This is a genomic window from Panacibacter ginsenosidivorans (genome assembly GCF_007971225.1).
GTDB lineage: Bacteria > Bacteroidota > Bacteroidia > Chitinophagales > Chitinophagaceae > Panacibacter > Panacibacter ginsenosidivorans.
Genome location: NZ_CP042435.1, coordinates 749729 through 807399, shown reverse-complemented (window position 1 = coordinate 807399; position 57671 = coordinate 749729). Strand labels below are relative to the sequence as shown.

50 protein-coding genes (2 of these 50 running past the window's edge) are annotated in these 57671 nt (G+C 37.6%); 19 read left to right on the top strand and 31 right to left on the bottom strand.

Annotated elements, in window-relative coordinates; translation table 11 throughout:
- A protein-coding gene (locus tag FRZ67_RS03315; protein ID WP_225975495.1) for an AGE family epimerase/isomerase crosses the window boundary here: on the top strand, nt 1-438 show its end. Its footprint begins 891 nt before the window's first position; only the last 438 of its 1329 coding nucleotides appear in the window; its start codon lies off the left edge, out of view; the stop codon is at nt 436-438.
- A gap of 87 nt (nt 439-525) precedes the next feature.
- On the opposite strand, the gene FRZ67_RS03310 is transcribed toward FRZ67_RS03315, so the two are convergent.
- Entirely contained in the window at nt 526-1233 is a 708-nt protein-coding gene (locus FRZ67_RS03310; RefSeq protein ID WP_147188176.1) for a LytR/AlgR family response regulator transcription factor, read from the bottom strand.
- Nucleotides 1230-2252 (bottom strand): sensor histidine kinase, encoded by a 1023-nt coding sequence (locus FRZ67_RS03305; RefSeq protein ID WP_147188175.1) that lies wholly within the window; start codon nt 2250-2252, stop codon nt 1230-1232. The genes FRZ67_RS03310 and FRZ67_RS03305 overlap by 4 nt, the downstream gene beginning before the upstream one ends.
- Nucleotides 2253-2452: 200 nt before the next feature.
- On the opposite strand from FRZ67_RS03305, the gene FRZ67_RS03300 reads away from it, so the two are divergent.
- Nucleotides 2453-3382: an ABC transporter ATP-binding protein gene (locus FRZ67_RS03300; protein ID WP_147188174.1), complete on the top strand. Its 930-nt coding sequence runs from the start codon at nt 2453-2455 to the stop codon at nt 3380-3382.
- A gap of 45 nt (nt 3383-3427) precedes the next feature.
- The gene (locus FRZ67_RS03295; protein WP_147188173.1) at nt 3428-4219 is read left to right on the top strand and encodes an ABC transporter permease; all 792 of its coding nucleotides are present in this window, start codon (nt 3428-3430) and stop codon (nt 4217-4219) included.
- 205 nt (nt 4220-4424) lie between these two features.
- Here FRZ67_RS03295 and FRZ67_RS03290 read toward each other — a convergent pair whose 3' ends face one another.
- Complete coding sequence (locus FRZ67_RS03290) at nt 4425-5291, bottom strand: Nif3-like dinuclear metal center hexameric protein (RefSeq protein WP_147188172.1); 867 nt, start codon at nt 5289-5291, stop codon at nt 4425-4427.
- A gap of 368 nt (nt 5292-5659) precedes the next feature.
- Here FRZ67_RS03290 and FRZ67_RS03285 point away from each other — a divergent pair, with 368 nt between their 5' ends.
- Nucleotides 5660-6856 (top strand): tetratricopeptide repeat protein, encoded by a 1197-nt coding sequence (locus tag FRZ67_RS03285; protein WP_147188171.1) that lies wholly within the window; start codon nt 5660-5662, stop codon nt 6854-6856.
- Between the two features lie 150 nt (nt 6857-7006).
- The gene (locus FRZ67_RS03280; RefSeq protein ID WP_147188170.1) at nt 7007-9229 is read left to right on the top strand and encodes a transferrin receptor-like dimerization domain-containing protein; all 2223 of its coding nucleotides are present in this window, start codon (nt 7007-7009) and stop codon (nt 9227-9229) included.
- Between the two features lie 73 nt (nt 9230-9302).
- On the opposite strand, the gene FRZ67_RS03275 is transcribed toward FRZ67_RS03280, so the two are convergent.
- From FRZ67_RS03275 to FRZ67_RS03260, 4 genes are all read right to left on the bottom strand, one after another.
- On the bottom strand, nt 9303-9710 hold the full coding sequence (locus FRZ67_RS03275; protein WP_147188169.1) for a VOC family protein: 408 nt from the start codon (nt 9708-9710) through the stop codon (nt 9303-9305).
- 25 nt (nt 9711-9735) lie between these two features.
- The gene (locus tag FRZ67_RS03270; RefSeq protein ID WP_147188168.1) at nt 9736-11028 is read right to left on the bottom strand and encodes a radical SAM family protein; all 1293 of its coding nucleotides are present in this window, start codon (nt 11026-11028) and stop codon (nt 9736-9738) included.
- 181 nt (nt 11029-11209) lie between these two features.
- Entirely contained in the window at nt 11210-11770 is a 561-nt protein-coding gene (locus tag FRZ67_RS03265; protein WP_147188167.1) for a hypothetical protein, read from the bottom strand.
- Complete coding sequence (locus FRZ67_RS03260; RefSeq protein WP_147188166.1) at nt 11770-12813, bottom strand: agmatinase family protein; 1044 nt, start codon at nt 12811-12813, stop codon at nt 11770-11772. Before FRZ67_RS03260 ends, FRZ67_RS03265 begins: the two co-directional genes overlap by 1 nt.
- Nucleotides 12814-13068: 255 nt before the next feature.
- Here FRZ67_RS03260 and FRZ67_RS03255 point away from each other — a divergent pair, with 255 nt between their 5' ends.
- On the top strand, nt 13069-14175 hold the full coding sequence (locus FRZ67_RS03255) for a pyridoxal phosphate-dependent aminotransferase (protein WP_147188165.1): 1107 nt from the start codon (nt 13069-13071) through the stop codon (nt 14173-14175).
- 148 nt (nt 14176-14323) lie between these two features.
- Here the strand turns inward: FRZ67_RS03255 and FRZ67_RS03250 are convergent, their stop codons facing one another.
- From FRZ67_RS03250 to FRZ67_RS03240, 3 genes are all read right to left on the bottom strand, one after another.
- Nucleotides 14324-17518 carry a glycoside hydrolase family 2 TIM barrel-domain containing protein gene (locus FRZ67_RS03250; protein WP_225975494.1) on the bottom strand — a complete coding sequence of 1065 codons (3195 nt, stop codon included), beginning with the start codon at nt 17516-17518 and terminating at the stop codon, nt 14324-14326.
- 264 nt (nt 17519-17782) lie between these two features.
- Nucleotides 17783-18208, bottom strand: coding sequence for a hypothetical protein (locus tag FRZ67_RS03245; protein WP_147188164.1), 426 nt, complete (start codon nt 18206-18208; stop codon nt 17783-17785).
- Between the two features lie 23 nt (nt 18209-18231).
- Complete coding sequence (locus FRZ67_RS03240) at nt 18232-20139, bottom strand: chloride channel protein (RefSeq protein ID WP_147188163.1); 1908 nt, start codon at nt 20137-20139, stop codon at nt 18232-18234.
- A 136-nt stretch (nt 20140-20275) separates the two neighbouring features.
- On the opposite strand from FRZ67_RS03240, the gene FRZ67_RS03235 reads away from it, so the two are divergent.
- The 4 genes from FRZ67_RS03235 (at nt 20276) to FRZ67_RS03225 (ending at nt 22532) form a co-directional block, all read left to right on the top strand.
- A complete protein-coding gene (locus FRZ67_RS03235; protein ID WP_147188162.1) occupies nt 20276-20968 on the top strand; it encodes a Crp/Fnr family transcriptional regulator in 693 nt (230 codons plus the stop codon).
- Nucleotides 20969-21093: 125 nt separating this feature from the next.
- Nucleotides 21094-21630, top strand: coding sequence for a hypothetical protein (locus tag FRZ67_RS03230; protein WP_147188161.1), 537 nt, complete (start codon nt 21094-21096; stop codon nt 21628-21630).
- Between the two features lie 168 nt (nt 21631-21798).
- Complete coding sequence (locus FRZ67_RS23330) at nt 21799-21936, top strand: hypothetical protein (protein ID WP_158638291.1); 138 nt, start codon at nt 21799-21801, stop codon at nt 21934-21936.
- Between the two features lie 59 nt (nt 21937-21995).
- Entirely contained in the window at nt 21996-22532 is a 537-nt protein-coding gene (locus FRZ67_RS03225; protein ID WP_147188160.1) for a PCC domain-containing protein, read from the top strand.
- A gap of 155 nt (nt 22533-22687) precedes the next feature.
- Here the strand turns inward: FRZ67_RS03225 and FRZ67_RS03220 are convergent, their stop codons facing one another.
- The 7 genes from FRZ67_RS03220 to FRZ67_RS03190 all read right to left on the bottom strand — a co-directional run bounded on the left by FRZ67_RS03220 (nt 22688) and on the right by FRZ67_RS03190 (nt 28982).
- Nucleotides 22688-23095: a (R)-mandelonitrile lyase gene (locus FRZ67_RS03220; RefSeq protein WP_147188159.1), complete on the bottom strand. Its 408-nt coding sequence runs from the start codon at nt 23093-23095 to the stop codon at nt 22688-22690.
- Between the two features lie 5 nt (nt 23096-23100).
- Nucleotides 23101-23679 (bottom strand): NAD(P)H-binding protein, encoded by a 579-nt coding sequence (locus FRZ67_RS03215; RefSeq protein ID WP_147188158.1) that lies wholly within the window; start codon nt 23677-23679, stop codon nt 23101-23103.
- Between the two features lie 24 nt (nt 23680-23703).
- Nucleotides 23704-24690, bottom strand: a complete 987-nt coding sequence (locus tag FRZ67_RS03210) for an aldo/keto reductase (RefSeq protein WP_147188157.1) — start codon at nt 24688-24690, stop codon at nt 23704-23706.
- Nucleotides 24691-24827: 137 nt separating this feature from the next.
- Nucleotides 24828-25226, bottom strand: a complete 399-nt coding sequence (locus FRZ67_RS03205; RefSeq protein ID WP_192903898.1) for a putative quinol monooxygenase — start codon at nt 25224-25226, stop codon at nt 24828-24830.
- A 667-nt stretch (nt 25227-25893) separates the two neighbouring features.
- Nucleotides 25894-27549, bottom strand: a complete 1656-nt coding sequence (locus tag FRZ67_RS03200) for a serine hydrolase domain-containing protein (protein ID WP_147188156.1) — start codon at nt 27547-27549, stop codon at nt 25894-25896.
- A 79-nt stretch (nt 27550-27628) separates the two neighbouring features.
- Entirely contained in the window at nt 27629-28438 is an 810-nt protein-coding gene (locus tag FRZ67_RS03195) for an AraC family transcriptional regulator (RefSeq protein ID WP_147188155.1), read from the bottom strand.
- Nucleotides 28439-28709: 271 nt separating this feature from the next.
- Nucleotides 28710-28982, bottom strand: coding sequence for an integrase core domain-containing protein (locus FRZ67_RS03190; RefSeq protein WP_158638290.1), 273 nt, complete (start codon nt 28980-28982; stop codon nt 28710-28712).
- On the opposite strand from FRZ67_RS03190, the gene FRZ67_RS03185 reads away from it, so the two are divergent.
- Nucleotides 28922-29434, top strand: coding sequence for a transposase (locus FRZ67_RS03185; RefSeq protein WP_147188153.1), 513 nt, complete (start codon nt 28922-28924; stop codon nt 29432-29434). The genes FRZ67_RS03190 and FRZ67_RS03185 overlap by 61 nt on opposite strands.
- 123 nt (nt 29435-29557) lie before the next feature.
- On the opposite strand, the gene FRZ67_RS23480 is transcribed toward FRZ67_RS03185, so the two are convergent.
- Together FRZ67_RS23480 and FRZ67_RS03175 are read right to left on the bottom strand one after the other, a co-directional pair.
- Nucleotides 29558-30298 carry a hypothetical protein gene (locus FRZ67_RS23480; protein ID WP_192903897.1) on the bottom strand — a complete coding sequence of 247 codons (741 nt, stop codon included), beginning with the start codon at nt 30296-30298 and terminating at the stop codon, nt 29558-29560.
- Nucleotides 30279-30779, bottom strand: coding sequence for a hypothetical protein (locus FRZ67_RS03175; protein ID WP_147188152.1), 501 nt, complete (start codon nt 30777-30779; stop codon nt 30279-30281). Before FRZ67_RS03175 ends, FRZ67_RS23480 begins: the two co-directional genes overlap by 20 nt.
- A 787-nt stretch (nt 30780-31566) precedes the next feature.
- On the opposite strand from FRZ67_RS03175, the gene FRZ67_RS03170 reads away from it, so the two are divergent.
- Both FRZ67_RS03170 and FRZ67_RS03165 read left to right on the top strand, forming a co-directional pair.
- Nucleotides 31567-32325 carry an acyl-CoA desaturase gene (locus tag FRZ67_RS03170; RefSeq protein ID WP_147188151.1) on the top strand — a complete coding sequence of 253 codons (759 nt, stop codon included), beginning with the start codon at nt 31567-31569 and terminating at the stop codon, nt 32323-32325.
- A gap of 388 nt (nt 32326-32713) precedes the next feature.
- The gene (locus tag FRZ67_RS03165) at nt 32714-34417 is read left to right on the top strand and encodes a PAS domain S-box protein (RefSeq protein WP_147188150.1); all 1704 of its coding nucleotides are present in this window, start codon (nt 32714-32716) and stop codon (nt 34415-34417) included.
- Nucleotides 34418-34720: 303 nt separating this feature from the next.
- On the opposite strand, the gene FRZ67_RS03155 is transcribed toward FRZ67_RS03165, so the two are convergent.
- The 7 genes from FRZ67_RS03155 to FRZ67_RS03125 form a co-directional block, all read right to left on the bottom strand.
- Nucleotides 34721-34927 (bottom strand): hypothetical protein, encoded by a 207-nt coding sequence (locus FRZ67_RS03155; protein ID WP_147188149.1) that lies wholly within the window; start codon nt 34925-34927, stop codon nt 34721-34723.
- Between the two features lie 676 nt (nt 34928-35603).
- Entirely contained in the window at nt 35604-37718 is a 2115-nt protein-coding gene (locus FRZ67_RS03150; protein WP_225975493.1) for an alpha-L-fucosidase, read from the bottom strand.
- A 334-nt stretch (nt 37719-38052) separates the two neighbouring features.
- Nucleotides 38053-40173 (bottom strand): alpha-L-arabinofuranosidase family protein, encoded by a 2121-nt coding sequence (locus FRZ67_RS03145; protein ID WP_147188148.1) that lies wholly within the window; start codon nt 40171-40173, stop codon nt 38053-38055.
- 190 nt (nt 40174-40363) lie between these two features.
- Nucleotides 40364-41470 carry an alpha/beta hydrolase-fold protein gene (locus FRZ67_RS03140; RefSeq protein ID WP_147188147.1) on the bottom strand — a complete coding sequence of 369 codons (1107 nt, stop codon included), beginning with the start codon at nt 41468-41470 and terminating at the stop codon, nt 40364-40366.
- A gap of 80 nt (nt 41471-41550) precedes the next feature.
- Complete coding sequence (locus tag FRZ67_RS03135; RefSeq protein ID WP_147188146.1) at nt 41551-43479, bottom strand: alpha/beta hydrolase-fold protein; 1929 nt, start codon at nt 43477-43479, stop codon at nt 41551-41553.
- Between the two features lie 185 nt (nt 43480-43664).
- A complete protein-coding gene (locus FRZ67_RS03130; protein WP_147188145.1) occupies nt 43665-46127 on the bottom strand; it encodes a glycoside hydrolase family 95 protein in 2463 nt (820 codons plus the stop codon).
- A gap of 283 nt (nt 46128-46410) precedes the next feature.
- On the bottom strand, nt 46411-47508 hold the full coding sequence (locus FRZ67_RS03125; protein ID WP_225975492.1) for a helix-turn-helix domain-containing protein: 1098 nt from the start codon (nt 47506-47508) through the stop codon (nt 46411-46413).
- Nucleotides 47509-47739: 231 nt separating this feature from the next.
- Between FRZ67_RS03125 and FRZ67_RS03120 the strand changes: the two genes are divergently transcribed.
- The 6 genes from FRZ67_RS03120 to FRZ67_RS03100 all read left to right on the top strand — a co-directional run bounded on the left by FRZ67_RS03120 (nt 47740) and on the right by FRZ67_RS03100 (nt 50966).
- Entirely contained in the window at nt 47740-48780 is a 1041-nt protein-coding gene (locus tag FRZ67_RS03120) for a cytochrome D1 domain-containing protein (RefSeq protein WP_225975491.1), read from the top strand.
- A gap of 287 nt (nt 48781-49067) precedes the next feature.
- A complete protein-coding gene (locus tag FRZ67_RS03115) occupies nt 49068-49337 on the top strand; it encodes a hypothetical protein (protein WP_147188144.1) in 270 nt (89 codons plus the stop codon).
- Between the two features lie 42 nt (nt 49338-49379).
- Nucleotides 49380-49691: a hypothetical protein gene (locus FRZ67_RS03110; protein WP_147188143.1), complete on the top strand. Its 312-nt coding sequence runs from the start codon at nt 49380-49382 to the stop codon at nt 49689-49691.
- Between the two features lie 88 nt (nt 49692-49779).
- Nucleotides 49780-50010, top strand: coding sequence for a hypothetical protein (locus FRZ67_RS03105; RefSeq protein ID WP_147188142.1), 231 nt, complete (start codon nt 49780-49782; stop codon nt 50008-50010).
- Between the two features lie 59 nt (nt 50011-50069).
- Nucleotides 50070-50243, top strand: a complete 174-nt coding sequence (locus FRZ67_RS23325) for a hypothetical protein (protein ID WP_158638289.1) — start codon at nt 50070-50072, stop codon at nt 50241-50243.
- 120 nt (nt 50244-50363) lie between these two features.
- Nucleotides 50364-50966 carry a class I SAM-dependent methyltransferase gene (locus FRZ67_RS03100; protein WP_147188141.1) on the top strand — a complete coding sequence of 201 codons (603 nt, stop codon included), beginning with the start codon at nt 50364-50366 and terminating at the stop codon, nt 50964-50966.
- A 145-nt stretch (nt 50967-51111) separates the two neighbouring features.
- Here FRZ67_RS03100 and FRZ67_RS03095 read toward each other — a convergent pair whose 3' ends face one another.
- The 5 genes from FRZ67_RS03095 to fabF all read right to left on the bottom strand — a co-directional run.
- Complete coding sequence (locus FRZ67_RS03095; protein ID WP_147188140.1) at nt 51112-51684, bottom strand: pentapeptide repeat-containing protein; 573 nt, start codon at nt 51682-51684, stop codon at nt 51112-51114.
- Nucleotides 51685-51849: 165 nt separating this feature from the next.
- Nucleotides 51850-53730, bottom strand: coding sequence for a BamA/TamA family outer membrane protein (locus tag FRZ67_RS03090; protein ID WP_225975490.1), 1881 nt, complete (start codon nt 53728-53730; stop codon nt 51850-51852).
- A gap of 387 nt (nt 53731-54117) precedes the next feature.
- A complete protein-coding gene (locus FRZ67_RS03085; protein ID WP_147188139.1) occupies nt 54118-55539 on the bottom strand; it encodes an ATP-binding protein in 1422 nt (473 codons plus the stop codon).
- Nucleotides 55540-55996: 457 nt separating this feature from the next.
- The gene (locus tag FRZ67_RS03080) at nt 55997-56878 is read right to left on the bottom strand and encodes a helix-turn-helix domain-containing protein (RefSeq protein WP_147188138.1); all 882 of its coding nucleotides are present in this window, start codon (nt 56876-56878) and stop codon (nt 55997-55999) included.
- 9 nt (nt 56879-56887) lie between these two features.
- On the bottom strand, nt 56888-57671 hold the 3' portion of the coding sequence (gene fabF, locus FRZ67_RS03075; RefSeq protein ID WP_147188137.1) for a beta-ketoacyl-ACP synthase II. It continues 473 nt past the right edge of the window; only the last 784 of its 1257 coding nucleotides appear in the window; its start codon lies off the right edge, out of view; the stop codon is at nt 56888-56890.

Genomic DNA, 57671 nt, shown 5'->3' with positions numbered 1-57671 from the left:
TCGCATGCATTAGACATAAAAAACGATACCACAACTTTGCGCATTGCAAAACAAATGGTGGATCATGCATTGCAAAACGCTTGGGATGCAAAGCCCGGCGGCTTTTATGATGCAGGATATTATTTCAAAAAAAAACCCGGTCTTACCATTGTAAACAAAGAAAAGAACTGGTGGAGCCAGGCGGAAGAAATGAATTCATTGCTGCTCATGAGCCAGCTTTTCCCCAACGATCCCATGCAGTATTATAACAAGTTTCAACAGCAGTGGAAGTATATACAAACCTATATCATAGACCATACTTACGGCGACTGGTATGCAAATGGCACAGACATAGACCCGCAAATAAAAACCGCACTGAAAGGGCAGATATGGAAAGGCAACTATCACCAGTTCCGCGCCATGATGAATTGTGTAAACAGGTTAAAAGGAGAGGAGTGATTTTTTATATAGCGAGCTTTTGTATTTCATGGTATCAGCAGTTGCGTCGCACACTTGTACGGTTTGAAATTTATTAAGCAATTTATTTTATAACCCAAGGCTCTTTAAAAAACCTTCTTTATAATTATTGCCTATCGGAATCTCAGTCTTTTTAATAAATAACCGGTTGCTTTCAATGTGATCAATTTTTCTTTTGTTAATAATAAAAGAACGGTGGACCCTTATTAAAATTGAATTGGTCAACAGCTTCTCAAAATTTGCAAATGAAATATTAGGCAAAATAATATTGTTATCTGTAACTATTCTTGTGTAATTTCCTTTTGCCTCAGCATATAGAAAACTGTCATAATTTATCCTATAAATTTTCCCGGCAACTTTTATAAAGAAAGAATCATTTTCGTTTAGCGTATTTACAACGCTGTTTTTAGAAGATGCCTCTAATCTTTCAATCGCTCTATCTATTGCTATAATAAATCTTTCTAATGAAAATGGTTTTACAAGGTAATCGCAGGCAGCCAAATTAAAAGCATCTGTTGCATATTCTTTGTAAGCTGTTGTAAATATTATCTGTGGAGGATTTTTAAGTGTATTTACAAAGCTGATTCCATCTAAGACCGGCATATTTATATCTAAAAAAATGAGGTCAACAGTTTGTTCCTGCAAAATTTTTTTAGCATCCAGCGCGTTAGCACATGAGGCTGCGATTTGAAATAAAGGCAGATGGCTGCAATAATTCACAATAATATCTCTGGCAATAGGCTCATCATCTACTATTAAACATTTGTAAAATTTCATTTTAAATTTAATTGAAGTTTTACTTCATAATACCCGTTTACTTTTTTTGTGTCCAAAACATATTTTTGAGGGTACAATAATTCAAGACGTTTTAAAGTTGTTGAAATTCCAATTCCTGTCTTCTTAAAATCTTTTATTTTATTTGCTCCATCTATATACTGATTCCTGACAGTGAAGTACAAGGTATCATTCATTAATGATAAATCTATTCTTATATCTATAGTTTGCCCGTAAGTATTTTTTGAATGTTTAAAAGCATTCTCAACAAACACCATCAACAATAAGGGAGCTATTTGATTACTTTCAATATTTTCTTTGTAAATGTTTGCTTCATACGAAAGTTTTTCCCCAATTCTAATCTTTTCAAGTTCTATATAGGTCTCAATATAAGCCACTTCATTTTTTAAAGAAACAAAACTCTCTTTGGATTCATACACAGAATAGCGAAGTAAATCTGACAACTTAAGTAATAAACCGGGAATTTTTTGATGTTGTGTAATAGAAAGCCCATACAAATTATTTAAAGTATTGAATAGAAAATGCGGACTCAACTGAGATCGTAATAATTCTAATTCCATTTCTTTTTGCTGTTGTAAATTTTCTGCCTCATTTATTTGGCGTAATACCGTATTTCTTGTAACGGAGAGAAAGAAGCCAAGAAAGAAAAATAGAAACACAAAAAAGAGAGCCGTGATAGTCATTGACAGAACATTGTTACTTGTAAGTATTTTCAAACCAATAATACCGGTAAAAGACAAGACTGCTAACGACACCGGCATAAAAAAAAGTAACCTGGAAAACTTGTTTTGCAATAACCATCTCCGGGAACACCATCTTCCTATGTATATACATACTAAAAGGAAAAGAGCATAGGCAACTACATGGATAATTTTATCAACGGGTAAATTATTGATTAAGGGAGGTAGAAAAAATGACACAAGAAAGAAAATAATAAACAGCACATGTATTTCAATTTTACTTTCAAAAAGTTGCCTGATTATTTTTTGAAGCTTTTGCATATGTGAATTTCGGCATCTCCCTTCACTGTATAAATAAAAATGACCAACATTTAAAAATTAATGCCCAGGATAGCTTTTTCAATGACGAAAATTTAAACAGGTATAATCAGCATTCTATCCTTACTTCTGCATGATTTAACAAAATTGTTTTTTTGATCGACTTAGATAGTCAATATTCGAGCCTTATTAATAAAATACATATGCCAGAAAATAACGCCTACATCATTGAAACGCACAACCTTAATTTCTGTTTTAACGGAAAGGGAATGATTTTAAAGGATATAAACTTAAAAGTGGAAAGAGGCTCGATATATGGTTTTCTGGGTCCTAATGGTGCGGGGAAAACAACAACCATAAGAATACTTTTAGGATTGCTGAGAGACACAAAAAAGTCAGTGCGGTTGTTTAATAAGAATCTTTCTGAAAACAGGATAGAAGTTTATTCGAAGACTGGGGCATTAATTGAACAACCTTCTTTATACGAACATATTTCAGGGTATGACAATCTTGAAATTACAAGAAAAATAAGAAATATTAAAAAAGAAAGACTTGTTGAAACATTAGAGTTAGTAAGACTTTCATCTGCTGCACATAAAAAAGTAAAAGAGTACTCTTTGGGTATGAAACAACGCCTCGGTATTGCAAATGCGCTGATTGCTGAGCCTGAATTATTGATCCTGGACGAACCCGTGAATGGTTTAGATCCAAACGGAATGGCAGAGATGCGGGAATTGCTTAGACGAATCAACAGGGAATTGAATACAACGATTTTTTTATCCAGTCATTTGTTGGGCGAGATTGAGAAAATAGTAACCCATGTAGGGATCATCAATATGGGCGAAATGCTTTTTCAGGGTACAATTGAGGAATTAATAAATGTTGAAACAAATTCTGCCGAAGAAGTAATTATTAAAATGAATAACAACAAAAAGGCTGCGCAATTGCTTGAAAATTTCAATGTTTATGAATGCGAAGACGGATTAAAAATTATGATTCATTCAAAGCAGCAAGTGCCGCAAATTATTAAAGCATTAATTGAAAATAATATTGATGTCTATGAAGTAATTAATGAAGGAAAAAACTTGAAAAAACTCTTTTTGAAGATGACAGAAAATTACATAGTAAGCTAAATTAATCTTGTTTAAATCACTTTTTTTATCTGAAAAAACTTTACAATGAAATCCTTTCTTACAAGTTTTCAAACTGAAATTATAAAAATAAAAAACTCATTTGCAGTCTGGCTTATTATTTTGGGAGCAGCCTTTATCCCTTTATTTTTTTTCCTCCATCATATTTATGATTGGGATGATTATTTACCAAAACCCGGAGAAAATCCATGGAACGAATATTTCAGAAAAGGGTTTAATGGAGTGCATTTTACTTTCCTTCCTTTATTGATAGTATTGCTTGTTTCGCTATTACTTAATATCGAGCACAAATCAAATACATGGAAACATATTTTTGTTCTGCCAATTTCAAAATCAAAAATATTTTTCAGCAAATACCTGCTGTTGGTCTTTTTAATAGTTTCATTTTATTTTTTATTACTTATTTTCTTTTTTGGCTTTGCCATATTATTGGGTTTATGGAAAAGTGATTTTAATTTTTTTGAGTATAGCCCCTCTTACCTCTATAATTCTGTACAATCAGCAATTACGTCTTTTGTTATCCGGTCTTTTATTTCCACGCTTGCTATTGGGGCAATTCATTTTTGGCTCAGCTTCAGGTTGAAAAATTTATTTATAAATATTGCGATTGGTTTGGCAGGGGTTGTATTAGCAGTAAGCATGTATATTCCTCATTGGGAAAGCATAATTTATGTGCCTTATGCATTTCCTGTTTTAATGTGTAACTATATCCCTGATGCAAAAAATTTTTTATCAGATTTCCAAGTTAATAGCCTTTTGTATTTTTTGATTATTTCAGTGTTAAGCTATTTCGACTTTACTAAATTATTCCATGGTTAATAATTTACCGTTACTTGTGTAACTACAAGTTGCAAAGCCTTGTGTGCAGATACTTGTGCCTTGCTCAATATAGAATCCAACCGTACAAGTGAGTGACACAACAAAAGCTTAATAGCATTACTGCTGCCGGTAACATAAACACTTTCTGGCAAAGCATGCCGGGCTTGCTTTACAGTTAGGAGTACTTGTGCCTTGGTAAAAACATTTACTTTGGCGACCACCAAAAACTTTCATCTTTCAAAAAAGTGACCGGTACTTCTTTAATAAAGGTTTGTAACCAATTAGCACAGTATTTCATGCCTGGTTCCTCGGATCTCATATGTCCAATAAATATTGCAGCTTTCTTTCTCCCCTGTTCTGCTGCATCTTTGGAATAAACATAATCTTCCCACTCTCTTGCTTCGCCAACAAGTATTGCGTCAACATCATCCCGTTGAAGTGCACCGAGATGCATTTGTAATGTTGGAGCCAGTCCAGGCACCAAAGCCACTCTGTTTATTTCAAGATTTGGATCACCTATTACACGAACGCCTTCTATATTGAAATGTTTTTGCAGATCTTCTGCTAACGCAGAAAGCTTTTGTTTTTTTACTTCCAGTATCCACGGAGATTGATTTACAACTTTCCAGCCCAATTCGTTTGCTAATCCCTGCATGATCTGGTCAGGATTATTCCTGTGAGCATTATCATGGAATCTGAATATGATGAGTTTGTGTTCTTTTATATAATCCATTTTTTCTTTCAGCACTTTATCTTCTTTCATAAAATCCGGCGGGTTATCATTAGCATTATAAAAGGTAGGTTCATGTGTAATGATCAAATTGCAATTTGCTGCAACGGCTCGTTTCAAAATATTCATATCAACAAACATGCAGGTGGCAATTCCTTTTACAGTATCGAAACCATTACCAATTATAATTGTGTCTGTTCTTGTATCAAACCAATGCGGTTTTACATTTTTCTTTATTGATTCAATCACCTGCATTGCAGTTAACGGAGAAGAGGTGGATTGTGCGTTCAGCGTTTTTTTGAAACTCACTAAAATGATAGCAAAAAGAAAAACGTATTTCATAAACTGAGATTTAATTTTTTGTAATCAATTCTAAAGTAAATATATTCAATAAACCCTGGCCCATGTTAGCTTAAGTATACCCAATATAAAACTAACAAGTAGCGCCAGACTGAGGTGTTGCTTTGTGTGTAAGAGTCTTGTGCGGTTTAGCTAAGCTAAGGCTTAAAATGCCAATACATAAAGCCATGCCAATCTTTTTGCTCAACAGACAACAACCGTACAAGTGAGTGACACAACGAAGACAAAATACTTATTCAAAAACCTGCTACATCTAAATGCCATCAATAAAATTAGTTATAGCTTAAAATCATTTGTTGAATGGCTTGGAGTTACGTATAAATGCTAACTTTCCTAAAATTCAATAGACTATGGTTAAGCAATTCTCCACTTGCCTTATTTGTGCATTGGTAACGATTAATGCTAACTCCCAGGCTTCAAATACAGCTACAAACAATTATGAGAAAGGCGTAACATTAAGAAAAGCGCAAAAATATGAAGAGGCGCTTATAGCCTTAAAAGAAGCTATTGAAGAAAAGCAAAATTATACTGAGGCTTTATACGAAGCTGGTTGGATATGTGATGAACTAAAAAAATATGAGGAAGCCATAAAATATTTACGCGAAGCAACTCAATTAAATCCATCTGCGGCAAATTTATTTGAACTTGCTTATGCCTGCGAAAATTCGGGCAGAAAAGAAGAAGCTAAAGAAAATTATAAAACAGTTTTGGAACTAGCGCCAAAACATGCTGATGCTGCCAGGTGTCTTGCCGATATATATTATGCGGAAGAAAATTATGAAACTGCATTACGGTATTATAAAAAATATTTCGCTGCAAACATGTCACCCGACGCCTATTGTTATTATAAAGCTGCTGTGTGTTCCAATTATTTCAAGGATTATTCTAATGCATCAGTCTTCCTGGAAAAATATGAACCCAAGGGACAAAAAGCGTATGCTGAAAAATACACAGAGATGGGTTACACTTATTTAATGCTGGGATATAATGATGATGCAATAAATGCATATAAGAATGCCCTGGATGCAAATGCAGAAAATGGTACCGCATTGCGCGGTATGGCGGACATCTACTATAACAACCTGAAGGATTATGACAAAGCGCTTGTATATATTAAACTTGCCCTGCAAAAAGATGAAGAACATTCAAGAGATTATTATTACAAAGCGGGCTGGATATATATTGGACAGGAAAAATATAGTGAAGCAATTCCTTTTTTACAAAAGGCTGAAGATAATGATGAAAAAGACGTGCACTGCAGAGAGCAGCTTGGGTATGCTTATTATATGCTAAATAAATATGAAGATGCCATTGCTCATTTCAATAAGGCTATTGAACTTGACAAAGAATCAACCGTGAGTTATTATTACAAGGGCCTATCGTATGTTACACTCAATAAGCCGGAAGATGCAAAAGCAGTTTATTTACAGATGAAACCAATCAATAAGACTGATGCTGACAATTTATTAAAGGAAATAAAACAAAAAGAGAAAGCCCTGAAAAATCTTGCTTCTAATAAGAATTCAAAAAAACAAGGTCAGCCCTGATTTCTTTTAAGCCACGTTACTGCTCAGTAAAGGATCAGGCGTACAAGTGAGTGACATAAGGGACGATGACATTTGTGCAACAGCCCGCTTCATAAAAAAGTTCTATTTCTTTTGTTTTTAAATATCTTCATGTTTCAACGTAAATGAAGTATGAATAAAGCTTTTTTAATTGGCGGCATTTTATTGATCAGCGCTACAATAAATGCACAAACTAAAACAATTACTGGGTTTACAACACAGGGGGCAGCGCAGCAGTTTTTGCTTGAGCAAAACTTTGATAAAAATTTAAGTTCATCCGGTATTGGCAATACAATAAAAGAACTTTCATCAAGGCCCCATAATCTTGGATCTGCAGGCAGCAAATGGGTTGCAGAAAATATTTACAACCGTTATAAAAGTTACGGATTTGATGTGCGCATAGATACGTATCATGTTTTATTTCCTACGCCAAAAATAAGAGTGCTTGAAATGACAAGCCCCTCAACATACAAAGCCTTGTTGAAAGAGCCGGCATTGAAAGAAGACGCAACATCGGGCCAGGCAGATCAGCTGCCAACATATAATGCATTTAGTGCGGATGGAGATGTAACTGCTGAACTGGTTTTTGTGAATTATGGCTTGCCGGAAGATTATGAATTGCTGGAACGTATGGGTATTGATGTGAAAGGGAAAATTGTAATTGCTAAATATGGGCGTAGCTGGCGTGGTATAAAGCCAAAGGTTGCACAGGAACATGGTGCATTGGGTTGTATTATTTATTCTGATCCTATGGATGATGGCTATTTCCAGGGTGATGTATATCCGAAAGGTGCATTTAAAAATGAATATGGTGTGCAGCGTGGTTCTGTAATGGATATGCCTGTTTATCCCGGTGATCCTTTAACACCGGGTGTTGGTGCGACAGCAAATGCACAGCGCATAGCAAGTCATAACGATGCAACGAATCTTTTAAAGATACCTGTGTTGCCGATCAGCTATCATGATGCAGAACCATTATTAAAAGCATTGGATGGAGCGGTTGCGCCGGATGGATGGCGTGGCGTATTGCCGTTTACATATCATATTGGTGCTGGCAAAACCAAAGTACATTTAAAGCTTGAATTTAACTGGGATATTGTTCCATGTTATGATGTAATAGCAACAATAAAAGGTTCGCTGTATCCTGATGAATGGATAATACGCGGAAATCATCATGATGCATGGGTTAATGGTGCAGATGATCCTATAAGTGGACAAGCAGCCTTACTGGAAGAGGCAAAATCTATCGGTGAATTATTGAAAACAGGATGGAGACCAAAACGCACTATTGTTTATTGTGCATGGGATGGTGAAGAGCCTGCATTACTTGGCTCTACTGAGTTTGCAGAAGATCATGCAAAAGAATTGCAGGAGAAAGCAGTATTGTATATAAATTCTGATGCTAACGGAAGAGGTTTTCTTGGCGCAGGCGGTTCACATGCACTGGAAACATTTATGACAGAAGTTGCAAGAGATGTAAATGATCCACAAACAAATGTAAGTGTGTTGGAAAGATTGAGGGCTCAGCAGATCATCAATGCTTCTTCAGCAAAAGCAAAACAGGATGCAATGCAAAAAACAGGTATCGATCTTAATGCGTTGGGTAGTGGTTCAGATTTCTCATCTTTTCTTCAGCATCTTGGTGTGCCGTCTTTAGATATTGGTTATGGTGGAGAAAATAATGGTGGCGATTATCATTCTATTTATGATTCCTATGATGATTATCGCCGATTTAAAGATCCTTCATTTGCATACGGTGTTGCACTTTCAACAACTGCAGGACATGCTGCATTGCGCATGGCAAATGCAGAGGTGTTGCCTTTTGATTTTAGAAACCTGTATAAGATCATCAATGGTTATACTGAAGAGTTGATCAATCTTACAAACGATATGCGTGATAATACAAAAACAGAGAATGATATTATCAGGAACAACTATTACAGTGTTGCAACTGATACCGCATTACATCTTTCAATGCCAAAGCCAAAAGGCGAAGTGCCATATCTCGACTTTTCTTCTTTGCAAAATGCCTTGCTGGGTCTGCAAATTGCAACAGATAATTTATGGAATAAGTGGAATACGATGGCGGGTGCGCCAACTACTGCTGATGCATTTAATAGAAAGCTTTATCAAGCAGAACAGCAATTGTTATTAACAAACGGATTACCACAAAGAGGTTGGTATAGACATGCTATTTATGCCCCGGGATTATATACAGGTTACGGTGTTAAAACAATGCCGGGTATTCGTGAAGCCATTGAACAGCGTGACTGGAAGCAAGCACAACAACAAATTCTGCTTGATGCTGAAGTAATTAATAACCTTTCAAATTATTTAAAGGAAAGTGCTCAATAAAGCATAGAATGTACAAGTGAGTGACACAATAAACGATGCTATGAAAGACAGAAGCTGGTCACAAAATATTTAGTCAAATACTTTTTTGAAATGTCCAGTTATGGCCAAAAGGATCTTTAATATCCCCCTGCCTGTATCCATAATCGAAATCCTGCATAGGAGAAATTTCAGTTGCGCCCGCAGCAATTGCTTTTGACATAAGAGCATCGGGATCTTCAACAAATATCCCAAGTACGGTAGTGGTGCCGCCGAGGGTAGCCGGGCTTAGTTTGCTTGTAGTAGAACCTTCCTCGTGTATGTGAAACATTGCATTTTCTATCGTCATTTCTGCTACATGCACACTACCATCATCATTGCTAAAGCGGCGTATTTCTTTTGCATTAAATGCTTCTTTATAAAATTCGATACCGTCTGCAACATTTTTAAGATAGAGCATCGGTGCAAAACGGGTAGTATTGTTTTTGTTAGAATTTGTTTGCATGATGTTAGATTTTAAGTAATAATATTCAATGTGCAAAATCTGTTGTATAATTTCCTTTGATGCGTTCGATCGGTGGATTATAATAACCAAACTTTAGTTTTGGAAATTCATCTCTTATTAACTCCATCAACTGTTTTACACCCAGTAATTCACCTGTTTCTGTAATGCCGATCTTGCCAAGATACCAATCCGGATCAATATTAAAATTACGCCACTGTATCATGTTTAGATCTGTTTCTATGATAAGCTTTCTTAATGCTTCATATTCTTCAACAGTATCTGTCATACCCGGAAATACAAAATAGTTAATGCTTGTCCATCCGCCGTAGCTGCGCATGACCTTTAGACTTTCAATAATATCACCGAACACATAGTTATTGGGACGGTAATATGGCATATAAATACTTTCGCGTGCAGAGTTGGTGCTTACACGTATACTGTTCAAACCCGCTTCACATAAGGCTTTTACAGCATCTGGTTTAGAGCCATTGGTATTAATATTGATGCTGCCGCGATTGGTGTGTTTGCGTATTTCTATGATTGCTTCACGAATGGTTTCCCACATTAGTAATGGTTCGCCTTCGCAGCCCTGGCCAAAACTTACAATAGGATAGGGGGCTTCTATTAAATGTGGCACAGCAAATTCTGCGATCTCTTCTGCTGTTGGTTTAAATGTAAGCCTATCCTGTGTAGATACGATCTGCTCTTCCTGTGGCTGAAAGGAAATACAACCTATGCAATTTGCATTACAGGCAGGTGAAGAAGGTATAGGACATTCCCAACGATGCAAAGAAAAATTTCTTGCAGCAGGGCAATTGTATGTTAAGCAGCAATTTTCCATCAGGTGTTTTACCAGCCTGTTGTGCGGATATGTTTTTAGCAAATGTGCTGCGCCAATTTGTATCTTTTCATCATCATAGCCCACACATTCCTGACGTATATCTTCTTCTATTCTTACTGCAGGAACATAAAACTGATTTTTGTACCAGCCTGCTGCAGTGTAACAAAACAACGGAAGCGTAGGTGCATCAGGGTCTGTTTCATAAGCTGCAATATAAAGCCCTGTATGTGCAGGCGGAATAAAAGCCGCTACTGCCCAGCCTTTATCACAAAGACGCATTTCTCCAGTCTTTACATCTATGCCAATACCTTTTCGCCCGGGCAATTCATAAAGGTTTCCGCCATCTGGTAATAATATCCAATCTTCCAAAGGAATGGGAAATGCATCCCAGCCTTCGCGGCCCACCGCATACAATGTTTCATCTTCGTAAATATTACCGTTGCCGTCTGAATACAATAAAAAAGGAGAATGTGTCATAAAAAATTATAAAATATCAACTACAGTTTAGCTGCACTGGTTTGACGGTTTGAGCCGTGTGACCTTGATCTCTTAAATGCTGCACCGTATTGTTGCAGTACAAGTGAGTGACACAACAAAAGCCAAATAGTTGTTTAGAAGCTGGTTACAAAAAAATATTCATTATTATTTGCAATTGCTGTTAATGTGCACCAAGCTGCAAACGGCAAAAGTCGTTAAAATCTGCTTCACTACCAATGATTGAAAGAGCGGGAATAATTTCGGCCTGGAAGATCTTATTGTTTTTATAATCGATGGTGAGTAGCTCGTCCTTTATAACAATGTTCTGTAAAGCCTGCCATTCAATATTCTTTGGAGGCTTTGCATTGATCTGTATGGCTTGCCGATCGAGAATTACTTCGTATTGTTTTTTTACGAGACTTTGCATAACGGCAATAATAATTACCAGCAGCGTTATCCACCAGGTAAGTAATAACATTGACCCAATGATAGTCCATACAAAACCTGACTCGAGAAAATTTTTGAAACTAAATAGTTTATAACGTGTAAAATCCTGCTGATTCAATGCAATAAAGATGGTAAAACACAAGAGCATGGGCCATATAAAAGCAAATATGTTGTTTTCATAATAAGCGGCCACTATAAATACTATTGACATTACTGCCAGAAATATGACCTGCAAAAGTCTAACCTGGTCATAACGCTCATTTTTTATAACGATCCTATATTCTTGTTGCATCATTAACTGTTGCTTTTCATAAGATAATTACAAAGCTTCCAAAGTATTCTTGCGCCAACATTACTGTCCCATCCGTTTTCACCAATGCCAACTTCTACCAGGTCGAAACCTATAATGGTTCTGCCTGTTTCTATAACCCTTCTTATAAGATACATGGCCTCTTCTGTTTGAAGGCCACCAAGTACCGGCGTACCGGTAGAAGGGCAAAGTTTTGGATCAAGTCCGTCTATATCAAAACTGATATGCACTTTTTGAGGAAGATGGTTTACAATGGTATCGGCAATACTGTTCCAGTGCTGGCCATCGTAAAGCCGTCTTTTTATTTGCTCGTCGAAATAAGTTACAACCCTGTAGTTACTGTTGCAGATATAATTCCATTCTTCTTCAGAAAGATCTCTAACACCGATTTGTACAAGACAATCAATTTCAGAAAATTCATTGAGTGCATTGTACATAACAGATGCATGGGACCATATAAAACCTTCGTATGCTTTACGCAGGTCGCAGTGTGCATCTATTTGCAGTATACCAAAATGTCCATGCTTTTCAGCAAGTGCTTTGTAAAAACCAAAAGGTGTGCTATGATCGCCGCCTACAATACCTACCAGTTTATCCTGAACCAGCAATTCTTTGGTCTGTTCATAAACCCAGTTGTTCATTAACGCGCCGCCTTCATTTATTTCCTTCAGGCTTTTGCACATGAATTTATTGTCTTCCAAAACCGCGCCTTTGGAAATATAGTCTATGTAGAGTTCAGCTTCTTTACGCAGGTAATCACTTTTCATCAACAGCTTTTTATCGGTTTCCCGCATAAAATAACCGTTGCGCCATCCGTTGGGCACATATGAATCAAAAATATCTACCTGCTTACTGGCTTTGAAAATATGCTCTGCACTGCGTGCCGTACCTGCACCATAACTTACCGTAACTTCCCATGGGACGGGTAAGAGCACAAGTTTTGAGTCTTCTTCTTTAAAGGGTAAGCCAAAAATGTTATTGTTGGGATTCCCGGCCGCATTCTGATCAAACTTCGATAGGTCTGCCATTAAGGATAATAATTAAAAACAGGACGCAAGTTAATGCGATATTTCAATATTACATGAAGTTTGTACGATTTAAGAAAAGCGCCATCTTCCGGGGGCCATGCTTTTTGTTTAAGCATTTAGCTGCCGTTGCGTCGCACACTTGTACGCCGGGATTTTTATTCGGCCATTTCGGTTTATAATGAATTTTCTGCCCAATATTTCAAATGTTATATTTAACATTCCTGATGCAGATATTATAAAATTAAAAATCCTTTTATGCACTATAAACGAATGCCTATTGAAATAGAAGCGCCGGAAGGTTATGGTTATGAAAATATTGATTGCAACCTTTCAGAAAGTTCATTCACAGATCAGCGTTTAAGTGATCTTGGAATTGATATAAATGATCTCGTACTTTTTTATGGAGATCATATGGGTAAACCAGCATTGAGAGAAATAATCACAGCTAATAATAATCTAAATGCAGGCGATGTATTAATTACACCCGGCGCTGCACCTGCACTTTTTATAGTAGCAACTGCCCTGCTGGAAAAAGGAGATCATGTTGTTGTTGCAAAATCCAACTATGCAACCAACATTGAAACGCCAAGGGCAATCGGCGCCAATATTTCTTATCTCAAACTACATTTTGAAAATGGTTATAAACTGGATATCGATGAACTGGAAAGCTTAATAACGAACGAAACAAAATTTGTAAGCCTTACTTACCCGCACAATCCAACCGGTACTTTAATAGATGAAGCGACATTGAAAAAGGTCATTACTATTATCGAGAAAAAAAACACTTACCTGCTTTTTGATGAAACATATCGTGATATGAGTTTTGCGCCGCAATTACCTGTAGGAGCAACTTTATCAGAAAGAGTGATAAGTGTTAGTTCGATGTCTAAATCTTATGGACTGCCGGGCATAAGAATTGGCTGGCTTATTTGTCGTGATAAACAATTAATGGAAACATTTCTTGCTGCCAAAGAGCAAATCTTTATTACCAATTCTGTAATTGATGAAGAAATAGCATACCAGTACTTATACAATAAGGAAAAATTCTTTGCGCCTGTTAAAGAAACTATTCTTAAAAATTTTTTGGTACTTAAAAATTTTATGCAGCAACAAAATATGCTGGAATGGATAGAGCCTCAAGGTGGCTGTGTATGTTTTCCACGTATCAGGAAAGATATTGCAATCGATACTGCACAATTTCATGAAGTGCTGCTGAATAAATACAGCACTTATGTTGGCCGTGGTCATTGGTTTGAAGAAGATGGCCGCTATATGCGCATTGGTTATAGCTGGGATAAAACAGAAAAATTACAAAAGGGTTTGAATAATATTTTAAAAGCGATTAATGACACGAGGAAGTAGATCTACATGAAGAATAGCGGTCAGACGGCTTTGAGCCGTCAGACCGCTATTGCACTCTTTTACTTTGCCGATTTTTATTCTTCAGTACAAGAGTGCGACGCAACGAAAGCTTAATCATTGCATCGCACTATGGCTCATAAAAATTTTCTTATTTCTTAACAGGAACAATCAAATAACTGTAGCTATAATCTTTATACGGCAAACGATATTGTTCCAGCGGCCATGAGCCCCAGCTGTTGATACCACCAACACCCATTTGCTGCAGATCCACATCAAGATGAATGTTTTTATCTGGTTCCAGTTCTCCGCTATGTGCCTGCTTCTTCTCAGCGCCTGTCCATAGCTGGTCTGCGTTATAGGGCAATGCGTTTACGCTTAGCAAAGTATCTGTTGCAGCTATGATGATACCGCTGCCATCTTTGCGTGTGATCCTTGCCCAGCGCACATCTGTTTTGTTGCCACTTTCCTGCGGACGTATATACGGATAATACTGATCTTTGATTGCTCCCGAGTATGAGCCAACCATAGCAGCCGTTTTTTTATCCTGGTAAGATTCCATAGGGCCGCGACCATACCAGGAAATATTTATAAAATCTGTTGGCAACTGCATGTGATTGCCGAAACGGAAAAGCATGTTATGATTGCCGCCGGTTGCTTTGAATTGATTGTTTACTTGTATAGCGCCATTACCATCAATCATAAATGTTTGCGTGTAGTTTGCATCGCCATTCAACAAAGAGCGCTGCACTGTTACCGTTAACCAGCCATCTGCATTTTGCGGAGTGCTGGTAATGCTAACCAGTTTTCCGTTTGTGCCTGCATCTTTCCATTCTACTAATTTTTTCTGAAAGCCTGCACCATAATCATTATCGTTTGGTGCACGCCAGAAGTTTGGTAAAGGCCCACTGGTGAAAATATTCTTGCCACCTGCTTTATACGTAGTGATGTTACCCGTTGCTTTATCAAAAACAAGGTTGAAGTTTTTATTTTTTAGCTCAAGTGTATTTTGGTTGTCTCTCGAAATATTAATTTTTTCTTTTGAGTTTTTGTAACCAAACCTTACTCTATCATTAAGTTTGAATTCATCCCATGCCAATACTGTTCCGGCTTTTAATAATCCTTCATCATTGATGAGTTCCATGCTTACACGCAGATAATATTCTTTTGATGGGTCAAGTTTATTAAGTGATATTAATGGAACTGAATTACTAAGTGGTATAAACTTATTACCAATATCAACCAGTTCTTTGCTGCCCGGCTTTGTACTAAAATCATCATACTCGCCACCTTGCTGCAATAAGCCATTTGCATACAATTCAAACTTCAGTTTGTAATTACTCAGGTCTTTAAAGAAATAACCATTCTTTATTTCAAGCTTTCCTTCTTTTGCATCTATTAAACGAAACTTTATGTTTTGATAAACCCTTCTTACTTCATAAGACTGAGGGTTCCAAACCCTGTCTGGTGCAACAAGTCCATTACACATAAAATTATTATCGCTTGGTGTTCCTTCGGGCCCCCAGTCTCCGCCGTAGCCCCATACTTTCTTTCCATTTTTTTCAAGGTACATACCCTGGTCAACCCAGTCCCAAATAAAACCTCCTTGTAAAGAAGGATAGCTTTCAATAATATCCCAATAGTCTTTGAAGTTGCCATCTGTATTGCCCATCGCATGTGCATACTCACACATGATCAAAGGTTTTGTAGGATTAGAACTTGCATATTTTGCGAGGTAAGCAGGATCAGGATACATCGGGCAAAAAACATCGCTGTTCCAATCAAGTTCTGCACGTTCGTAATGTATCGGTCTTGATGGATCCATCCCTCTTATTAAATGATAACCCTCATAAAAATTATTGCCATTGCCAGCTTCGTTACCCATGCTCCACATAATAATGCAGGGATTATTTTTATCACGCAGCACCATACGTTTCATACGTGTTAAATGTGCAAGTTCCCATACTGGATTATTGGCAAGTGTTCTGTCAATATTATAACCCATACCATGACTTTCAATGTTTGCTTCATCAATCATGTATAGACCATATTCATTGCAGAGGTCGTACCAGTAAGCATCATCAGGATAATGACAGTCACGCACTGCATTAATATTCATTTTCTTCATCTCGGTAATATCCTGCAACATTCGTTCATGTGATACAACCTGGTTGGTATATGGATCTGTTTCATGCCTGTTAACACCTTTTATGTAAACAGGTTTTCCATTTACGAGTAATTGCGCATTTTTTATTTCAATATTCCTGAACCCAATTTTTTTACTGATAACTTCTACAGTTTCATCTTTGTCTGTCAGTAGCGTTAATTGCAGGCGATACAAATTAGGTATCTCTGCGCTCCACTGCTTCGCATCCATGAATGTGTTGTGAAAATGAAGTTCTGTTTTACTGCCATTGCTGCGTCTTAAGCCATAAGTTGTTTGTACGGTATCAATGATCTTATTTCCTTTATCATCAAACAACTGAACCTGTATTTTATAGTTGCCATGTTGTGCAGCACTTTCGTTCCATGCCTGTACTTCTATATCCAGGTTGCCATCTTTATAATTATTGATTAGAGAAGGCTTTGCAAAAAAATCATACATGTGCACTTGCGGCCTCGCATATACATAGCAGTCTCTTGTGATGCCACTTAAACGCCAGAAGTCCTGGCACTCAAGAAAGCTTGCATCGGTCCAGCGGCGCACTTCCATGGCAATTAAATTATTGCCTTCATTTACATAATCTGTAATATCAAATTCGCTTTCCAGCTTGCTGTCTTTACCAAGCCCAACTTCTTTTCCATTCACATATAAACGGAATGCAGATTTTACCGCACCTAAATGCAAATACACTTTCATACCCTTCCATGCAACAGGCAGGCTGAATGTTTTTCTGTAACCTGCCGTTGGCTGATCATGGTCATCAGGAATATCTGGCGGGTTAGGATTTTTTGGCGCAAATTCGTAAGGAATATTTGTATAGATCGGGGTACCATAACCTTTAAATTCCCAGTTAGCAGGTACCGGAAAATCTACCCAGCTTTTATCATCAAAATTGACAGTATAAAAATCTTTAGATAACAGTTGAGGTTTTTTTACCCAATGAAAACGCCACATTCCATTTAAAGAAAAATAGCGTGCAGAATGAGCCGTATCAAAGTCTTTAGCCAGTTCTGCATTTTCGTAAGGAAAGTAATTTGCACGCATCGGCATGCGGTTGATCTCCTGTATGGCAGGGTTTTCAAACAGGCTATCTAACTGCTGTGCAAAGGTTTGCACACTCAGGCAAAAAAAAGCAGGCAATAAGCCTGGCAATAATATACTTTTCAATTTAGCAAGTAGCATAAGCAATTGTTTAACTCAAATGAGTTTGCTAATATAGAGAAGTAAATTCATTTTTATGAACCCGGCATTCGTTTTCTATGGCATCACCTGTTGCGTCGCACACTTATACGTTTGATTCATTGGGTATCGGGCAATAAAGAAAAAATATCTGCAAAAAATAAGGTAATAAATGTAGCAGCGTTCAAAGCCGTGTATATAACTTTTTGTCAATAATTTTTTCAGTAAGCCTTATTATCACTAAAAACAAAAATGCCGGTTATATCATTAGCTGTAAATTTCGTCATGGTCAAATAAATAAGGAATGAAAAAAACCGCCAGCCCGCCAAGAATAATTACTATACCTGTTAACAGCCCTCTGAACTCATTTGATACGATGGGATCAGTTGATCGTTGAACATGTACTGACAAATACACGCATAAAAAAGTAAGCACAAAGAAAATAAGCCTATAAATAATGCCCCCTTTTTTTATATTATGCTTAAAAAAATAGAAGCCTATACCTGCTATAGTAAGCAACAGTGTTGAAGCGATAATAATAGACGCAACATTTATTATCTGCGATAGTTGAAAGCCTGTTATGTCACGATAAAAAAAGTCATATCCAAGATTTGCAAGTGTAGCAACGATGCCTGCGAAAAGTCCTGCCATAAGAGCTTTGGAAAAATCTGTTTGCTGATAATCGTAATTCATAAAATTTATTTAAGTGATAAAATTTAAACATCCTCTTTTGTAAATTTAGATTGCATAAACAACCTGCCTTTGATCATCAATTTGCCCGCTCTTCTTTTGAAGGAAATGGATACATGATAATTACCTTCTTTTTTATGATGATTACTGTATGCCTTCAGAATATCGGTTGGTGTAATAATACCTTTTACTATATTTTGGTTATTATTATTCTTCGCTATTACTGCAATAGCCTGCATATTGTAAGTGCCCATTAATTCAGAAACTGCAGCAAGGTCTTGTTTTTCATAAGCCACAGGAAGTTTGGTTGAAATAAGCCTTTGCACAGGTTGGGCAGCCATGATTTCTTTTGATTCCAATAATCTGCTTCGTTCAATATACCCGATAAAACGCTCATGCTTATCGGTAACAATAAAGTAATTGAGTTTGTAAGCAGATATATTTTCAATTGTCCATTTTTTAAGATCTGCAATGCTGTTATCGGCACATATCAATACCGGTGCATCATCCATAACTTCATCCGCGTTTATATGTTGTAACACATCTGGTTTGTATGAACCGGGAGTCCGAATGCCACGCCGCTCAATTCTTTCTGTCATAATACTGCCCTTCATAAGAAAGAATGAAACAAAATACGCTGCAGTACAAGCTCCTATCAAAGGCAATAAAGTATGTGGCTGACCAGTCGTTTCAAGGAGGAATACAATCGAAGTTAGCAAGGCTCTTGAAGCGCCGGCAAACATTGCGGCCATGCCTATAAGCGCAGCCGTTGCAATGTTAATATCAGAACCCGGAAATACACGTAACAATAGTGTGCCTAATAACGCGCCGGTAGCTCCACCAATGGTAAAAAGTGGTGCCAGTGTACCACCGGAAGTGCCACTTCCAAGAGCGATTACCCATGAAATATATTTTAGTATACAAAGTATCAGAAGTGTGGTGAGAGGTAAATTTCCTGTAAGTAACCCGGATATATTTGTATAGCCAACACCTAAAGTAATAGGTGCGAAATAGCCAATGACTCCAACGGCTATTGCACCTATTGCAGGCCACCACATCCAGTGGATGGGAAGTTTTTCAAAGGCATCTTCAAGTAAATAAACAGATTTCGAAACTACAGAAGCAATTACACCAATAACAGCACCAAGAATAACATAGGTTGTTAATGCAATACCGGAAGCTATTGGTATATCAGGCATTTGAAAAACAGGGATACTGCTAAAAAGTAATAAATGCATAACAGCACCTGCGGCACATGATAATGCAACAGGTATAACAGACCTCGGCGAAAATTCAAATAGCAATAATTCTATTGCAAGAAGGATGGCTGCTAACGGACTACCGAAAATGGCAGACATACCTGCACATGCACCTGCAGCAAGCATGATCTTTCTTTCGCTTGAAGAGATACGCATTAGCTGACCTGTTACTGAACCGAAAGCGCCACCCGTAGCAATAATAGGGCCTTCTGCACCAAATGGGCCGCCTGTACCAATAGATATTGCAGCAGACAATGGTTTTAAAAAAGTTAACTTAATGGGTATCTTACTATCACCGGTAATAATTTTTTCCATTGCTTCAGGTATACCATGCCCCCTTATAGCAGAAGAACCAAATCTGGCCATAAAACCTATGATAATACTTCCTGTAACGGGTACAAGAACAACCATCCAGCCAAGTGTATTATGTGCAGGTGAAGAAGGCGCAAAAGAAAAATTTCTGTAAAATGATATATTGGTAATAAGGTCAATTAGCATTACCAGCCCCTTTGCTATAACCCCAATAACTAATGCATTGAATATTGCTTGCAGACTAAGTAATAAAACCCTTCCGGATACCGGTCTTTTTTCTGCTTCCGAATAATACGAACCAAAGCTTTCATCCAGAGAAGGAGATAACGGTATAGCTTCTGTAAACGATCTTTTTTCAGTCATGTAATAAATCTTATAATGCAAAAATATTACTTAAAATATATTATTAGTACATTTTTTACTTATTAATCCTATTTATTTATTACTTAAAATATATTTTATATTTTATTGCACTTATTTTTTATCATTAATATTGGGTATGAAAACAATACAAAGCAGTTGTGATACGTCTACTTGTATGCTTTGCAGGTACTGCATACCCGAATGGGTGCCTTCTATTGAACGGTATAAAAAAACAATCCGGTTTAATAAAGGAGAACAGGTTTTTAAAGAAGGAGAATCGGTAAAAGGTATTTTTTTTCTAAAAGAAGGAAAGATCAAAGTGCACAAACTTTGGGAAACGGATAAACAAATGATCATCAGGTTTGCAAAACCAGGGGATGTTATTGGACACAGGGGATTAGGAAATAATACTTCTTACCCTGTTTCAGCAACTGCACTGGAAAATATCGCTGTATGTTTTATTGAAAGAAATTTTTTTCTCCAAACTTTACAGGTTAACCCGGCATTTAATTTAAAACTGATGATGTTTTATTCAGACGAATTACAGGATGCTGAAAAACGTATAAGAGATCTGGCCCTAATGGATGTAAGAGGCCGCATCGCAGACACTTTTTTGATGTTGTATAACAGGTTTGGAACGGATGATGAAGGTTATATAAATATCTTACTTACCAGACACGACATAGCTTCTTTTGCAGGAACCATCTACGAAACCTTTTTTAAAATTGCAGCTGAATTAGTAAAGCAAAAAATTATCAGGTACTCAGGTAAAAAAGTAAAATTGCTTAAAATGGAAAAACTACAGATACTTGCAAAGATGAAATCGTAATCAGTGAATTTTAGCTGGAAGTAACAGCTATTTAATTAAGTCTCCTTATTTTATTTTGTATAATTTGTTTTTGTGTTTAAGACTGGGTTCTTATATTTGACTACATCCGTTTAAATCCCCTATTTATGAAAGCATCTGCTTTAAAAGGTTTCGCCTTTTGCATTTTATTATGCTCTGCAAATCTCTGTTTTTCACAGAACCAGTTTAAAAGGATAGTATATCAATATTCTACCCATTCAAAAGATTCTGGCAATAGAAAAAGCAAACTGAAGCTGGTAAGCATTTCATATCAGGACTACAGTGATAAAACAAATGTTTCAAATATTTACCGGGATTCTTTACACACTGGCTATGATGGCAATTACCGTTATGAATACAGTTATGGTAAACATGTAAGAACTATCAGAAAATTTTCAATAAAAAAAGATAGTCTTTTGCAGGTAATACAAACCTGCTATGGCGTAAATAACAGGTTATTATTAGAGTGCAGAACCGATGCAAAGAGTAAATCCAAATTTGAAAATCATTATTTGTATGACAGGAATCAAAGAGTCGCTAAAATACTTCAATACAAAAATGGGCGGTTAACAGGGTATATCCTCTATGAATATCCTGATCCTTCAAAAACAGAGTCGTCAAAGAAAACTTATACTGGTTTATAGCTATATAAATAGCCTTAATATTACACTCCTGGCTTTCCAAATTCTGCACAAATCTCAAAGTTCACAGCAAATTTTTCCTTATTCACATCATTTATCAAATTACCGGCGCTATGTCATTATAGCTTTATGCTCAATAAAAAACATCTATATTTTTAAAACTTAATAAAAATGAAAAATAAATTATTATTCATTACACTGAGTTTAAAGGCCGCAGCATTTGCAACGATATTTTTTATTACAAAAAATGAAACAGCAGGAAGCAGTGCAGAATACCCGTTTAATGAGAATATTTTTCCAGGCTTTTAAATATTTCATGAAGCTTTGGTTGTGTCACTCACTTGTACTTTAGAAAGTGCAGCGGCAAAATGTTTAAAGTAATTCCGGTTGATACATCAGAGATCGCTTCTTTCATAGGTAATATTGCTATTTTCAATGGTAAGCCGGTTGCACATACGCATGTAAGTGTTGCTGATAAAGATGCCATTGTTCGTGGTGGTCACCTGTTAGAATTATACGTCGGTCCTACATTAGAAGTATTTGTAACTGTTGAACCCACTGCTTTGTATAAAAAGCTTGATAAAAGATATGCAAGTGTGGATGACCAGGTAAGGAGAAATCATTCTATTCAATACTATTCTTACCCGGACTATAAGTTTGACCGCTTAAGAAATGAATCACCGGAGCGGTATGAATCGTATGCAGCTATGGAGATGAATAAGTGGATTACGCTGCGGATTGAAGTGAAAGATACACAAGCAAAACTTTACCTTGATAACAGTAAGCAACCCTCATTGATAGTAAATGATCTGAAGCATGGAGCGGGTTTTTCAGGTGGCATTGGCCTTTGGGTTGAAGTTGGTACTGAAAGTTTTTTTTCTGATTTAAAAATTCAAAAAGAGTAACAGATGTAAACCTGTCGCTGGCGTTATTTGCTGCCATGAAAACAAACAGTACAAGCGTGCGACGCAAGAAAAGTTTAATAGTAGCACTCCAGCTTAGTACATAAAAAACAAAAACGTTGTAGTGTTTACTACTACGTTTTTATTATTTAGACCTTTCAAATTTTATTATACTCTTCATCAGTTACACGTTCCAACCATTCTACAATTCCTTTTTGCGTGTTGGTGTTGATAGCTAGATGAGTCATCTCACTGTTGTGCGAAGCACCATGCCAGTGCACAACATCCGGTGGAATCTGTATAACATCACCCCGGCGGATTGTCTGTATTGGTTTTCCTTTTTCCTGGTAATAACCAACCCCATCTGTAACGATAAGAATTTGCCCGCCGGGATGTTTGTGCCAGTTGTTCCTGGTGCCGGGCTCAAAAGTTACGTTACCAATTGATGTATTAAAAATATCATTTGCCTGCACCAGCATTTTTAACCATGCAGTTCCGGTAAAATAATCTGCAGGGGCTCTTTCACCTTTTGGAAAGATGGCGTTTTGATTTTCTGAAGTGTTCATGATTATTAAGAATTTGGTTTGTTTACTCCAAGATTTTCGTGAACATATTTTTCCGGTGATTCAATGATTTTCGTTATTAAAGTTGCAAGGCTTTTTTGAGAAATGACAGAACCTTTTTCCGGCTTTCCTTTTCTTGTTGTCTCATAATCCACTTCATCTGCATTGGTAAACCATGTGGGACGCAGAATAGTGTATTCAAGACCTGATGCTTCAATTACATCGGCGGCTTTTCGATAAGGTTCTAAAACAGGTTTTAAAGGAACATCGTAGATGCCGATTGAGCAAATGAAAATAATTTTCCTAACGCCTGTTTCTTTCATTGCCCTTACAATATTTTTTGCCAACGCTTCGAGAGCACCCGAAAGATTTGCATATACTATATCCTTTCCCGCAATTGCTTTTTTCAACTGATCATAAGCGAGCACATCACCTTCTATGATTCGGCTTTTTGAAACATTAGTATTTTTCAATCTGTTCTTGTTACGTAAAAACAAGGTAAGATCAATGTCGTCTTTCTTTACTAAGATATCAATAACATGTTTTGCAATATTGCCACTGGCACCGAGTATGATTACATTTTTCATTATTCAGCAATTCTGTTAGATCATTTATAACCCTGTCGATTTTTCCATAGCTTCTGTATAACGGGTGCCCATTATTTTTACCTGTGCAGAAGCTTCTTCCATTTCCTGCAATTCTGCTGCAGTAAATTCAATATTTGCAGCACCATTATTTTCTGTCAGGCGATGAATTTTTGTTGTACCAGGAATAGGAACGATCCATGGCTTTTGTGCCAGCACCCATGCCAATGCGATCTGAGCAGGCGTTGCATTTTTTCTTTCTGCAAATTTGCCCACCACATCAAGCAATGCTTTGTTGGCAATACGTGCATCTTCTGTAAACCTTGGCAACATGGTGCGTAAATCGCCTTGCGCAAATTTTGTTGTCTCATCTATTTTGCCTGCAAGAAATCCTTTACCCAGCGGGCTGAATGCAACCAATCCAATGCCGAGTTCTTCAATTGTAGGGATGATTTCTGTTTCGTGTTGTCTTGTCCACATAGAATATTCACTTTGCAATGCGCTTACAGGCTGCACTGCATGCGCCTTACGAATGGTTTGCGCACCAGCTTCAGATAAGCCAAAGTATTTTACTTTGCCTTCCGCTATCAGGTCTTTCACAGTGCCTGCCACATCTTCAATGGGTGTATTCGGATCAACACGATGCTGGTACAAAAGATCAATCACATCAACTTTCAATCTTTTGAGAGAACCTTCCACTGCTTTCCTGATGTGTTCCGGCTTACTGGTTACACCAGCCATTTTTCCATCCTGGATATTGAACCCAAATTTCGTTGCGATCACTACTTTATCACGATATGGCGCTAATGCTTCGCCCACCAATTCTTCATTGTTATAAGGTCCGTACACTTCAGCAGTATCAAAAAAAGTAACACCTTCTTCTACTGCTTTATGAATCAGATTAATGGCATCCTGTTTTTCGGGAAATGGATAATAAGAAAATGTCATTCCCATACAACCAAGACCGATTGCTGAAACTGCTAAACCTTCCTGTCCAAGTTTACGTTGTTGCATAATTTTATTTTTTGCTTTTATATAATAATTGTTTTATGTACTAAGCAGCATTTCTGCTATCAAGCTTTGTTGCGTCGCACTCTTCAACGGTTTATTATCTATTGAGTATAATGCAAACAGCTTTACTAAATATTGCATCATTTTATTTTCATCCCCGGTACAAGTGGATCGGCTTCTGCAAGTTCAAGCGACTTAACCATATCTTTTGTACCCGTTTTGTATTTTATAAAATGTGGTGCTTGTAAATGTGCTTTGTAAGCAGAAGTATCAGCATATATTTCAAGAATAGTAATGTGCGCAGGATTATTCTTTTCAGATACTGCATATAAAGTGATCACGCCGGGCTCAACACGCACAGATGTTTCAATTTCCTCTTTCAGTAAAGCTTTGTAGTTTTCCAGTTGTGTTGAATCAATTACAATTTTTGCCAACCTTACCATTTGGTTTTTCTCCTGTGCAGATGCTTTGTTGGAAAGAATTGTAAACACAACTGAGAGAAGAAACAAGGCTAATAAACTTATGTTCTTTGTTTTCATTCTATTGGTATCTAAAATTTATCGCACAAAGTTATATTAACAAGAGGGTAGGGGTATAACTAAAACCAAACAATCAATTACGAAAATCAAACATTAGCAGGTGTTGAATAAAGATTTTTGGTGGCGGGCTTTGGGTAGTTTGGGCGGCTGTGGTTGTGTCACTCACTTGTACGGTTTGTTCTTTGTGCATCAAATACAATAGTTTCGGTTGATGGGGACATAAACCGATAAGTGTGCGTGTGCAGTTACGGTGCTACCGGCGGTGTGTCCCCACCCGCCGGAATGGTTAAGTAGTTATGGACACCAACCGATAGGGAAATAGCAGCCAACAAAATGCTGTTACTGGCGCTACAGTATATAACCTTAAGAAATGGTTGCGGTATAATGCACCTAAAACAGCAATCAAAGCTATGGTACTTATAAAAGCAAATCAGGGAGAAGGTTTTGGGCTTTTAAAAAACATGTTACTGCAACTTGTTTTGAACCAGGTAGCAGCACCGATTTTTTTTTCTCCATCAATATACTTTGTAAGAAAGCAAAAACAGACACTCTGCAAAAGCTTTTAAATGCCTGTGAAGAGGAGTTATAACTAATCATTTTTTGAAATTATGGTTGTGCAACAGTGACCTTATGTTGTGTGATGTTTTGTCAATCAATATAGATGAGATTATTTGATTATTGCCGGTAAAATATAATCTGAAAGTATCTTGTTTATTTGTGGGTGTGCATACGACTGTCCGTAGGCAGTAGCAGTTATTACAATAACAAGAGGTTGGTTTATAAACACTATAATATAGTTTCCACCATTACCTGCACAATAATATGCTTCATAGCTTTTATTGTTTGCTTTAAATGTTTTATTCCAAAACAAGTAGCTATAAAACTCATTGTTTCTGTCTGTTATTTGCTTTTGTTTTGTGAATGTTTTAAGCACCCATTCTTTTGATATTAGTTGCTCGCCATTCCATTTTCCTCCGTTTTTGTATAGTTGTCCATATTTTGCAAAATCCAGTGCATTCATTTGAATGCCACCGGCCGTGTTAGGCACATGCTGAGGTGTATATTGCCACTTGTAGTTTAAAATGCCTAAGGGCTTAAATAACTTCTCATCTGCATATTTCTCAAGTCCGCCGGGAACAGTTTTGTTTAAGATATCTCCTAAAAGGATTACCCCTGCTGTAAAATAATGCCAGTTATTATTAAGGCTATCCTTTTTAGCTGGCAAGCCCAATGCAAATTTCACCCAGTCGTCTGTCGGGTACATATTTTCCTCGTTGCCGGGAGAATTTTCATCTTCGTCATTACCATCAAAAGCAGAACTCATAGTTAGCAAGTCTTTAAGTGTTACATTTTCTTTCTGCAGGGAATAATTTTCAAAAGCATGTAAGTTGTAAAACTCATTCAGCCGCTGGTTTTCTGTGTGTAAATAGTTTTCATGAATGGCTATGCCTGTTAAGGTTGAAGCAAATGATTTTCCTACCGAACGCGGATCATGCAATGTATAGCGGGTTTCACCATTAAAATATTCTTCAATTAATAATTTCCCATTTTTAATTACGACGATACTGCTTATTTTTTTGAAGACGCCTTCTTCAACATTTCCTTTCAGTTCTTTAATTTTATTCGTATTAAAAATTTCTTTTGATACCTTAAAGCCATTATACGGTTTCACCGGACTTAGCGTAATGTTGGCAATATTAATAACAGGTTTTCGCTCCACAATCAGGTTTAAATTACCGGCAGCAATTAACTCTCCCACTTTAATATCGCCTGCTTTCAGGTAAGGCTTTATTTCCATTCGTAATAAATGCCTGCCTTCGGTTAAGGCAGAATCGCCGCCAAAATGCATAAACCTGTTCCAGAATGATTCACTCCAAAGCCCATTGCCGTTTTCATTATTGATAAGAGGCTTGTTGATAACAGTTGCACTGTCCTGTATCCTTGCATAAGGAGCACCGGGATACAAATTGCTCTGATAAATTAGTTGATTATCTATTAAAAGCGTAAACTGATAGTTCCCGCTTTTTACAAGTGAATCAGCAGACAAACCAGGATTTAATTGGTGTAAGTAGTTGGTTATTGAATTGCCCATAAAAGCAATAAAAAAAAGATTGCTTTTATTTGTTAGTTTATAAGTAGATAAGAAATCTGAACTTTTTAAATCCGGGAAAGCAATTTCATTTGAGGTAAAATATATCTTACCAATATTGTTTCGGTGCAGCTCCGAAGTTATGCCTTCTGTTTTTACTATGTTTTCAGTTTGTGCATATATATATGCAGCGTTAAGTATGAGTAAACAACTTATTAAAAGTAAATGCTTCATTTTTAATTTCAATATAATGAAGCCCAAAATTACTTTAGCAGTTGTAACATAAATAGAATAAAATTAACGTCTGCTGTGTTTAACTAAGTATTAGTTTTCTGTAGGTAAAAGGTGCAATCCCCAACATGTCTTTAAAACACCTGATAAAATGGCTTTGGTCTGCAAAACCACACTCAAAAGCTATTGCAGATAAAGAAATATTTTTTTTTGGAAGAAGTGTAAGTGATTTTTGAATCTTTAGTTTCCTGATATAATTTCCTATAGTGCATTGAAAATATATTGGAAAACCTCTTGAAAGATGTGAAGGGTGAATACCTACGCTGTTAGACAGTTCAGAAAGCGTAAGCTTATCACAAAATGTTTCGTTTAAAATTTCTCTTATTTTAGTAACCCAGGTTGGATTTTTTTTTGACGGCATTTCGACATCCTTAATAATTTGTTTTAATACCTGCAGTAATAAACTCTCAATTGATAGTTGAGATGTTTGGTCATTAATTTTTGTTTCTTTAAAAATTTTGTATAACGAGAGTTTTAAGTCGGGGTCTTTAATATTCATACTTCCGGTCAAATTGCCTAAACTAAAATGTAAATTTTGAAGCCAATTTTCTTGAAGTTCAATATGAAAGCCACGTGTGAATCCACGAGGTTTAATATTGTAGTGCGGTTCCTGCCAATTATGAAATAATAAATCACCTGCGGAGCAATTAAATACTTCTTTCTTATTTCCTTCAATTACATTTCCCTGCAGAATAAAAGTAAAGTAAGCATTTTGATGGTAATGCCAATCTACCTTGTCCTGTGTGTATTCGGTGTCTGTCAAGGTCAAGCCATTAAGAAAAACAGTATTATTTGTCTGCCCATGAAATTGTCCTGTATGTAAGAGTTTCATTGATGATGAATGGTCTTTTAAAATATCACATAACATTAAAGCATTGGCGATGTGGCGGTATTCTGCGTTCTGTCTGCCCGGTGCCGCTGCTGATTAAAGATATGACCCGTCCTGAAAAAAGTTGACTGATTTTGGTAAATAATCCTGTTACTGGTTGACTAAGATAATACATCCTGAATAAGGTTGATTTATTAAGGTGTTTATTTGTGTGTTGGCAAAAATATTTTCGTGCCCTCTACAGCTAAGAAAATATTTTTTGTGCGCTGGCTTATCAGGTTGGTTGCATGGTTACCTCCTTTTGTTTTGTGTTGTTTTGATAATAGTTTTTCCATCGTCTTATCTGTGGTCCTTTTTGTGTATGCACCTCAGCAGGTATTTGCCAATTTAAACTGCTGTGTCTTCTTCTGTGGTTGTAAATAGTAATGCATCTTGCTATGTGTACCGATGCTGCATACAAATCACTGTAAAAACTGCTGACAAGTTCTGTTTTTAAAATGCCATTTACTCTATGGGAGAGGTCACCTGGTAAAGAAATATTTTTCATTACAAAGTGATTGTAAAAATTGTCCATTAAGAAAGACCTGCATCAGTGATAAAGCCAAAACAAAAAAAGTACAGCACAGTATATACAAAGCAGAACTGGAAAGAGCAAAGGCAAGACAACAGACCGTAAAAGCAAGGGTGATGAAACGCAAACGCAGCAGTACGGTAGAACCGGTATGGGGCACACTGATCAATTTTACCGGCATGAAGCGTTTAAATGCAAGAGGAATAAAAGCAGCCAACAAAATGCTGTTACTGGCGGCTACAGTATATAACCTTAAGAAATGGTTGCGGTATAATGCACCCAAAACAGCAATCAAAGCAATGGCACTTATAAAAGCAAACAAGGCAGCAGGTTTTGACTTTTTAAAAATCATTGTACAGCAACTTGTTTTAAGCCCAATAGCGGCATTAAAATTTTCTGTCTGTAAAATGTGTTTTACAGGAAAGTAAAAATAGCTTCTCTCTAATAGCTTCTAAATGCTTTTTGAAATGGAGAATAAATGTAACTTTTTGAAATTATGGTTGTGCAACAGTGACCCTTGTTGCCTGCAGTTTTTCGGTTGTTGTCAGCTTTCAAAATTTGGAAAACACATTAAGAATTAGAATTTCTATATGAGCAGCGACTCGTCGAAAACCTATTTTTAAAGAATTCGGATGTCCGCAACCATTTCGAAGTTGCAAACATTGTTGAAGTTCTTGTTTTACATTCTTACCAATAACCGAAATTGTTTCGAGAATATTCAAGAAGTCAAATTCTTTCATTTTCCCTAGGTCATCCGAATTTTTAGCCACTTTCCATTTTGCATCTTTTCGAATTGCTTCAGCATTAAAAGCAGCCAAATGATTACTTACAACTTCGTCATAAAGAACAGCCATTGCACCAATCCACGAAAAAACAACAGCAGCTCTTTTCTGGTCCGCCTCAAGACAACTAATTGCTTCTTCTATGAAACTTTTTGTTTGTGGGTTTGCTATTGCAGATAAATGTGCTCTCAAATCTTTTGCATCGTTTACTGCATGGGATTTCTTCTCACTCAAATATTTTTGAGTTGCCAAATGTGTACGTCCCGGGATTGTTAAAACCCAATTGCCTTTTATTGAGGTCGCCTTACCTTTTGCTTTTCCTAATGTGTCAGAAATATTCCATTTCACACATTCCCTCAAACCATTTGCAGTGCCAATCTCTTTTATTTTTGCCAATGATTTAGGGGTTTCTTCATCCCAAAAGAGGATAAGCAGTAATTTATCCAGTCTGCCTAATTTGGGATTAGCAAGAATTGTCTGAAAGGTTTCTTTACTTAGATAATATTGCATTCAGCTCATTTACTTTGTTGGCATTTAATGAATACGTGGTTCCACTCTTTAACAGTGTGCTATTTTTTTCTAACTGAGTAAGGTATTTTGTCAGGTTGCTCAAATAATTGTCTTTATAAACGCCTGTAGCTTTTTTCATTGCCGTTGAAATATCATCTCTCGTAAAAGATGTCTTACCTTCTACAAAATGTAAAAAAGCAGCAGCTATTATTACTAAGTCGCTTCCAGATTTATTGCTCAACTTGCCTGCAATATTTAAAACTGATAGTCCTGAAATAGTGCCAGCACCGCCAACGTTGCTACTTCCACTGCCACCACCTTTATTTTGGTTATCCTTATTGGTTGAGTCACCAACTTCAATTTTCAATAACTCCGGTACTTTGTCAAGAATCTTGTCTAACTGCTTCGCCAACCAATCTTGATTACCTTCGCCTGAAAATTCGACAATACCTACTTTCACTTGAATTTTTGAATCGCTCATATTATTAGGTTTTATTTGAAGAGTTTGAAGTCGCACCAAATTGCAGGCATCGTTTGTATTGACGCAATAAATCTATAAAAGAATATTGATTTTCAATAATAATCTATTGCGCAAATACAACTTTAAACTTTCGTTTTTAAACGTTTATAAACACTTACAAACGTTTAAAAACGGGTAAGCAAAATGTTGTTTTAGTTAAGTTATATTCCTGCATAGCTTTTGATGTAGGCATATGCTTAACCAGTAATGCTATTAAAAATTGTAACGTGATCTTTTTAATTACTACCCGTGGTATTAATCAATAATCGGCAGAAGATTTTTCAGAAGATTGGATTTAGGTTATTGCTGTTACACATTTGGATTTGATGGTACAAATGAAAACATATTCTTTAAAATAAAAAAGGTGATTTATCACAAAATGGTATGTGAAAAACCACATTGATGGTTTGGGAATTAGTTGTATATAAGTTGTCTGAACTGTGATTTGTGTGACCGGCGTGATTGATATGATTAGTAAGATCAATTTATTTACATCATGTAAATCATGCTAATCTTTTAAAATCATGGTTCAGACAAATTGCTGCATAAAGAACCGAACGTACAGGAGTGCGACGCAACGAAAGCTTAATGGCTATATGAAGCTGAGAACAAAAAACTAATTTTCAAATCATTTCAATAAAGACCGAAAGAACTGCCCTGACCAACATCAAAATAATCAATGACATGCATCATTTTAATTTTATATGGCCCCATTTATTTTGCAGTTAATTTAAAAAGTAAGCGTTAAATGGCTATTCTTATTTTCTTTATTGCTCACTGGTATCTTTCCTTATTTACACAAACTTTTTTTTATCACAGGTATGCGTCTCATGATGCGTTTACCATGAACAAAAACTGGGAGCGATTTTTTTATATACTGTCTTATATAACACAGGGTTCATCTTACATGAGCCCACATGCTTACGCCATTATGCACAGGATGCATCATGCTTATACAGATACGGACAAAGACCCGCATTCCCCAAGGCATTCAAAAAATGTATTTGCCATGATGATGCGTACCAATAAAGTTTACCTTGGTATTTATAATGGGTCGTTACCTGTTGATGAAAAATTCAAAAAAAATGTGCCGGACTGGCCGGCATTTGACAGGTTTGCGCTTACCTGGACTTCTTCTGTATTCTGGAGCCTCGTCTATATTACTTATTATATTTATTTCGCAACGGCATGGTGGATGTATCTGCTGATACCTGTGCATATATTAATGGGGCCTGTACATGGTACCATCGTAAATTGGTTTGCACATAAGTATGGCTACAGAAATTTTGACGTGAATAATACATCTAGAAATTTATTGCCGGTGGATGTAGTAATGCTTGGAGAAGCCTACCATAACAATCATCATAAATATCCATCAAGGATAAACTTTGGAGGTGTAAGGTGGCATGAAATTGATCCGGTATATCCTGTTATCCGGGTTTTGGATTGGTTGCATATCATCCGGGTTAAAAATACCTCTTTAAAAAGAATGGAAGTTGAATTTTAATTAAATTGAAATCATGAAATGAAGACTGGTTGTTTAGATAAAATGCTACTTATCCCTGGGCTGATGCAACTCCTGTTAAACTTATCTTTCTGCGCTAAGGGCCTTTGTATCACTAATCCATTGCCAATAAAGATCGATTTTTACTTTTCTACAATTTATTTGCAGTAATAATCAACTTATTTAGTAAAAAAAAGTTGGCGTTTTTCATGATTTCGTTTGGAAAAAAGGGCATATCTGATTTGATTTTTTAGACATTTTTTTTTATTTTTATAGAATAGTCCCCTGCTATTATTCCAACCTAAAGAAGACAACAAAGCTATCCTGCTAATTTTTTTGAATAAGCCAGCAGTCCAATAGCCAATATAAACCTTTTAGTTATTTGTAAAAAATGAGCCCCGATTCATCCCTGATAACACTTGCTGGTGAAGCCAGTTTCTACGCTTTGTTCAAACATGCAACTGTGGGTATTTTGGTGGTTGATACTGACGGGTATATTCAACTTGCAAATCCCTGCAGTGAAAAAATATTTGGATACAAAAAATCTGAGCTGCATGGTAAACGGGTGGAAGTTTTAATACCGGAGGCTCTTAAAAAGAGGCATGTGCAACACAGGGATCATTATTTTGCAGATCCCAGGGCAAGGCCAATGGGATATGGACTTAACCTGTTTGCGCGTAAAAAAAATGGATCCAGTTTTCCTGTAGAAATCAGCCTGGGATATTATGAACTGGAAGGCGGGAGAAAAGCTATTGCATTTGTAACAGACATTACAGAAAGAATAAAGGCGGAGGAACACGCAAAACAAAGTGAAAAAGAGTATCGCTTAATTTTTGAAGGAATTCATGAATTTTTTATTCAGCAGCAAATTATAAAGAACAACAATGGCCACATAACTGATTTGCTTTTTCTTGAAGTAAACCCTGCTACAGAAAAAATTATAGGGAAACCACGCCATGAAATAATAGGACACCTGCGAAGTGAATTTTTTGGGCCATTGGATGAGACATTAATTGAAATCATTCAGCGGGTTGAATTAACTGGTGAAAATATCAGGTGCCAGCAATATATACAATCCCTGGGGCGCTGGTTTGATCACAGTTTTTATTCACTGAAGCCTGGCCAACTGACTACATTAAGCATCGATATAACACAACAAAAAAAAGATGAAGAGGAACTGCAGAGAAAGCAATCTTTACTGGAAGAAGAGACAGCATTCCTTATTTATCTTAACAAGTCCGGTACCCGGCTTTCAGGTATTAATAATATGCAGCAAGGTCTCGAAGAAATACTTAACACTGCGATGCAACTAATGGGCGCTGATAAAGGGAATATCCAGTTTTTCGATAGCGAAAAGCAAGTGTTGACCATTGCTGCGCAAAAGGGCTTCGATAAAAAATTCCTGGATTATTTCAAAGAAGTTTCTGCAAACGATGAGTCTGCTTGTGGACGGGCATTAAAAACAAAGCGCCAGATAGTAATAGAAGATACAGAAAGAGACGCTTTATTCGCTCCCCACCGTGTTATTGCCCGTAATTCCAGGTTTCGTTCAGTACTTTCTACTCCATTAATGGGGCAGGATGGTTTACCCATCGGTATGATATCTATACATTTTTCTTCTCCTGTTATATTTTCAACAAGTGACCTTAACAAAATGAATCTATACGCACAGAAAGCAGAAAGTTTTGTTACACGTTGCAAATTGTACGAAGCGTTAGAACAAACAAATGCTTTACTGGAAAAAAGGGTTACCGAAAGAACACAGCAGCTAAGGCAATCGCTGGAAAGAGAACAAGAGTTAAGTCAACAGAAGTCTCGTTTTGTTGCCGTTGCATCTCACGAATTGCGTACTCCGTTAAGTACGATTCTTTCCAGTGTTTCACTTATTGAGGCATATAATAAACAGGAAGATGAAGAAAAAAGAAAGAAACACATTGATCGTGTTAAATCTTCAATAGTAACGCTTGTAGATATTTTAAATGACTTTCTTTCTGTTGAAAAGTTAGAACAGGGTGCAGTGGAAATAATAAATGAAAGCTTAAGTCTACAGGACCTAGCTGTTAAAATTATGGAAGGAGTAAACACGATATATTGAAAAAAGGGCAATCTATTCAGTTCATTGTAAAAAAATATGTTGAGTTATTAGGTGGAAATATATCATTTATAAGTAAACAAGGGGAGGGATCTACATTTACGGTTATCTTGCCTCTGATGTGATCATAATAACTAAAAAAATAAACTTAGTATGCAACAAAACCTGCTCAAAGTTTTTTAATCCTTCTCTTGCAAACAAATAAAACCTCTGTATGAACAAAGGTTTATTGTGTTTTCAGGTAGCAAACGGGCTGGATTTATTACTCCCAACAATATAAGCCTCACCTCAACCGGGAGGTTCTGTTTAGAGCAATTGAAATTTTATCTGCGATACATATAAGCTTTCATTGCTGTGCATAGTTGTTTTATCAATTGCCTTTTTTAATGACGTGATGCGCTGCATTATTTTATTTACCAGAAAAAAGTTTTTAGCTCTCACAGCAGCATCATAGCAGTACTCTTCTTCTTTTAACTGTGAAGTGAGCATGGAAATAAAATTTTGTAGTCTCATAACGCTAATTGTTTTAACCCGGTAATCTTAATGAAATCATATAAAGTGAAATGAAGGACCAGTGTTAACCGGTCCGTTTTTCGACATCCCCCAAAAAAATATTTTTATACTACTTCCACTATATCCATAAATTCAAAAAGTGCAGATTGTATACTGTTTATTTTTTGCATGATATATCCAAGTTCTTCAAAAGAACCTTTATCAAAAGCCCTGGTATATTTTTCCTGTTTTTTTTTTCAGTTCGGTTAATAAGTCACTCTTTAAATATTCAAATTTCATATCCCTTTATATTACACTGCAAATATTTAATATCAAGGCTTTTTGCGCAATGACTGTCGTCATCGGAAATATTGATATTTGTCAAAGGCACAGACTATGCGGGGAGTTGAGTAACTAAAAGGTTGACTCGTCAAAAATGGTATGTAAAAAGCCACATTAGTGGTTTCGGAAATTAGTTGTATTGTGTTATTGAATTTTGATGTTTAAAAGATAGCCGGGGCTGCACACAAATCTCTGCTGTAGTCTTTGCTATGACGATACGTATTATGCAGTACAAGTGAGTGACACAACCGGCGATGATAGTAGCAATGCAGCTAAGCACAAAAGAAAAATAACTTCTGTTATTATCCGCAATTATTTTAACCTGTACTATCGAATACCGAAAGATGACCAGATGCTATTCAGTAATAACATCTATCTCGGCATACCCTACAGCATTGTCATTTTGCGTATTAGCCAAGGCACGAAATTTTATGTAACGTGCATTAACCGGTTTAAAAGATTTGGTTTGCCACAACGGGTTGTTTTTAATATTTGAAAACTCCCCGGAGTCCGCAAGTTGCCACTGATCATTATCGGTTGAAATATAAAATTCGTAATTGCTAACAATGCCATTTGCCCACCAGTTCTGGTCAGGCAAATACCTGAAACCACTAAGCCTTTCTGTTTTGCCTAAGTCAATTACAAGATCAACGGGCATTTTTGCATCCTGTTGTTGATGCCATGATGAACTTTCCAGTCCATCAATAATTGCATGGGCATTGCTATCTTCCGTTCCCAATATCTTCCACTTCCTTTTCGATATATCAAATTTCTCTGCAGTAACGGTGCTGCTTTTACCCGTAACAGCATTGTACGCCATTGCCTTTACTTCGGCTTTTCCTTCACCCGTTTCTACAAGGCCTGTATACCGGCGGGCATTTATTGTAGGTATGCTGCCATCCAGTGTATAGAATATTTCAGATTCCGGATCGGCGGGAATGATGCGTACTTTACCGGATTGCTCCCGTATTATTAGAGGGGGCGTTAATATCTGCGGTGCATTATATACTTCAATATTTGAAATAAGCGGACATGCTTTTGCATCCGTTATAGTAAATCTCAATTTTGTTGTTGCAACAGTTGGAAAACGAAGGATCCGCTTATACCCGATCGTTGTTTGTTTATCGAGTAATTTCCATTCGCCTTTTACCAATGCCTCTATGGTAAAAGATTTTACACGTTGCCCAAGTGGTATATATTCCTGTACTAAAAAGCGGTTGAAGGAAACAATCCTTCCAAAATCAATCGTTAGTGATGCTGATTTGATACTATCATCCGTGGCCCAGTAAGTGTCTTTATTGCCATCTAAAACTTTTTCGGCACTATACATTGCATTTTTACCACGCACATCTGAAGCTTGCGCGTGTGCATTTTTTGCAAGATTAATCGCAAATGCATCTTTTACCGCTTGTGCGAAACCGAGCGCTGCCTTCTCGTCTTTTTCATTAATTAAGCCGTTTGGCATTATCGGAAAATTCATCAGTAACGTTGCATTCCTTCCAACCGAATTATAATAAATATCCATCAGCTGTGGCAATGTTTTTACTTTTCCATCTTCTTTTGGATGATAGAACCATTCAGGTCTTATCGATGTGTTTACTTCCCCGGGCACCCATGTATCACCGGTTTCAACGCCATTGCGCAGCATGTTTTCAGGTACGTCCCCGGTTTTGTTCAAAAGACTCCAGTTTGTTTCACCTACATAACCAGCTTCGGTACCCACCCAACGTAAGTCTGCCCTGTCACCGCCATCATTCCATATTACAATATTTGGTTGCAGGGATCTGACCAGTTTATAAGTTTCCGGCCAATCGTAATATGTTTTGGCATCTATCTTCCTGGTTTCATTGGCGCCGCCATAATATCCCGAGCCGCCATTGGCGCCATCAAACCATATCTCAAAAATATCGCCGTAGTTCGTGAGCAATTCTTTTAATTGGTTACGGAAGTAAGTAATGTATTCGGGCTTGCCATAGTCAGCGCTGTTTCTGTCCCATGGTGAAAGATAAATGCCAAACTTCAGGCCATAGGCTTTACATGCATCAGACATGTCACGCACAATATCTCCTTTGCCATTTTTCCATGGACAATTTTTTACAGAGTACTCAGTATACTTTGAAGGCCAGAGACAAAAGCCACTGTGGTGCTTGGCAGTAAGTATAACTCCTTTCATGCCGGCTTCTTTGCAAATGCGTGCCCACTGCATGCAATCCAATTGTGTTGGGTTAAATATTTTTGGGTCTTCATTTCCAAATCCCCACGACATATCAGTGTAGGTATTTACAGAAAAATGTACAAAAGCATAGTATTCCATTTGCTGCCAGCTTAACTGGTTGGCGGAAGGCAATGGACCACAAGGCGGCGGTGCATCTGCCTGCCCGTAAACAACCATAACAGGATAAATAAATATCAGTAAAGCAGTAATAATTTTTCTTTTCATGAGATCATTGCCTGAGTTATTTCTTTCCATTGATTTGTGTTTAAACACTACTGATTTTTTTGTAAAGTACTCAAAGAATTTTTTGATACCAGCTGCATTTTTACATGGCATCGTTCCTTGCGTCGCAAACCGACAACGGAGGTTCGCGAACACCAGAAACTAAATCAACAAATAAGTGAGCAATCACTTCATCTTCATGTCTACAGGCAACAAATAATACAAGCTCAATTTATAATCAGAACGATGAACGGAATGCGACGCAACAGTGGATGCCATAAGCTACTAAAGCTGGTAACATGCATCTTGCTGCACCAGTGTGTTTTATTTATTTCCACTTTTTTAAAAACTGAATTCCAGATCAATTTTATTTACTTGTTTTTAACTCAAGTATGTTTACCGAATAAGGATCAAACACCCTTGTAAAAGAGGTTTTAATACCTTTTATAGTTGATGTAACCGGCAGAATATTTTCGCGGTCAGTTATTGTATTTGTATCATCCGGATTATTGCCTTTTACAACGACCATTGTTGCTTCCGGCTGAACTTTATCAGCACCAGTAAGATTAATTTGTATGGTTTGTTTTTTTGCTGACGTATTTACAATCTTAAGATAAATAACTCCGGTTGCATCATTCCTTGTTGCAGAATAAAACAGGGTGGGAACAGTTTTAATTTTTATGCCATCTGCACTGTCTTTTTTGGTAAGCGGCCTGTTTTGCAGAGGTACATTTTCAAATGTCGCCGGCACAATTTTATTACCGAGATAATGATTAAACAATTGCTGCACGTAATAAGATGGTGAACCATAGCTGTTCAGTGCATCATAACCTATCAGGTCAGAATCCCACTGCCATGCTCTTCTGCCTGTTGCTGAATCTTTACTTACGTTTACAAACAGTGGCGCATAGCAAGACATGATGATAATATCTGCATTGCGCTCCATGCCCGTCATCCACGCTGCATCACCTAATGCAGCATTTAAATTTGTTGTTGGCAGCCCTTCACGTGTTGCCCATTCGCCCACAAAAATTTTAGGGCCGTTGCGGTCATATTTATCATATTGAGAAGCGTTCTCCCACATATCCCAGGAGTTGCGGTAATAATGTTCATCCACTACTGCAGCCTCTTTGCCTTTTACACTCATAGAAGGATATTGCGTTGCCGGTATCGTAGAGATGCAGGTGAGTTTTGGATACTTCGCTTCAATAGCTTCCCTGAATTGTTTAAACCTTCCGTCATAGCTGTTGCTCCTGTCGAACCAATCTTCATTCCCTATTTCAACATAAGTAAGTTTGAATGGTGCGGGATGCCCATCGGCAACACGTTTGGCGCCCCAGTAAGTCGAGGCATCGCCGGTAACATATTCAATTTCATCCAGTGCATCATCAATATATGGCTTTAATAAAGGGCCTGCATCCACATGATCGCCTTGTAAAGAATAACCGGCGTACAAAGCCAGCACCGGCTCGGCACCCATATCTTCGCACCATTCCAAAAACTCAAGCAAGCCCATGCCATCAGAAGCACGGTAACCCCAGGAACCATTATGCCCCGGCCTGTTTTCCAACATACCCAGTGTTGTTTTCCAGGGAAATGCATCGGTGATTAATGGCCCTTCTAAAAAATTACCTCCGGGGAACCGCAGGAATTTTGGTTTCATATCAACCAACATCTGCATCAAATCCTGCCTGTTGCCGTTATCGCGATTGTTATAGGTCGGCGGAAATAATGAAACAAGATTAAAGTAATACAAACCGGTGCGATCAGTTGAAATAACAAAGCGTGCATCTTTTGTGGGCTGAATATTAGCGGCTGTTGTTAAAGTCAGTTCATACTTCTTCCAGTAAATACTTTTTTCAAGATTGATGGTGCCCGACGCATATACCGTTTTGCCATCATTACTTTCAATGGAAACAGTTATGGGGCCGGGTGTGTTATTTGGAATATCAGGAAGCTTCGGCGTGTTTGGCTTTGGTTCCCATGGCCAGCGAAAAGGTTCAGAGCGCTCTGTACCTTTCATATAGAACGATGCCTTGTAAGTTGTTGCCGGCTTTACAGGTATTCCCCAATAACCTTCATTGGCAATGCCAACCCTGCCCGATGCTTTTTCAACCGTAAGCCTCAAACACGTGGAAAGTGCGCCATTGATAGCATGCCTTCTTTCGTCATAAGGAATATTGTCTTCGTTCGCAGCCATGAGTTTTATATCTGCACCGTCGGCTGCATTATCTTTCACAAGGCTCCATCCTTCCGGTGTTGTTTTGCTGTCTTTGAAAATGCGGTTGCGGATTAGCTCAGCATATAAGCCGCCATCATAGGAATGATTGATCTCTTCGGTCATCAATCCATACAACATCGGGCTTACACCGGCACCGGGTTTTCCTGCATCAAGTGTAAGTGTAGTTTTTTGGGCATTCACACCTAAAATAATGCAACTCAAAAATCCTGCAATCCCAAATAGTCTTTTCAAAAGTTTCTTTTGCATCAATAAAATTTTATATGGTTATCATCTTTACTTTATTACTATTCGAAAACACGAAGTGTTGACTGATGAATTATTTGTTTACCAACTGCAACACTTAGGTTAGAACCTCTTGTCTAGCTTCTTCCGGTGGAAGAAGGTCTCACTTGTACGGTAGTTTTTCATGGTAGCAATTCCAACTTACTAACTTATTTTACCTGAACAGCAGTGGCGCCAGCTGGTATAAACTTCTGCGCCAGGTAAGAAACTCATGTGCAGTATTTTCAGAGACATAAGAAACAACATTATAACCTGCTTGCTTTAAAGTATCAGCAGCCTGGTTTATTTTGTCGGGATTTTCTTTACTGCCACAACTTATGAAGATGAGCTTTGGTTTTGCCTTTCCCTGCAGTTCTTCCGGTGTATAAATACCACCGCTCAAAAGAGCATAATATGAGAAAACGTCAGGTCTGTTAAGCGTTATGGCATGTGTTTCCATACCACCCATTGAAAGGCCAGCCATAGCACGATGAGATTGATCAGCTATTGTATTGAAATGACTATCTACATAAGGAATCAATTCATCTGTCAGCACAGTTTGAAATGTATCAATTTTAAATTCTTTCAGATGTCCCCACTTTAATTGGTTGGTCATACCATAAGTCATCACAATGATGAAAGGTTTTATTTTCCCTTCGGCGATAAGGTTATCCATGATAAGATTCGCATGGCCCTGGTTGCTCCAGGCAGTTTCATCTTCACCCCAACCATGTTGAAGATACAATACAGGATATTTTTTAGATTTATCTTTTTCATATCCAGGTGGTGTATATACAAAAGCACGGCGTTGGCTGCCGGTGCTTTTTGAAGGAAAAAGAATTTGCTGCACGTTACCATGCGGCACATCCTTCAAAGCATAGAATTCCTTATCGTGAGCAGGTATTTCAACGCCGCTTTCCCAGCGCGTAGAGCCGTAAAAATTTAGTGTGCCGGGATCGTTGAAGACTCCTCCATCAATCGTAAGATGATAATAATGAAAACCTTCATCCATCGGGCCTTCTGTAGTGCCGGTAAAAAATCCGTCATCACCCTTGGTGAGCAAAGTGCCACCTCTTCCTCCCAGGCCTAAGCTTACCCTTACACTATCAGCGGTTGGAGCTTTAATATGAAAGCGAACATAACCTTGTGAATTTACCTGCGGGTATTCCTGCCCCGGCTGGTTTAATATAGAAGGTTTAAAATCTTCTTTAACTTCCTGCGCCAGGCAGGCATGGCCTGCTAAAATGGCTGCGGATAAAATGATTGCTTGTGTTAATTTCATATAATAATTTTTAATGACTGATTTTTCAAATGACTTATAGTCTGCTGTGCTTTTGGCGCGCATCAAAACTGAGATTAAGACTATTTGAACAACAACGGTGCAAATACATAGAGGTCTTCACGCCATACCGGCCATGTATGCCCGCCCGGGTATTCATAATAACTATGCTTAATACCAAGCTCATCTAATTTGGCTAACATAACCTGGCAATTATTGTAAGCAATATCTTCTTTACCACCCATCGCTATCCAGAATGTTTTCAGGTCACTGTTTATTTTAGCTGTATTGTTTTTTATAAAGTCATATTGAGCATCTGCAGTTTTATCAAGCATCGGTTTTATCCAACCCGAACTAAACACACCAAGATGCGCAAACATATCTGTGTTATTAATGCCTGTATACAATGTATGCAAACCTCCCATCGATAACCCGGCAAGTGCACGACTGTTTGGATCAGATATCACACGATAATTTTTTTCAACAAAAGGAATGATCACCTGTTTCATTTCTGATTCAAACATCTTCAGAGAATTTTCAATAGCATTACTGCTAAAACCACCCATGCCAATGTTTGCATCAGGCATCACGATGATCATGGGTTTTGCTTTATGTGCAGCAATAAGATTGTCAAGTATCAAATCTGTTTTTCCCTGAGTTGCCCAGCCTCTCTCATCTTCGCCGCCGCCATGCAAAATGTATAATACCGGGTATTTATCAGCTGTGTTTGCATCATAACCAGGTGGCGTATAAATGTACATGTCGCGCCATGACCGGGTTACAGAAGAATAATAATGTTTGATTCTGATATCTCCGTGCGGCACATCTTTCTCAGCATAATAATCATCTCCTTTGAACGGTATTTCAATGCCACTTGCCATTCTGCCCATGCCATAAAATGTTTCGCTTGAAGGGTCAGCCAATGCAACGCCATCGATCAGCAGCGAATAATAATGAAATCCTTCACTGATAGAATCAGTCGTAGCTATCCAGTAACCTCCTGTATCTTTCATCATGTCGTATTTCTTTCCAAGATCAATCTGCACTTTCTGTGCGTCTGGTGCTTTTATGCGGAATACAACACGACTGTCCGGCAATATTTGCGGGTATTTTGAAGAACGTAAATTGGTAGCAGCAGGTGTGCCTAAAACAGTGTACGATGAAAATTTTGAAACATCAACAGGCTTGAACAAAAACTGCGAAAACATATACAAGCCATTTTTCCATACTTTAAAATCATGCACACCCGGTTCAATGTAATAGATATGCGGCACATCATTTTTTTGCAGGTAATCATGCGTTCTTTTGCTGAAGCTGATCAATCCATCGGCATCTCCGCAGGATATCCATAATAATTTCAATTGCTGTTTTGCTTTTTCCGGATCAGGTACCAAAACTTCCGGTGCTTTTGTATTTGGCGCAGAAGAGAAACCGCCTACCCATGCAAACTTATCCAGGTTGCCCAACCCAAAATTGAGTGATTGTCCTCCACCCATTGACAGGCCTGCAATTGCACGATTTTCACGGTCTGTATAAACATTGTATTTCTTCTCAATAAAAGGAATAAGATCATTCAAAAGGTCTTTTTCAAATGTGGCGAATGCCTGCACTTTTGCGCTTTCAAAAATATTTCCAATGGCGCGGTCATCCTTCATCGCTCTTCCGTTGGGCATAACAATGATCATCGGCTGCACTTTACCCTGCGCATATAAATTATCCATGATCACCTGTGGCGTGCCGCCATTCAGCCATTCTTTTTCATCGCCGCCAATGCCATGCAATAAATACAATACAGGATATTTTATTTTCTTCGAATAACCCGGTGGTGTATAAATAATGGCTCTTCTTTTTGTACCAACCGTTTTGGATTCATACACGATCGTGTCGATTGTTCCATGCGGAATATTTTGTTGCAATGAATCAAATCCACGCAGCGCCTGCTTTTCAGATGGCTGTGCAAAAGCAATTGCTGTAATCAGCATGCCGATAAAAAATGACAATAGTTGTTTCATATGTCGTTAGTATTTTATTTTTGTTATGATGTACCCAGCTGAATTATTACTATGAGACATCGTTGCGTCGCACTCTTCAACACTCAGCCCAGTCTTGAGCAACAAGTACAAGTGAGTGACACAACAGCAGATGATAGTAGCAATGCAGCTAAGTCCATAAAAATCCGCGAAGCATTCATAGTTTTCTATTCTGCAATCAATGTGTACAGCTTTCCTGCCTGCGTTGGTATATCATACACAAAAGTCTTTTTTAGTTCCGGCGCTGTGATCGTTGCTTTTGGTGATATGACCGGTGCAGGCGTTTCTTCGGTCTGGTAAAAAGGATTGCTGTTGTTGCCTGTTGCTTCTTTTAGTGATGCGGCATTGCTAAACTTTAAAACATTCGGAACCCTTAGCCGAAGATTGCCACCTAATGTTGACCTGATAACAGCTTTCACGATGCTGCCGTTTTTCCACTCCATACTTACGAGTTCAAAACCGCCTCTTGCATGCAGCCCGCTGATGCTGCCATGATCCTTCCACACGTCGGGTAATGCCGGCAATAAGGAAAGCGTGCCGTCGCTGCTTTGCATCAGCATTTCTGTTATGCCGGAAGTGCAACCAAAATTGCCATCGATCTGGAAAGGCGCATGTGCATCAAATAAATTGTTATAGGTGCCACCACCGCCTTCATTGGTTCCTACCGGCGTAAGCTGGTTTTGTATCAGCTTGTAGGCATGATTGCCATCCAACATTTTTGCCCACCAGTTTACCTTCCAGCCCATGCTCCAACCGGTAGATACATCACCACGTTGTAACAAGGTATTTTTTGCTGCGCTGTATAATTGCGGCGTACGGTAAGGAGAGATTTGATTGGAAGGAAACAAACCATACAAGTGCGAAATATGACGATGATGATCATTGGGGTCATCTATATCATCCAGCCACTCCTGTAGTTGGCCGTATTGGCCAATATGCATCGGCGCCAGGCGGCTGCGCATTTGTTTTAGCGTATCAACAAAGGCCGCGTCTTTGTGTAAAATTTCCGCTGCCTGTATTACGTTGGAGAATACATCAAACGCAATCTGGTTACTCATGGTAACACCCGCGTCGAGTGAAGAACCTTCATGTGCGGCAGGTGCATTTTCGGGTGACATATCAGGACATAAAACCAGCCAGTGATATTTTGGGTGCTCTACCAAAAAATCGACATAGAACAATGCTGCATCTTTTAATACAGGATATACAGATGTCAAATATTTTTTATCACCATTGTATAAATAATGTTCCCAGAGATGCTGGCTCGTCCATCCGCCGCCATTATTCCAAATGCCCCAGAATGCACCATCCACTGCGCCTGTAGTGCGCCAGATATCCGTGTTGTGGTGCGCCATCCAGCCTCTTGCCCCATACATTTCTTTTGCTGTTTGTTTGCCCGTGATGGCCATCTCTTCCACCATCTTCAGGAATGGTTCATGCAGTTCTGCGAGGTTTGTTTTTTCCGCAGGCCAGTAGTTCATTTCCGCATTAATGTTGATGGTGTATTTGCTGTCCCATGGCGGATAAAGTTTGTTGTTCCAGATACCTTGCAGGTTGGCAGGTTGGCCGCCCGGTTGTGAGGAAGAGATCAATAAATAACGTCCATACTGGTAGTACAGTGTTACCAGTTGCGGATCGTTTGTTGCGTTAAAATTTTTCAACTGCTCATCTGTAGGAAGATCATAATTTTTACCAGCACCAAGATCAAGTTTTACACGGTTGAAATATTGCTGGTATGCTGCAATATGTGCCTGCTCAATGGAAGCAAAAGATTTGGTAACAGCTTTGTTTAAATAATTTGCTGCTCTTTCATTTTCGTTGCCACTGATGTCGTTGTAATTATTAAAATTGGTAGCAATGGAAATATAGATCGTAACTGCATCAGCATTCTTTACTATAACAGAAGTATCTGTTGAGGAAATGCTGCCGCCTGCCGTTTTGAACTGCACGATGCCTTTATATTTAACCATGCCCTTAACGCCTTCATGATCGATGGTTGTTCCTGAAAAAGTAAGTTGATTCACAGCCGTTGTCTTTACATCAACCTTTGGCTGTGGTGATGAATAAAATGCAGTAAAGGAAATGCTGTGTGGCTTGCTTGCCGTTAGCTGCATTACCACTACACGGTCGGGAATGGACGCCAGTGTTTCCCGTGTATAAGTTATATCGCCAACGGTGTAGGAAGTTTTTGTAACTGCTCTCTCAATATCCAGTTCACGGTAATAATTGCTGTATTTTTCATGGCCATTAAATGCAAGATGAAGTTCACCGGCCGGTTCAAACATTTGTCCATGTGATTTCCTACTTAGGATGACGCGGTTTGCAAGCTGCTCTGCTTCTTTTTGTTTGCCGTCAAATATCAGTTTACGTATGATGGCCAATGAATCCAATGCAAGGGGATTGTCATTACGGTTGGGGCTACCACTCCAGAGTGTATGTTCATTCAGCTGAACTGTTTCTGTATCAACGTTTCCATATATCATGGCACCTAACCTGCCATTTCCAACAGGTAACGCGTTTTCCCAGGTAGCGCCTGCGGGTTTATTGTACCAGAGTTTTAGCGCTTGGTTTGTTTGAGCTTGACAAATGATTGCCGGCAAAAGCAAAAAGGCCAGAATACCTTTTCTCATCGTTTAGAATTATAATGCTAAAAATAAGTGTTTTATTTACAATTATTTCTTTGACACATTATTTTTTACAGGTGGCTTTAGAGAGAGCACAATTTCGTACAAACGATTCCAGTAAAATAAAAGCTATACAACAAGTGGTTGATAGCAGACCGGAAGTATAAGTGTGCGACGCAACAGGTGATGCCACAAGAACTGAAGCCGATGCCATAAAAAATTTATACAAAAAAGTTATTTCCGCAAGGAGGGGAGAATATAACTAAAACCAAACAATGGTTTACGAAAATCAAACATTCCTAAACTTCAGCGGGCTTAGTTCTACATGTTTTTTAAAGAAGTTGTTGAAATGTGTTGTTTCAGTAAAGCCCAATGCATAGGCAATTTCAGATACATTCCATGTGCTATGCTTTAGCATGATCTTTGATTCCCGCACAATGCGTTCGGCAATAATTTGCGATGTGGTTTTTTCTGTGGATTCTTTTACGGCGCGGTTCAAATGGTTTACATGCACATTCAGCTGCTGTGCAAAATCAGAGGCAGAACGCAGGCTTAACTCTTTGTGGTTATCATCGATCGGGAACTGACGTTCCAAAAGTTCTAAAAACAAATTGGAAATTCTTTGCGATGCATTTATAGATTGCTTTTCAATTTTTGCACATGGTAGTTTCATAGCAAAGTGCAGCAGTTCAAAAAAAAGATTACGGAGCGCATCATATTTATGCAGATAATCAGAAGCTATTTCTTCAAACATGTTTTTATAGATAGCTGTTACCTTAAGCACTTGTTCATCTGTTAACTCAAATACATGCGTACCACCGGGTTGAAAAACAGTATACTGATCAAGATTTCCAAACTGATGAAAAAAATCAGGTGTAAACAAACAAAAATATCCGCTTACAATTCTATCAGTGTATTCGCAGCTATAAGGTATTTGCGGATTTGAAAATACCAATGCCTGTTTTTTTATTTCAACAACTTGATCTGCAAAGTGCATTTTGTAGTTACCAATTATCAGCATGATCTTGAAATAATCTCTGCGTGCATAAGGAACAGGTTTCGCATTTTCACCAACAAAAGGATCGAGTTTGAACACATTGAAATGCCCGATCTCTTTACGAATATCTTCAGGTATGCCCCCGAATTTCCTTGTGTAGAATTCTTCTATGGTTTCAATATTCCTCATCTGCCACAAACTTACTGATTTATTATGTTCGTAATTTTTCAACATGATTCTTGCAATTCCTGCATTTGCTTTTTGGATATTCTTTTCATCAGCAAGGGAGTTTATGATTACAGATTGCAAAGGAATTGTATACGCTAAAATTTCTGTAACGAAATTCAAAGCAAGGCTTACGAAAATCAAACAATTGAATTTTGATGCCATGAAACGGGAACCTGGAAAGGATTGCGACGCAACAGGTGTCGCCACGGAGAGCTAAAGCCGGTAACCTTGTATATTTTCATCACTCTAGCCTGCGCTTAAATTCTACTTTTCACCGCAACATTTATCCTGTTCATATCATTTTTATAAATTGTTTTTTTTATAAGATAGCTTTGTGCCAAAAACAGTAATTGCGCATAAACAGGCGCATCATCACCATAAAATTCTCACTGTATGAAAAATATACAAAGCCGTATGTTCAGGTTGACTGTAATAAGTGTTTTTATTGTAACACTTCTTTTTTCTATAACTGCATGCCATGCGCAATCCACACCAGGGCGTGCATTGCTGGCGCTTTCAAAAGCCAACCATACATTAGCGATAGTAGACCCGGCTACATTAAATATTCTTGCACGCATCCCAGTGGGAGAAGATCCGCATGAAGTGGTAGCGTCTACAGATGGAAAGACCGCGTACGTATGCATTTATGGCGGCGGCAGTTTACATGAAATAAATATCATAGACCTTGTGGCACAAAAACCTTTGACCAATATTGACACGAGACCGCTGTTTGGTCCGCATGATATAACATTTATAAATGGCAAGGCATGGTTTACTGCCGAAGGCTCAAAAGCAGTGGGCCGCTATGACCCTGCAACCGGCAAACTCGACTGGAGTATGGGAACAGGGCAAGACAGAACACACATGCTCCATGTTACTGCAGACGGTAAAATAATTTATACTACAAACGTTTCTTCGGGTACTGTAAGCATTCTTTCCGATACACTGGTAGCGCCACCATTTCCTGGCGCAAAACCACACGAAGATTGGATGCAAACAGTTATTCACACGGCAAGAGGTTCAGAAGGTTTTGATGTATCTCCCGATGGCCATGAATTATGGACCGCGTCAAGCGAAGATGGAAGCATTACCATTATTGATCTTGCAGCAAAAAGACAGTCAGCAAAAGTTGATGCAAAGGTTAATGGTGCAAACCGGCTAAAATTTACGCCTGATGGTAAAATGGTATTTATTTCAAGTCTTCAATCCGGCGAACTTACTATTTATGATGTGGCGACACGTAAGGAAGTAAAGCGGTTAAAATTGGGAAAGGGTGCGGCAGGTATTCTTATGGACCCGGTTGGTACACGTGCATTTGTTGCCTGCTCGGCTGATAACTATATTGCTATAATAGATCTCAAAACGTTGGAAGTTACCAGCCATCTTGATGTTGGCGGTGTGCCCGATGGCCTTGCATGGTCTGTGCAACAATAATATTTTTTGTGCAGGCTTTTGTAATACTATTAAACTTCCGTTGTGTCACTCACTTGTACGTTTTGTTCTATATTGAGCAAAGCAGCACTACATTATTCACCAGAAATTTTTCAAGGGCAAAAGCCCTGTATACTTTTGTTTCTTCGTAGGTCATTCAGGCCCAAGGCAGACATTAATAACCTATACTGATTTTTTTAAAGTGTTTCCTTTTTAATGCGCCTACATTGTTTTGTTAATGTACCCGTTTAAATTAGAAACCCCGTTTTATTAAAGTTATATTCGTTGTTATGCAAATAAATATTCACTGGGGCGAGTTTATTGGCCCGGCAAACAGAACAGAGGTAAAGGCAAATGCAATAAACAAAGAAACAGGAAACTCAATTGCACTGTACAAATACGATATAGATCTTAAAGGCTACCTTCCTTTTTCACTTTTTAAAAATATTCAAACAAACAAATGGTTATCTCCTGAAGTAATAGCCCCGGAAGTCTCTAAGCAGGTTATTTTTTACGTGGAGAAGATCGTAGATGAGTATGAAAATAAATACAATCTGTAAAAAGCAGGAGTTCTGTAAACATAATCTCTTACAAACAAAAGTATGAATTACAGTGAAGTATTTGCGCTTAGAAATAAATATAAAGAACTTGTAACAGGTATGTCTGTTAATATTGTTGATATTCAAAATAAAGACCTGAAAATAACAGACGTAATAGTAACACCTTATGGTCTCTTTAATAAGGTGTGCATAATGATGAAAGAAAATTTAATGAATAATGAAGCAGCATTAAAACATATGCAAAAGACCTGCAACATGTATGCTATATATGTTGTTAATACTGAACAGGAAACACTTTTGGATATTAATCTATTAAAATTTCTCGTGGCAACTAACCAACTCATCGTGGCTTAATTTCTGCTCTGTCTGTTAAATACTTGTATGCTTGCTCTTTTCAATGCCGAACACCTGTTGTCAAAAATTTGTACTTAAAAAATAGTTTATGAGTTATACAACAAAACAAAAAAATGATTCCATCATTTTAATAGGGCAGTTTGGTTTGGCAAACATAACGGCTCAGTTATACCAGGATCTTGAAAAATTTAATCTCATAAAGCTAACAACCACAAATGGAGAGGTTACAGGCGCTACGCTAACTTATGACGGCAAAGAACTTTTTCGTAAGCTTAAGAAAACCGATGAGTATCCCGCCATTATTCAAAAGGATTTTTAAAAATGTTTAATGGCGTTGTTTTCAAATTCCGAAGGCCTTACTGTATTAATCAAAACCCCTTGTATTATATCAATTTTAATAACAATGGCTGCGATCAGCAATTTACAATGCATAAAAAAGAAGACTGTGTATGGGCAATAGAAAAAGCAACACTTCCTTCATGGGTGGAGGAAATGGAAATGGAATTTAGCGAAGCCATAGTGCATAATGAAGAAATATTTTCTGATCAATAATACGGTCGTAAAATCCTCTGTTTTCTAATCACTGCCTTAAAAACTTACACATTGCTTTTATGATTCTACTATCATAAAAACTTTTCATGATAGCCTTGTTCGATTGTTGTAAATTACACAATGCCAACAGGAGCGTTAAACAACATTCTTAATACAGACATATACCTTATAGACCAGATCTTAAAAGGCAGATACAATGGGGGTGGAAAATTATTAGATGCAGGCTGTGGTGGTGGCAGAAACCTTTCCTGGTTTATTGTACAGCCAAACTTTGATGTATATGCAATAGATGCGGAACAGGATGCCATCAATCGCCTGTTACAGTTATATCCATCTCTTAAAAAAGACCATGTAAGTTGTGCCACGGTTCAGTCATTGCCTTTTACCAATGCCTTTTTCGATCATATTATCTGCAGCACAGTACTTCATTTTGCAAATAGTAAAGAAGATTTTCTGCAAATGTTCTCAGAACTAATCCGTGTATTAAAACCGGGGGGAAGCCTCTTCACCAGAACGGCTTCAGATATTGGTATTGAAAACAGGATATTGCCACTTGGGAACGGAAGGTTTTCACTACCTGATGGCACAGACCGTTTCCTCTTAACCAGAACATTGATAGAAGAACTTTTAAATACTTTTCCCATAACACTTGCAGAACCGGTTAAGACCACCAACGTCCGGGACATACGCTGTATGACTACACTTGTATTGATAAAGTCATAAAAATAAATTGAATAGCTGCTTTGTTTTTCAGGCAGACAGTTATGCTGCTATTTAGCTTTCGTTGTGTCACTCACTTGTACGGTTTGTGCTCTATTCATCATTCCAAACGTCTTAAAGTAAGCTCATTTTAAAATTGAAGACAACATTAGTTTTCAATTATAATATCATATTTATCCAGCAAGCCTGTTACAGCAGTTAAAGAGAACTTCGCCTTTTTTATTTTATTCATTTCAGGGTCTATGGAATAGTTGTAAGATGTTCTAAGGTCTGCTTTCTCCAGTATGCTGTTTTCAAATTTCGCATCTCTAAAATTGCAATTGGTTAGTACTGCCCCGGAAAGATCGCATGCAGTAAAATCTGCTTCCTGTAATTGGGAATTGATAAAAACAGTTTTCTTAATTTTTGTTTGATAGAATGAAGAATGATTTAGTGTACAGTTTTCAAAACTGAATGATAATCCATATGTATTGCAATCATCAAACCGAAGGCCAAGCATTTTGCAGTCTTTGAAACGAACATCGCGAAAAACAGTTTGGTGTAGTTTAGCCAGGCTAAGATTACATCCGGAAAAAATACAATCTATAAATATTACTTCAGCAAGATCTGTCTCAGAAAGATCGCAGTTATTAAAGCTGCAATTTTCATACTCGCCTTTTTGAAAAGATTTTTCTTTAAAATTTATTTTGTCGAAAATTTGATCGGTTATTACTGCTTCCATTGTTTGATATGTTCTTTACAGGAAATAATAAAGATAGGATAGTGAGAGAATATGCGATGCGTGTGACACACGCCACCGCCGAATGAGTGGATATGCCTGATGCAGTACAAGAGTGCGACGCAACGAAAGCTAAATATTTATTCACCTGCCGGGTACAAAATAGTTTTAAAAAATATTATTTATATCATCATTATTCAGTTGAATAATATCAGGTGCTTTTACATAGTTGCTGCTGTACCTGAAACGGATGTTAGCGGCAATAGTTATTTTAAATGCCTCCTCATTTATCTTTCGCGGAAAATAAGCACAGCGAAATTCGATGGTATTGAACACAAGGTTTTCATTGCGTATACGTACTCCGCCGCCAAGACCATAATAAAAACCAGTTTTTGCAAAATTTTCTTTTTCGGGTGTAAGCGCTGTTACATCGGCAAATGCAAAAGGCGCAAACTTGAAACCGAATAATTTATAGTTAAGAAAGAAAAAAGTTTCTGAATGAAAACTGATACGCTGATCGCCAATAGCCGAATCGGAACCAAAATAGCGCAGGCCAAAGGAGTTATTTATTTTTAAAGGATCGAGACCAACACGGTTAAATTCTTTGGTATAACTAAGCCTTATATACTGCCTTATTTTTATATTCCTGTAAATAAACAAGGGGCTAAACAAACTGCCCCCTGCAAGAGCGGCTGCATCCTGTATTTGCCCACGGTTTAGAAAGCCGCCTGTGCGTAGGAAATACTGTATAAAAAACCCTCTGTCGTTAGCAATATATTTATTGGCATCTATACCCAAATAAGGCCTGGACATATAATTCTGTTTATACCAGCCTGTGGTAAACGAAATATTGTAACCGTAAGGAATATCTTCTGTGGTGCCAAAACCAAAGATGTAATTGGTTTTATAAAAATTCTGCCTGAAGAAAGTAAACTGTGCAAGTATGGCTTTCCTGTTATCGTAGCGAAAATCAAAGGGAGTAGTGATCTGCAATGGGCGTTCCTGAAAACGATAATTAAAATACCTGGTACTTAAAAAGAAGCGATTCTTATATGCTTTATTCTTAGGAAAAGTTTTTATGCCAAGGTTATAACCAAGCCACGCATCATAAGAGTTATAGTGATAGTTATAATACACACTATCCGGTTTGGTGTACCTGTTCTCAGATTGATTATGGCTTACAGTAACAGCACCTGCCATATGCGAGTATTGAGAAAATAAAGGCCTTTCAAAACTTATAAGCCAGGCTTTTTCTGCTTCCATGCCATAAGTAAGATCTGGCTTTATGGTGCTGTATACAGCAGTAGCATTGACAAAAGTGTTGGCAATATTATTTTTGCTGTATAGCAATTCATAACCAAAACCGGGTGTTCTGTCTTTTTCCCACAATGTTGTTAGTTGTACACGCTGACCCATGCCCGCAACGTTTGCATCTGCTACTTTGCATTTAAATTTAGTGGTGCTCAGATCATTTAGTTCACCGGTTAAACTAAAGAGATCTTTGGTTATAACGTATATATCAACTGAATCTTTATTGCCGGTAATTGGTTTAACTATAATTCGTGCATCCTGTATATAATCCAGAGAGCGCAGGTGCCTTTCATTATCGGCCATATAATATGGATCGACCTCCGTTGCTTCTTTTATAAAAAGATTATTGCGTACAACCCATTCCCGTGTATCCTTATGCAGCCTGTTTAATAAACGTGTGCCATAATAATCTATAGGTTTTGAAGTATCGGCAAAATTTCTTTCAAAACCATAGGTCTGTATAAAAATATGCCTGATTATCTTCCCTTTATAGGGCAGAAATTGCAACTCACTTTTTGCATTTAGTACGGTACTTTCTTTTGCAGAATCAGGCGTGGTATGTGTTACAGCATTAATGGCAAGCCGCAGAATATTAGAATTTTTTTTCTCAGTGCTGTCTTCAGTTTTTTCTTTTTCCTGGCAATATGTAAAACAGGGTAGAAGGAGCATCAGCAAAAAAACATAACCACTTTTAAAATGGTTACATAAATAAGGTACCTGAAATGATCTTTGTTTCATTGCTATATAAAGTTCCTGAAACATTATGCAATTGCGAAGCCAAAATTGTATTATTATTATTTTGGTTCCCAACATATGGTTACATGGCATCGTTCCTTGCGTCGCACACTTTTACCGCTGAGCTTTATGCAACACATAAGTGTGTAAGATACGCACCATACTAAAAACAGGGATGGAAAGTTTTACATACAAAAGGAATGCAGCACTGCATTATTTTCCCGGCATTTAAAGCGCATGGTCTTCCTTTTGCAAAAGATATATATTTTGTAATGGTTCCGCTTTTCATGATTTGTTCAGGGTCTTTTTTCTCCGAAACAGGAATTTATTAAGATAACCTGTTGTTTCTTTTAGCATGTTACGCTTATCTGAGTTTAGTTATTTCCGGGCTTAACTTTTTGAAGGCACCGGCAGCGAAAACCAAAATACAGCACCATCACCTTCTTTACTATTTACGCCAATTTTTCCTTTATGCGCCTTTACTATTTCAGCACATATATACAAACCTAAGCCATATCCTTTTGTTTTATTATGCGTATTGCGCACACGATGAAATTTATTAAATAACAATGCTATTTCTTTTTCAGGAATGCCTATTCCTTTATCAGACACAGAAACTGTAATCTCATTATCTGTTTCACAACTGCTGATCGTAATAATGCTTCCTCCCGGCGAATACTTTGCTGCATTTGAAAGCAGGTTAATCAGCACCTGCTCTATTCTATATCTGTCAGCATACATAACAATCGAAGTATCGCCTTTTACAAGCACCTCATTTTTATAGCTGGCGCTAAAAGTAACAATAGCACTTTCTATTGCCATGCGTAAATTAAATCTGGCAAAATGAAGGTCAAGCAATGCAGATTCAAATCCGGAAAAATTCATTAATTCTTCCAAAAGGTGAAAGACCTTCTTTGTATTTTCAAGTATAACAATATTGAATTTTTTTGCCAGCTGATAGTTGCTATTTTCCAATGCAATTTGTTGCAGGTCTGCATTAAGTTTTACTACGGTCATCGGGTTCTTTACCTCATGGGCTGCAATTCCCATGAAGTCTTTTTTTCTTGTTTCAGCTTCCACTCTTTCTGTAACATCCCTGAAGTTTGCAATTATTGCATGTAGGCCTTTTATATCAAGATGGTTCGTAAAAATGGTTTCCATCCACCTTCTTTCCATGTCTTTATTTTTGTACCGGTGTATGAATGTTACGCTCTGCCCGGGTTCATTTATTATTTTCAGGAAATTTGCTGCCACTTCCTGCCTGTCTGTTTCTTCAGGAAAAATATCAAAACCCTGAGATGCCAATCCATCCTGTGTAAATCCTGTAATGGTTTCAATAGAAGGACTGATATAAAGTATTTTTCCTTCCTTAGATAAACGCGCCAATCCATCCTGGCTTTTACTGATGAGCATTTTAAAATTACTGTTGGCAAGCCTTGCAGCATTGATCGTTTTCCTGATGCCATCGGTAAAATAAGTAATGAAGCCCCCTTCAATACTATAAATAAGCAGTTTTACTACAGATGCAATAGTAAAATTCTCAAAGGGAACCATAAAGAATATACTGGCAATTACACCGCAGAGCAACATACATGCTATACCATACCAAAAACCAATAAAACGTCCGCAAAGCATTATAAAGCCAAAGTATATTAAAAAAGGAGTGCCTGCACCAATATAATCATAAAGTGTAAATTTTATAAGGTTAGCTACAGCTATTAATGAAACAGTTGCAGCAATCTTTACAGCCATACTCCTGTTACTAATATCAAACTTTGAATAATATTCCGGTGTAAGCGTTTCAACAACCATAGAAAAATGCACGTTTTTATTTTACCTTAATATTTGCATAGCATCAATTCTATAAAATGCTTCTTTTTGTTAACAATAAATTACAGAGGGGTATAAACAGATCAGCAATAAACGGTGCTAAATAAAGATAATATTTTTATGTTTGCACTACACAATTTTAAAACATTATAAACCGTGCCAAAATTGTGAGAGCCTTTTTGATTACCGGCATTGGTACGCAGTGGCATCGTTCCTTGCGTCGCACACTTGTACGTCCTTTTGTTAATACAGCAATCAGATTTCGGAAATTAAAGTGCATTGTTGCATAAAGCTATAATGCACAAGAGTGCGACGCAACGAAAGCTTCGCAAAGTTGTAAAGCCCGGTTCAAAAATTTTAATTATTTATGGTATGCCGTATAAAAAACAGCACCAGCAAAGAGGTTATGCTGAAAGAAGTACCTTTTTATTTTCAATTACTAGGCCATTGATCTGGCAAAGCCCACAGTCTCCCTGTATAATTGCGGAGAAACATCTGCATTTACTTTAAAGAAGCGACTGAAATAATATTCATCTTCATAGCCAAGTTCCCATGCAATTTCTTTTACTGTTTTATTGGTAAGGTAAAGTTCCCGTTTTGCTTCTATGATGATGCGTTCATTGATAAGGCTGCTAAGCGTTTTATTAAAATATGATTTGGTGACTTTTGCCAATGCTTTTGGCGAAATATACAGCAGCTCTGCATATTCGGCGGGAGAATGTTTGGTTTTAAAATTTGCTTCAATTGCATCTTTTAGCTTCTGCAGAATAAATGGTTGCTTGTCATCTTTTGCCGAAGCTGCGGCTGCAGGTTGTTGTTGCGTTTTTAAACGGGCTGCTGTTATTAAAAATATTTTGAGATAGGAAATTAATAACTCGTATTGCGCCAAAGCAGGATTTTGCATTTCTGTTTTAATTTGATCGCAAAGCATTTTAAAAGTTGCTGTTGAACTTTCATCCACAGTTACAAAAGGTGGTTGGTAAATGTTGTTGTACAGAATACCGTTAGCAGATACTTCTTTATGGTGTTTGTAAATGCAGAAAAACTCAGGATGAAAATAAATGGCAATGCCTTTTATTGGATTACCTGTTGCAAACATATATGGCTGGTAAGGTGAAAAAGCAAACAGGCTATCGGCATCAAAATCATAATCAGCAAAATCTGCTTTTAATTTTCCATTGCCGGATGTAACCCAGATAAGCGAAAAATAATTATTGCGTTGTATATGATCAAAAAAACTATTGTCTTCAAATTCCAGGTATTTAAAAGCCAGGTTACCATTCTGAGGATTTACCAAAGTAAATGTTGACTGGTTAAGCATGGGATGAATTTACACTTTATATTTTTTAAAAATTGTTGTGGCAATATGCCCGCCAAAACCAAAAGTATTGCTCATGGCATAATTTATTTCTTTGGCCTGTGCTTTGCTCAAAGTAAAATTAAATTTGCCTTTCCATTCCGGCTCCACTTCGTTCGTATTAATGGTTGGTGGAACGATATTGTTTTGAATTGCTTTTGTAGTAATGATCGCTTCAATAGCACCGGCTGCACCAAGCAAATGACCCGTCATTGATTTTGTAGCACTCACATTGATATTAGTATGCTCTCCAAACACTCTTGCAATGGCTTTTAGTTCGCTTTCATCGCCAATCATTGTTGAAGTTGCGTGTGCATTGATGTAATCAATTTTTGTTGCTTCAATTGCTGCATCTTCCAATGCATCCAGCATGCCGAGATACGCACCCTCACCGTCCGGATGTGTACCTGTTAAATGGTATGCATCAGCAGCCATGCCGCCGCCCGCAACTTCCGCCAATATATTTGCACCACGTGCCAATGCACTTTCTAGGCTTTCAACAACCATTGCTCCGGCACCTTCTCCTACAACAAAGCCATCTCTCTTTACATCAAAGGGCCTTGACGCAATTTGTGGGTCTTCATTATATGTTGATAAAGCTTTGGATGCACTAAAACCACCAACCCCACTTTCATTGATCGGCGCTTCTGAACCGCCGGCTATAACTATATCTGCTTTACCTAGCCGTATATAATTAAATGCATCAATGATGGCAGTGTTGGATGAAGCACAGGCGGAGATGGTAGAAAAATTTAAT

Coding starts and splice junctions, on each gene's coding strand:
- FRZ67_RS03230 (WP_147188161.1), top strand. CDS start 21,094: ATGAAAGCATCTGCTTTAAAAGGTTTCGCCTTTTGCATTTTATTATGC.
- FRZ67_RS03090 (WP_225975490.1), bottom strand. CDS start 53,730: ATGAAACAAAGATCATTTCAGGTACCTTATTTATGTAACCATTTTAAA.
- FRZ67_RS03110 (WP_147188143.1), top strand. CDS start 49,380: ATGAATTACAGTGAAGTATTTGCGCTTAGAAATAAATATAAAGAACTT.
- FRZ67_RS03255 (WP_147188165.1), top strand. CDS start 13,069: ATGCACTATAAACGAATGCCTATTGAAATAGAAGCGCCGGAAGGTTAT.
- FRZ67_RS03260 (WP_147188166.1), bottom strand. CDS start 12,813: ATGGCAGACCTATCGAAGTTTGATCAGAATGCGGCCGGGAATCCCAAC.
- FRZ67_RS23480 (WP_192903897.1), bottom strand. CDS start 30,298: ATGCAATATTATCTAAGTAAAGAAACCTTTCAGACAATTCTTGCTAAT.
- FRZ67_RS03250 (WP_225975494.1), bottom strand. CDS start 17,518: ATGCTACTTGCTAAATTGAAAAGTATATTATTGCCAGGCTTATTGCCT.
- FRZ67_RS03140 (WP_147188147.1), bottom strand. CDS start 41,470: ATGAAATTAACACAAGCAATCATTTTATCCGCAGCCATTTTAGCAGGC.
- FRZ67_RS23330 (WP_158638291.1), top strand. CDS start 21,799: ATGAAAAATAAATTATTATTCATTACACTGAGTTTAAAGGCCGCAGCA.
- FRZ67_RS03265 (WP_147188167.1), bottom strand. CDS start 11,770: ATGATGCAACAAGAATATAGGATCGTTATAAAAAATGAGCGTTATGAC.
- FRZ67_RS03130 (WP_147188145.1), bottom strand. CDS start 46,127: ATGAGAAAAGGTATTCTGGCCTTTTTGCTTTTGCCGGCAATCATTTGT.
- FRZ67_RS03290 (WP_147188172.1), bottom strand. CDS start 5,291: ATGAAATACGTTTTTCTTTTTGCTATCATTTTAGTGAGTTTCAAAAAA.
- FRZ67_RS03150 (WP_225975493.1), bottom strand. CDS start 37,718: ATGGAAAGAAATAACTCAGGCAATGATCTCATGAAAAGAAAAATTATT.
- FRZ67_RS03220 (WP_147188159.1), bottom strand. CDS start 23,095: ATGAACACTTCAGAAAATCAAAACGCCATCTTTCCAAAAGGTGAAAGA.
- FRZ67_RS03280 (WP_147188170.1), top strand. CDS start 7,007: ATGAATAAAGCTTTTTTAATTGGCGGCATTTTATTGATCAGCGCTACA.
- FRZ67_RS03285 (WP_147188171.1), top strand. CDS start 5,660: ATGGTTAAGCAATTCTCCACTTGCCTTATTTGTGCATTGGTAACGATT.
- FRZ67_RS03270 (WP_147188168.1), bottom strand. CDS start 11,028: ATGACACATTCTCCTTTTTTATTGTATTCAGACGGCAACGGTAATATT.
- FRZ67_RS03085 (WP_147188139.1), bottom strand. CDS start 55,539: ATGGTTGTTGAAACGCTTACACCGGAATATTATTCAAAGTTTGATATT.
- FRZ67_RS03105 (WP_147188142.1), top strand. CDS start 49,780: ATGAGTTATACAACAAAACAAAAAAATGATTCCATCATTTTAATAGGG.
- FRZ67_RS03155 (WP_147188149.1), bottom strand. CDS start 34,927: ATGAGACTACAAAATTTTATTTCCATGCTCACTTCACAGTTAAAAGAA.
- FRZ67_RS03240 (WP_147188163.1), bottom strand. CDS start 20,139: ATGACTGAAAAAAGATCGTTTACAGAAGCTATACCGTTATCTCCTTCT.
- FRZ67_RS03200 (WP_147188156.1), bottom strand. CDS start 27,549: ATGAAGCATTTACTTTTAATAAGTTGTTTACTCATACTTAACGCTGCA.
- FRZ67_RS03190 (WP_158638290.1), bottom strand. CDS start 28,982: ATGAAAAATATTTCTTTACCAGGTGACCTCTCCCATAGAGTAAATGGC.
- FRZ67_RS03165 (WP_147188150.1), top strand. CDS start 32,714: ATGAGCCCCGATTCATCCCTGATAACACTTGCTGGTGAAGCCAGTTTC.
- FRZ67_RS03195 (WP_147188155.1), bottom strand. CDS start 28,438: ATGAAACTCTTACATACAGGACAATTTCATGGGCAGACAAATAATACT.
- FRZ67_RS03205 (WP_192903898.1), bottom strand. CDS start 25,226: ATGAAAACAAAGAACATAAGTTTATTAGCCTTGTTTCTTCTCTCAGTT.
- FRZ67_RS03095 (WP_147188140.1), bottom strand. CDS start 51,684: ATGGAAGCAGTAATAACCGATCAAATTTTCGACAAAATAAATTTTAAA.
- FRZ67_RS03120 (WP_225975491.1), top strand. CDS start 47,740: ATGAAAAATATACAAAGCCGTATGTTCAGGTTGACTGTAATAAGTGTT.
- FRZ67_RS03295 (WP_147188173.1), top strand. CDS start 3,428: ATGAAATCCTTTCTTACAAGTTTTCAAACTGAAATTATAAAAATAAAA.
- FRZ67_RS03135 (WP_147188146.1), bottom strand. CDS start 43,479: ATGAAACAACTATTGTCATTTTTTATCGGCATGCTGATTACAGCAATT.
- FRZ67_RS03305 (WP_147188175.1), bottom strand. CDS start 2,252: ATGCAAAAGCTTCAAAAAATAATCAGGCAACTTTTTGAAAGTAAAATT.
- FRZ67_RS03080 (WP_147188138.1), bottom strand. CDS start 56,878: ATGCTTAACCAGTCAACATTTACTTTGGTAAATCCTCAGAATGGTAAC.
- FRZ67_RS03245 (WP_147188164.1), bottom strand. CDS start 18,208: ATGAATTACGATTATCAGCAAACAGATTTTTCCAAAGCTCTTATGGCA.
- FRZ67_RS03215 (WP_147188158.1), bottom strand. CDS start 23,679: ATGAAAAATGTAATCATACTCGGTGCCAGTGGCAATATTGCAAAACAT.
- FRZ67_RS03100 (WP_147188141.1), top strand. CDS start 50,364: ATGCCAACAGGAGCGTTAAACAACATTCTTAATACAGACATATACCTT.
- FRZ67_RS03235 (WP_147188162.1), top strand. CDS start 20,276: ATGAAAACAATACAAAGCAGTTGTGATACGTCTACTTGTATGCTTTGC.
- FRZ67_RS03115 (WP_147188144.1), top strand. CDS start 49,068: ATGCAAATAAATATTCACTGGGGCGAGTTTATTGGCCCGGCAAACAGA.
- FRZ67_RS03210 (WP_147188157.1), bottom strand. CDS start 24,690: ATGCAACAACGTAAACTTGGACAGGAAGGTTTAGCAGTTTCAGCAATC.
- FRZ67_RS03300 (WP_147188174.1), top strand. CDS start 2,453: ATGCCAGAAAATAACGCCTACATCATTGAAACGCACAACCTTAATTTC.
- FRZ67_RS03145 (WP_147188148.1), bottom strand. CDS start 40,173: ATGCAAAAGAAACTTTTGAAAAGACTATTTGGGATTGCAGGATTTTTG.
- FRZ67_RS03225 (WP_147188160.1), top strand. CDS start 21,996: ATGTTTAAAGTAATTCCGGTTGATACATCAGAGATCGCTTCTTTCATA.
- FRZ67_RS03310 (WP_147188176.1), bottom strand. CDS start 1,233: ATGAAATTTTACAAATGTTTAATAGTAGATGATGAGCCTATTGCCAGA.
- FRZ67_RS03275 (WP_147188169.1), bottom strand. CDS start 9,710: ATGCAAACAAATTCTAACAAAAACAATACTACCCGTTTTGCACCGATG.
- FRZ67_RS03125 (WP_225975492.1), bottom strand. CDS start 47,508: ATGGCATCAAAATTCAATTGTTTGATTTTCGTAAGCCTTGCTTTGAAT.
- FRZ67_RS03170 (WP_147188151.1), top strand. CDS start 31,567: ATGGCTATTCTTATTTTCTTTATTGCTCACTGGTATCTTTCCTTATTT.
- FRZ67_RS03175 (WP_147188152.1), bottom strand. CDS start 30,779: ATGAGCGATTCAAAAATTCAAGTGAAAGTAGGTATTGTCGAATTTTCA.